The 57671-nt window shown below is 72.6% G+C and carries 43 protein-coding genes and 1 tRNA gene (1 of these 44 running past the window's edge); 27 read left to right on the forward strand and 17 right to left on the reverse strand.

All coding sequences use genetic code 11. The features are described 5' to 3' along the window. Positions 1 to 84 precede the first annotated feature (84 nt). The 3 genes from dhbC (at position 85) to AB0H82_RS32975 (ending at position 3756) form a co-directional block, all read left to right on the forward strand. Positions 85 to 1338: an isochorismate synthase DhbC gene (gene dhbC, locus AB0H82_RS32965; RefSeq protein ID WP_362999186.1), complete on the forward strand. Its 1254-nt coding sequence runs from the start codon at positions 85 to 87 to the stop codon at positions 1336 to 1338. Beyond that, complete coding sequence (locus AB0H82_RS32970; protein ID WP_362999187.1) at positions 1335 to 3053, forward strand: (2,3-dihydroxybenzoyl)adenylate synthase; 1719 nt, start codon at positions 1335 to 1337, stop codon at positions 3051 to 3053. The genes dhbC and AB0H82_RS32970 overlap by 4 nt, the downstream gene beginning before the upstream one ends. Before the next feature lie 73 nt (positions 3054 to 3126). Beyond that, complete coding sequence (locus AB0H82_RS32975; protein WP_362999188.1) at positions 3127 to 3756, forward strand: isochorismatase family protein; 630 nt, start codon at positions 3127 to 3129, stop codon at positions 3754 to 3756. 41 nt (positions 3757 to 3797) lie between these two features. On the opposite strand, the gene AB0H82_RS32980 is transcribed toward AB0H82_RS32975, so the two are convergent. After that, positions 3798 to 4271, reverse strand: a complete 474-nt coding sequence (locus AB0H82_RS32980; RefSeq protein WP_362999189.1) for a MarR family transcriptional regulator — start codon at positions 4269 to 4271, stop codon at positions 3798 to 3800. A 124-nt stretch (positions 4272 to 4395) separates the two neighbouring features. Between AB0H82_RS32980 and AB0H82_RS32985 the strand changes: the two genes are divergently transcribed. The 3 genes from AB0H82_RS32985 (at position 4396) to AB0H82_RS32995 (ending at position 5693) form a co-directional block, all read left to right on the forward strand. Next, on the forward strand, positions 4396 to 4809 hold the full coding sequence (locus AB0H82_RS32985) for an organic hydroperoxide resistance protein (protein WP_362999190.1): 414 nt from the start codon (positions 4396 to 4398) through the stop codon (positions 4807 to 4809). Between the two features lie 123 nt (positions 4810 to 4932). Further along, a tRNA-Arg gene (locus AB0H82_RS32990) sits at positions 4933 to 5005 on the forward strand. Between the two features lie 121 nt (positions 5006 to 5126). After that, positions 5127 to 5693: a Uma2 family endonuclease gene (locus AB0H82_RS32995; protein ID WP_362999191.1), complete on the forward strand. Its 567-nt coding sequence runs from the start codon at positions 5127 to 5129 to the stop codon at positions 5691 to 5693. A gap of 70 nt (positions 5694 to 5763) precedes the next feature. Here the strand turns inward: AB0H82_RS32995 and AB0H82_RS33000 are convergent, their stop codons facing one another. From AB0H82_RS33000 to AB0H82_RS33010, 3 genes are all read right to left on the reverse strand, one after another. Further along, positions 5764 to 6306, reverse strand: a complete 543-nt coding sequence (locus tag AB0H82_RS33000; protein WP_362999192.1) for a sugar O-acetyltransferase — start codon at positions 6304 to 6306, stop codon at positions 5764 to 5766. After that, the gene (locus tag AB0H82_RS33005; RefSeq protein ID WP_362999193.1) at positions 6296 to 7252 is read right to left on the reverse strand and encodes a LysR family transcriptional regulator; all 957 of its coding nucleotides are present in this window, start codon (positions 7250 to 7252) and stop codon (positions 6296 to 6298) included. Before AB0H82_RS33005 ends, AB0H82_RS33000 begins: the two co-directional genes overlap by 11 nt. A gap of 84 nt (positions 7253 to 7336) precedes the next feature. Then, entirely contained in the window at positions 7337 to 7843 is a 507-nt protein-coding gene (locus AB0H82_RS33010; protein ID WP_362999194.1) for a response regulator, read from the reverse strand. A gap of 240 nt (positions 7844 to 8083) precedes the next feature. Between AB0H82_RS33010 and AB0H82_RS33015 the strand changes: the two genes are divergently transcribed. Together AB0H82_RS33015 and AB0H82_RS33020 are read left to right on the forward strand one after the other, a co-directional pair. Continuing rightward, entirely contained in the window at positions 8084 to 8263 is a 180-nt protein-coding gene (locus tag AB0H82_RS33015; RefSeq protein WP_362999195.1) for a hypothetical protein, read from the forward strand. Positions 8264 to 8489: 226 nt separating this feature from the next. After that, positions 8490 to 9956 (forward strand): cytochrome P450, encoded by a 1467-nt coding sequence (locus AB0H82_RS33020; protein ID WP_362999196.1) that lies wholly within the window; start codon positions 8490 to 8492, stop codon positions 9954 to 9956. A gap of 61 nt (positions 9957 to 10017) precedes the next feature. Here AB0H82_RS33020 and AB0H82_RS33025 read toward each other — a convergent pair whose 3' ends face one another. Beyond that, a complete protein-coding gene (locus tag AB0H82_RS33025) occupies positions 10018 to 10470 on the reverse strand; it encodes a PPOX class F420-dependent oxidoreductase (protein ID WP_362999197.1) in 453 nt (150 codons plus the stop codon). Between the two features lie 256 nt (positions 10471 to 10726). Here AB0H82_RS33025 and AB0H82_RS33030 point away from each other — a divergent pair, with 256 nt between their 5' ends. From AB0H82_RS33030 to AB0H82_RS33065, 8 genes are all read left to right on the forward strand, one after another. Then, positions 10727 to 11980: an MFS transporter gene (locus tag AB0H82_RS33030; RefSeq protein ID WP_362999198.1), complete on the forward strand. Its 1254-nt coding sequence runs from the start codon at positions 10727 to 10729 to the stop codon at positions 11978 to 11980. Between the two features lie 186 nt (positions 11981 to 12166). Further along, entirely contained in the window at positions 12167 to 12847 is a 681-nt protein-coding gene (snpA, locus tag AB0H82_RS33035; RefSeq protein WP_362999199.1) for a snapalysin, read from the forward strand. A gap of 87 nt (positions 12848 to 12934) precedes the next feature. Then, complete coding sequence (locus tag AB0H82_RS33040) at positions 12935 to 14878, forward strand: transglycosylase domain-containing protein (RefSeq protein ID WP_362999200.1); 1944 nt, start codon at positions 12935 to 12937, stop codon at positions 14876 to 14878. Positions 14879 to 14992: 114 nt separating this feature from the next. After that, positions 14993 to 16777: a trypsin-like peptidase domain-containing protein gene (locus AB0H82_RS33045; protein WP_362999201.1), complete on the forward strand. Its 1785-nt coding sequence runs from the start codon at positions 14993 to 14995 to the stop codon at positions 16775 to 16777. Further along, on the forward strand, positions 16774 to 19281 hold the full coding sequence (locus AB0H82_RS33050) for a tetratricopeptide repeat protein (protein ID WP_362999202.1): 2508 nt from the start codon (positions 16774 to 16776) through the stop codon (positions 19279 to 19281). Before AB0H82_RS33045 ends, AB0H82_RS33050 begins: the two co-directional genes overlap by 4 nt. Next, a complete protein-coding gene (locus AB0H82_RS33055) occupies positions 19230 to 20678 on the forward strand; it encodes a vWA domain-containing protein (RefSeq protein ID WP_362999203.1) in 1449 nt (482 codons plus the stop codon). Before AB0H82_RS33050 ends, AB0H82_RS33055 begins: the two co-directional genes overlap by 52 nt. After that, complete coding sequence (locus AB0H82_RS33060) at positions 20675 to 21814, forward strand: hypothetical protein (protein ID WP_362999204.1); 1140 nt, start codon at positions 20675 to 20677, stop codon at positions 21812 to 21814. The genes AB0H82_RS33055 and AB0H82_RS33060 overlap by 4 nt, the downstream gene beginning before the upstream one ends. Further along, a complete protein-coding gene (locus AB0H82_RS33065; protein WP_362999205.1) occupies positions 21811 to 23127 on the forward strand; it encodes an extracellular solute-binding protein in 1317 nt (438 codons plus the stop codon). The genes AB0H82_RS33060 and AB0H82_RS33065 overlap by 4 nt, the downstream gene beginning before the upstream one ends. A 22-nt stretch (positions 23128 to 23149) precedes the next feature. On the opposite strand, the gene AB0H82_RS33070 is transcribed toward AB0H82_RS33065, so the two are convergent. Further along, positions 23150 to 25000, reverse strand: coding sequence for an MFS transporter (locus AB0H82_RS33070; RefSeq protein ID WP_362999206.1), 1851 nt, complete (start codon positions 24998 to 25000; stop codon positions 23150 to 23152). Positions 25001 to 25190: 190 nt separating this feature from the next. Then, positions 25191 to 27560, reverse strand: coding sequence for a D-alanyl-D-alanine carboxypeptidase (locus AB0H82_RS33075; protein ID WP_362999207.1), 2370 nt, complete (start codon positions 27558 to 27560; stop codon positions 25191 to 25193). A gap of 219 nt (positions 27561 to 27779) precedes the next feature. Between AB0H82_RS33075 and AB0H82_RS33080 the strand changes: the two genes are divergently transcribed. The 3 genes from AB0H82_RS33080 (at position 27780) to AB0H82_RS33090 (ending at position 30222) form a co-directional block, all read left to right on the forward strand. Then, positions 27780 to 28544, forward strand: coding sequence for a GPP34 family phosphoprotein (locus AB0H82_RS33080; RefSeq protein ID WP_362999208.1), 765 nt, complete (start codon positions 27780 to 27782; stop codon positions 28542 to 28544). A 375-nt stretch (positions 28545 to 28919) separates the two neighbouring features. Further along, positions 28920 to 29777 carry a helix-turn-helix transcriptional regulator gene (locus AB0H82_RS33085; RefSeq protein WP_362999209.1) on the forward strand — a complete coding sequence of 286 codons (858 nt, stop codon included), beginning with the start codon at positions 28920 to 28922 and terminating at the stop codon, positions 29775 to 29777. Between the two features lie 238 nt (positions 29778 to 30015). Further along, positions 30016 to 30222: a DUF397 domain-containing protein gene (locus AB0H82_RS33090; RefSeq protein WP_362999210.1), complete on the forward strand. Its 207-nt coding sequence runs from the start codon at positions 30016 to 30018 to the stop codon at positions 30220 to 30222. Positions 30223 to 30352: 130 nt separating this feature from the next. Here AB0H82_RS33090 and AB0H82_RS33095 read toward each other — a convergent pair whose 3' ends face one another. Beyond that, the gene (locus AB0H82_RS33095; protein ID WP_362999211.1) at positions 30353 to 31204 is read right to left on the reverse strand and encodes a hypothetical protein; all 852 of its coding nucleotides are present in this window, start codon (positions 31202 to 31204) and stop codon (positions 30353 to 30355) included. A gap of 101 nt (positions 31205 to 31305) precedes the next feature. Here AB0H82_RS33095 and AB0H82_RS33100 point away from each other — a divergent pair, with 101 nt between their 5' ends. Together AB0H82_RS33100 and AB0H82_RS33105 are read left to right on the forward strand one after the other, a co-directional pair. Further along, the gene (locus AB0H82_RS33100; protein ID WP_362999212.1) at positions 31306 to 32100 is read left to right on the forward strand and encodes an SDR family oxidoreductase; all 795 of its coding nucleotides are present in this window, start codon (positions 31306 to 31308) and stop codon (positions 32098 to 32100) included. 299 nt (positions 32101 to 32399) lie between these two features. Continuing rightward, positions 32400 to 33971 (forward strand): sodium:solute symporter family protein, encoded by a 1572-nt coding sequence (locus AB0H82_RS33105; RefSeq protein ID WP_362999213.1) that lies wholly within the window; start codon positions 32400 to 32402, stop codon positions 33969 to 33971. Between the two features lie 138 nt (positions 33972 to 34109). Here AB0H82_RS33105 and AB0H82_RS33110 read toward each other — a convergent pair whose 3' ends face one another. Continuing rightward, positions 34110 to 35606: an MFS transporter gene (locus AB0H82_RS33110; RefSeq protein ID WP_362999214.1), complete on the reverse strand. Its 1497-nt coding sequence runs from the start codon at positions 35604 to 35606 to the stop codon at positions 34110 to 34112. Between the two features lie 126 nt (positions 35607 to 35732). Here AB0H82_RS33110 and AB0H82_RS33115 point away from each other — a divergent pair, with 126 nt between their 5' ends. Then, the gene (locus tag AB0H82_RS33115; protein WP_362999215.1) at positions 35733 to 36161 is read left to right on the forward strand and encodes a MarR family transcriptional regulator; all 429 of its coding nucleotides are present in this window, start codon (positions 35733 to 35735) and stop codon (positions 36159 to 36161) included. A gap of 19 nt (positions 36162 to 36180) precedes the next feature. On the opposite strand, the gene AB0H82_RS33120 is transcribed toward AB0H82_RS33115, so the two are convergent. From AB0H82_RS33120 to AB0H82_RS33130, 3 genes are all read right to left on the reverse strand, one after another. Further along, positions 36181 to 37299: an ADP-ribosylglycohydrolase family protein gene (locus tag AB0H82_RS33120; RefSeq protein WP_362999216.1), complete on the reverse strand. Its 1119-nt coding sequence runs from the start codon at positions 37297 to 37299 to the stop codon at positions 36181 to 36183. 196 nt (positions 37300 to 37495) lie between these two features. After that, a complete protein-coding gene (locus AB0H82_RS33125) occupies positions 37496 to 40900 on the reverse strand; it encodes a tetratricopeptide repeat protein (protein ID WP_362999217.1) in 3405 nt (1134 codons plus the stop codon). Between the two features lie 62 nt (positions 40901 to 40962). Continuing rightward, the gene (locus AB0H82_RS33130; protein WP_362999218.1) at positions 40963 to 43359 is read right to left on the reverse strand and encodes a tetratricopeptide repeat protein; all 2397 of its coding nucleotides are present in this window, start codon (positions 43357 to 43359) and stop codon (positions 40963 to 40965) included. A gap of 186 nt (positions 43360 to 43545) precedes the next feature. On the opposite strand from AB0H82_RS33130, the gene AB0H82_RS33135 reads away from it, so the two are divergent. From AB0H82_RS33135 to AB0H82_RS33145, 3 genes are read left to right on the forward strand one after another with little or no spacing between them, the layout of a single operon-like run. Continuing rightward, positions 43546 to 44976: an FG-GAP-like repeat-containing protein gene (locus AB0H82_RS33135; RefSeq protein ID WP_362999219.1), complete on the forward strand. Its 1431-nt coding sequence runs from the start codon at positions 43546 to 43548 to the stop codon at positions 44974 to 44976. A 59-nt stretch (positions 44977 to 45035) separates the two neighbouring features. Next, the gene (locus AB0H82_RS33140) at positions 45036 to 46442 is read left to right on the forward strand and encodes an FG-GAP-like repeat-containing protein (RefSeq protein WP_362999220.1); all 1407 of its coding nucleotides are present in this window, start codon (positions 45036 to 45038) and stop codon (positions 46440 to 46442) included. Positions 46443 to 46453: 11 nt separating this feature from the next. After that, on the forward strand, positions 46454 to 47884 hold the full coding sequence (locus AB0H82_RS33145; protein ID WP_362999221.1) for a hypothetical protein: 1431 nt from the start codon (positions 46454 to 46456) through the stop codon (positions 47882 to 47884). Between the two features lie 55 nt (positions 47885 to 47939). Here the strand turns inward: AB0H82_RS33145 and AB0H82_RS33150 are convergent, their stop codons facing one another. Both AB0H82_RS33150 and AB0H82_RS33155 read right to left on the reverse strand, forming a co-directional pair. Then, entirely contained in the window at positions 47940 to 50537 is a 2598-nt protein-coding gene (locus AB0H82_RS33150; protein WP_362999222.1) for a bifunctional FO biosynthesis protein CofGH, read from the reverse strand. 93 nt (positions 50538 to 50630) lie between these two features. Next, on the reverse strand, positions 50631 to 51494 hold the full coding sequence (locus tag AB0H82_RS33155; RefSeq protein ID WP_362999223.1) for a TIGR03619 family F420-dependent LLM class oxidoreductase: 864 nt from the start codon (positions 51492 to 51494) through the stop codon (positions 50631 to 50633). A gap of 85 nt (positions 51495 to 51579) precedes the next feature. On the opposite strand from AB0H82_RS33155, the gene AB0H82_RS33160 reads away from it, so the two are divergent. Both AB0H82_RS33160 and AB0H82_RS33165 read left to right on the forward strand, forming a co-directional pair. Then, complete coding sequence (locus tag AB0H82_RS33160; RefSeq protein WP_362999224.1) at positions 51580 to 52008, forward strand: ankyrin repeat domain-containing protein; 429 nt, start codon at positions 51580 to 51582, stop codon at positions 52006 to 52008. Positions 52009 to 52172: 164 nt separating this feature from the next. Then, positions 52173 to 53720, forward strand: a complete 1548-nt coding sequence (locus AB0H82_RS33165) for a CehA/McbA family metallohydrolase (RefSeq protein WP_362999225.1) — start codon at positions 52173 to 52175, stop codon at positions 53718 to 53720. Positions 53721 to 53745: 25 nt separating this feature from the next. Here the strand turns inward: AB0H82_RS33165 and AB0H82_RS33170 are convergent, their stop codons facing one another. The 3 genes from AB0H82_RS33170 to AB0H82_RS33180 all read right to left on the reverse strand — a co-directional run. Then, a complete protein-coding gene (locus tag AB0H82_RS33170; RefSeq protein ID WP_362999226.1) occupies positions 53746 to 55230 on the reverse strand; it encodes an aldehyde dehydrogenase family protein in 1485 nt (494 codons plus the stop codon). Beyond that, on the reverse strand, positions 55227 to 56966 hold the full coding sequence (locus AB0H82_RS33175; RefSeq protein ID WP_362999227.1) for a D-aminoacylase: 1740 nt from the start codon (positions 56964 to 56966) through the stop codon (positions 55227 to 55229). The genes AB0H82_RS33170 and AB0H82_RS33175 overlap by 4 nt, the downstream gene beginning before the upstream one ends. 213 nt (positions 56967 to 57179) lie before the next feature. Then, positions 57180 to 57671, reverse strand: the 3' portion of a protein-coding gene (locus tag AB0H82_RS33180) for an LLM class flavin-dependent oxidoreductase (RefSeq protein WP_362999228.1). It continues 636 nt past the right edge of the window; the window shows 492 of its 1128 coding nt (coding positions 637–1128); its start codon lies off the right edge, out of view; the stop codon is at positions 57180 to 57182.

Below are 57671 nucleotides of genomic sequence, written 5' to 3' on the forward strand. Positions count from 1 at the left end.
AGACGAACCCCAGGCGCACGCACCGGCACCCACGCAAGCACCTGCACCCACTCCACGCCACCGCACCCGAGAATTGGAGCCACTGTGTCGACGGCACCCGAGGTCGCCACGCACGTCCCGCACGACAAGCACGCCCCGCACGACACACACACCCCGCACGCCACAACCACCGAACGATCCAACCCCGTAGTAGGAGCGGCCACTTCACTCCTCGCCGCCTACACCCCGGCCGCCAGATTCCTGGCGACCCCGACCCGCACCCTGCTCACCGGCACCGACGTCCACGCGGAAGTGCCACACAACGACAGACCGTTGCCGCACCGCGTCACCGCCACGCTCGCCGAAGCGCGCCGCGCGGGGATGGCCGAGCCGTACGTCATCGGCGCGGTCCCCTTCGACCACACCGCACCCGCCGCCCTCGCGGTCCCCGAAACCCTCCGCACCGCACCCCCGCTCGCGGCCGACCCGCTGATCGCCCTGCCCACGGAGACCGCGGACGCCACCGGCTGGCGGATCCGCCCGGTGCCGGCCCCCGAGGAGTACGGCGCCGGCGTGGCCGCCGCCGTGGAGCGCATGTGGCGCGGCGACTTCAGCAAGGTCGTCCTCGCCCGCACCCTCGAACTCACCGCGCCCGCCCCGCTGGATCTCCCCGCGATGCTCCAGCGCCTGGCCCGCCGCGACCCCTCCGGCTACACCTTCGCGCTGCCGACGGCTCCCGGCCGTACCCTCATCGGCGCCAGCCCCGAGCTGCTCGTCTCGCGCCACGGCGACCACGTCGTCGCGAACCCCCTCGCGGGTTCGACGCCCCGCAGCGACGACCTCGCCGAGGACGTGCGCCGCGCGGCCGCGCTCCTGGAGTCGGCGAAGGACCTGCACGAACACTCCGTCGTGGTGGACGGCGTACACCAAGCGCTCGCGTCCTTCTGCACGGACCTGACCGTCCCGCCCCGCCCCACCCTCGTCCGCACGGCGACGATGTGGCACCTGTCCACGACGGTGACCGGTACCCTCACCGACCCCGACGCGTCCGCCCTCGAACTGGCCTGCGCCCTGCACCCCACTCCGGCGGTGTGCGGCACGCCGACGGCGACGGCGCGCGAGGTGATCCGCGAGACGGAACCGTTCGACCGCGGCTTCTTCACGGGCGTGGTCGGCTGGGGCGACGCGAACGGCGACGGCGAGTGGGTCGTCACGATCCGCTGCGCGGAGGCCGAGGAACGCAGTCTCCGGCTGTACGCGGGAGCGGGCGTGGTCGCCGCGTCGGACCCGGCGGCGGAGACGGCGGAGACGGGCGCGAAGTTCCGTACGTTCTTGAACGCGGTGGGGGCAGAGCTGTGACCACAAAGCCGAGCACACAGGACGCACCGAGCACACAGGACGCACCGGTCACACAGAACACACCGGCCACACAGAACACACCAGAGGCACCGGACGCCCCCACCTGGCCGCCCGAGTTCGCGGAGCGCTACCGCGCCGCGGGCTGGTGGCGCGGCGAGACCTTCGGCCAGATGCTGCGCGACCGCGCGGCGGCACACCCGGACCGGGTGGCGATCGTGGACCCGGGCCCGAAGCAGAGCCGCCCGCCCACGCGTCGCTGGACGTACGGGGAACTGGACCGCCGGGCCGACCGGCTGGCCGCGGGCCTGCTCGCCCGGGGCATCGCCAAGGGCGACAAGGTGGTCGTCCAACTCCCCAACATCGCCGAGTTCTTCGAGACGATTTTCGCGCTGTTCCGCATCGGCGCACTCCCGGTCTTCGCGCTGCCCGCGCACCGTGAGACGGAGATCCGCTACTTCTGCGAGTTCACCGAGGCGGTCGCGTACGTCATCCCGCAGCAGCTGGGCGGCTTCGACTACCGCGGCCTGGCGGCCAAGCTGGTCGACGAGGTTCCCACGCTGCGGCACGTGTTCGTGGCGGAGGGCGACGCGGGCCCGTTCGAGGCACTGTCGAATGTCCCCACCGACCCGACCGGGATCCCCGCCTCGCCGGCCCCGTCCGACCTGGCGTTCCTCCAACTCTCCGGCGGCAGTACGGGCGTCCCGAAGCTGATCCCGCGCACGCACGACGACTACATCTACTCGCTGCGCGGCTCGAACGAGATCTGCGCGGTCGACGAGGACAGCGTCTACCTCGTCGCGCTCCCCGCGGCCCACAACTTCCCGCTCTCCTCGCCGGGTTCGCTGGGCGCGCTGTACGCGGGCGCCCGCGTCGTCCTCTGCCCGCAGCCCAGCCCCGAGACCGCCTTCCCCCTCATCGAGTCGGAGGGCGTCACGATCACGGGCCTCGTCCCGCCGCTCGCCCTGCTCTGGACGGAGGCGGCGCCGACCACGGCGTACGACTTGAGCAGCCTGGACGTACTCCTGGTGGGCGGTGCGAAGTTCAGCGAGGAGGCGGCGCGCCGGGTGAAGCCGGCCCTGAACTGCACGTTGCAGCAGGTCTTCGGCATGGCGGAGGGCCTGGTCAACTACACGCGCCTGGACGACGATCCGGAGACGATCGTCACCACACAGGGCCGGCCGATCTCGCCGGACGACGAGATCCGCGTGGTCGACGACGAGGACAACGACCTGCCGACGGGCGGGACGGGCCACCTCCTCACCCGCGGCCCGTACACGATCCGCGGCTACTGGAAGGCCCCCGAGCACAATGCCCGCTCCTTCACTGCGGACGGCTTCTACCGCACGGGCGACGTCGTACGCCTCACCGGGACCGGCCACATCGTCGTCGAGGGCCGGGCGAAGGACCAGATCAACCGGGGCGGCGAGAAGATCGCGGCCGAGGAGGTCGAGAACCACCTCCTCGCCCACCCGTCCGTGCACGACGCGAACGTGGTCGCGGAGCCGGACGCGTACCTGGGCGAACGGACGTGCGCGTACGTCATCCTGCGCGCGGGCGCCGAGCCCGTGAAGCCGGCGGCGATCAGGAAGTTCGTACGCGAGAGGGGCCTGGCGGCGTACAAGGTGCCGGACCGCGTCGAGTTCGTGGAGGTCTTCCCGCAGACGGGAGTAGGCAAGATCTCCAAAAAAGCACTACGAGCAGCAACGCTCCAGTAGAAACCCCAGAAATCCCCCTCTCCCCTCCCCACCCCTCCCTTCCCCTCCCCTCTGAACGGAACAGCCCACCCCCATGGCCCTCCCCGCCATCCCCCCGTACCCGATGCCGTCGGCGGACGAGCTGCCGGCGAACCGCGTCGACTGGCAGGTCGACCCGTCCCGCGCCGTCCTCCTCGTACACGACCTGCAGAACTACTTCCTCTCGGCGTACGACCGCATGGCACCCCCCGTACCGCAACTCCTGTCCCACGTGGCAGAGCTGAAGAAGACGGCGAACCGCCTCGACATCCCGGTCATCCACACCGCCCAGCCCGGTGGCCAGAGCCCCGCCGAACGTGGCCTCCAGCAGGACTTCTGGGGCCCCGGCCTGCCCGACGACGCCCACGCGGCGGCGATCGCCCCCGAGATCGGCCCGGCCCCCGCCGAGACGGTCCTCACCAAGTGGAAGTACAGCGGATTCGTCCGCACGGACCTCCTGGAACGCCTCCGTGAACAGGGCCGCGACCAGCTGGTCATCACCGGCGTCTACGCCCACATCGGCGTCCTGATGACGGCGTGCGACGCGTGGATGCAGGACATTCAGGCGTTCGTGGTGGCCGACGCGGTCGCGGACTTCTCTGCGGACGACCACGCGACGGCGCTGCGCTGGGCGGCGGGAAAGTGCGCGGTGGTGACGACAACGGAGAAGGTGTTCGGCTCCTAAGACCCCCAAGACCCTAAGACCCCAAAGGCCCCATCAGACACTCAAGGACGAACACAGTCACGAGAAGCCCCCTCCCTCTCCCCACCATCGAGGGCGTCGGTGAGCTGATTGAGCCGGAGCCGCAGGTCCCGCACCTCGTCGAGCGAAAGTCCGGTCGACTCGGCGATGGCGCGGGGCACGGCGCGGGCCCGCTCCCGCAGCGCGCGCCCCTCCTCGGTGAGCCGCACGGCGACGGACCGCTCGTCCTCGGCACTGCGCCGCCGCTCCACGTGCCCGGCGGCCTCCAGCCGCTTGAGCAGCGGCGAAAGGGTGCCCGAGTCGAGCCGCAGCCGCTCGCCGATCTTCTTGACGGGAAGCTCGCCGTGCTCCCAGAGGACGAGCATGACGAGGTACTGGGGATAGGTGAGCCCCAGATCCTTCAGCGCGGTGCGGTAGACGCTGTTGAAGGCGCGCGCGGCGGCGTGCAACGAGAAGCAGATCTGATCATCGAGCCGAAGAAAATCCTCGCGTTCCATACCCCGATCGTACAACAGCACCCAATCAAGTTGCACACAACTTAATGGCGTGCAATGCTTATGCCGTGGCTCGCACCCCGAGCCCGACGACCGACGCGACGACGATCACGAGGACGGAACACTCATGGACGCGCTGTACACGGCAGTAGCTACCGCCAACGGCCGCGAGGGCCGCGCCGTCAGCTCCGACGGCCAGATCGACCTGCCGCTCGGCTTCCCGAAGGCGCTGGGCGGCAACGACAAGGGCACCAACCCCGAGCAGCTCTTCGCCGCGGGCTACGCGGCCTGCTTCGCGAGCGCGATGGGCAGCATCGCGCGCCAGGAGAAGATCGACGTGTCGGACGTCTCGGTGACCGCCGAGGTCAGCATCGGCAAGGACACGGACGGCGGCTTCGGCCTCGCCGTGGTCATGCGCGCCGAACTCCCCGACCACCTGCAGGGCCCCGCCGGCGAGGACCTCCTCAAGAAGACCCACGCGTACTGCCCCTACTCCAAGGCGACCCGCGGCAACATCCCGGTAGAACTCGTCATCGAGTAACCCATACGCGTCAAGGCCCCCACCCGGGCACCCGGCGGGCACCCGGCCCCAACCCCCCACCCCCGAATTGACCACCCGCTACACTGACGGCGGCACAGCAGTACACGCGACTGCGGCCACCCCGCCTTCGTAGCTCAGGGGATAGAGCACCGCTCTCCTAAAGCGGGTGTCGCAGGTTCGAATCCTGCCGGGGGCACAACGCATTACCGCTCTGACCTGGGGTTTCTCCCCAGGAAGGGCTCCCGCTCGGCCTCGGACGTCTCGTCCGGGGCCGTTTGCGTGAGCAGATGAGGAGCACAGTGTCCGGGAGGTGCTTCATGGTGGCCGAGATGGTGGTCCCGGCATGGATGCATAAGCAGTTCACGGCGGAGGATTACGCGTCCTGGTCCGAGGAGCAGTGCGCCGGCATTGAGATAGTGGACGGCATGGTCGTCGTGAATCCGAGCGCGTCCAAGCGGCACAACCGTCTGGCCCGGATTCTGGCGAACGCCCTGGATGCCGCCGCGAGCCCGGAGTGGAACGCCGACACCGGCTTCGACATCCGACTTCAGGACGCCCCGCTCACCAATCGCCGCCCGGACGTCGTCGTGTACCGCGCGGACACGATCGACATCGGCCCCACCCGCCCCGAGCACGTGCTGCTGGTCGCGGAGGTGGTGTCGCCGGGCTCGGAGACCACCGACCGGATCGTGAAGGTCGACCAGTACGCCAAGGCAGGCATCGCCTTCTACTGGCGGATCGAGCAGGCCGCGACAGGTGTTCCCCTCGTGTACACCTACGTTCTCGACCCCGCGACGAAGACCTACCGGGACGGAGACGTGTTCACCGGCGTCCTCAAGGCTCTGGCCCCCTTTCCGATAGAGACCGACCTCAGCCGGATCTGACGACGCGCCGCCCAGTTGTCCGGCCGCGCGTGAGCGATGCGTGAGCGGTCGCAAGGGCGAAGCCGGTCCCTCACCACTGGCGGCGCATCGTCGCCTTTTCGCCTGTCACCAGCGTGGCCGGGGGCACGTCCTCCGTGACGACCGCGCCGGCGGCGATCACCGCGTCGCGGCCGATGGTGACGCCGGGGAGGATCGTCGCGCCGGCGCCGATCCAGACGTTCTCGGCGATGTCGATCGGGCCGCCGGTCAGCCAGCTGCGGCGGTCCTCGGAGTCGACCGGGTGGCCGACGGTGATGAAGGTGGCCCTGGGGCCGATCATCACGCGTTCGGCGAGGTGGATGCCGGCGTAGTCCAGGAACGTGCAGTTCTGGTTGATGAAGACGCGTTCCGCGAGGTCCAGGTTGAGGCCGTGGTCCGTGTAGAAGGGCGGGTAGATCGTGGTTCTCGGTGGGAGGGGCTTGCCGAGGATCTGGCGGAACAGGGCGGCCTTTCCTGTCTCGTCGTCGAAGGGGAGGACGTTCAGGCGTGAGGTGAGTTCGGTGGCGCGCAGGACCCTCTCGGACATGGCCTGGAACTCGGGGCTGTGGATCCGCATGAGGGGGTTACTGGGCATGCCTGTGTCCTTCCGTTCTGTGCGGGCTTGCCCAGGACGGGTGCCACGTCGGTTCGGGGAGGGCCGGGAGGGTTTCCAGGTGGGTGAGGAGGGGGTGGAGGCCCGGGTGCGGGGTCGTGGTGGGGAGGAGGAGGGAGAGCGGGTAGGCGAGGGTCGGGTTGGTGATCGGGATGCGGCGCAGGTCGTGGGTCGGCGGCCAGGTGTAGCGGTCGCGGGCACCGACCAGCGTGGCCACGTCCGCGGAGTCCGCCAGGGTGTCCAGGAGGACGTCGTCTCCGAAGTGCGGGCCCGCCGCGTCGACGCGCAGGTCGAACTCGGTGACCAGTTCGTCGTAGAAGTCCGCCCACTCGCTTCCGGGCGCGATGCCCGGCACCCAGATCCGGTGCCCGCGCAGCTGTCGTGGCGTCAGGCTCCGTGCGGCCAGCGGATGTCGCGGGCCTACGAGGAGTTCCAGCGGGGAGTCGAACGCGTGGATCATCCGTACGCCGGGCGGCAGTGCGGCCGGGTCGGTGACCGTACGGAACGAGGCGTCGATGTCGCCCGCCCCGACCGCGACGGCCGCCGCGCGGGGGTCGGTGGTGCGGAGGGTCACCACGTCCAGGTCGGTCCCGGGGCGCGACCGCCAGTACTCGTGCAGGACGACCGCCTGCGCGCTGCGCAGGCCGAGAACGTCGACGCGCAGGGCCCGCGAGCCGGGCCTGACGGCGGCAACGGCGCGCTCGACGCCCGCGACGATGCTCCGGGCGTGGGGGAGGAACGCCTGACCGTCGAGCGTCGGCTCGACCCCTCGGGCGGTACGGGCGAAGAGACGGACCCCGAGTTCGCGCTCCAGGGCCGCGATCCGCTTGGAGACGGCCTGCTGCGTCACGCCCAGCTCGTCGGCCGCGCGCTGCAGCCGGCCGAGCTCGGCCGCCCGGACGAAGGTCCGCAGTGCCTCGGTGTCCACGTGGTTCACCCTAGGCATGCACAACCGGTCGTTGTGGCCGGCTGAGTAGGGGTTGTGGCGGGCGGGGGAGGCGGGAGGTGGCGGTTACCGTTCCGGACGCGGGCCCCGGAGCCGTCGGCGCTCGGAGTGGCTGTCGGTCGGGGGTTTCGTGGTTCCTGCCTTCAGCTGGGACCGGAGTTCGTCTATCTCCCGCTGCATCGATTTCAGCTGCCCGTACGTCTCGAAGAGGTAGCGGACCTTGGTGCGCAGGGTCAGGGGGTCGATGGGTTTGAGGGCCACGTCGGCCACGCCCAGGTGGAACGCCGCGGCGGCCGTCTCGCGGCTCACGTCGAAGCCGGTCAGCAGGATGATGGGGATGGAACGCGTCTGCTCCAGACGGCGTACGTAGCGCGCGACGTCGAGGCCGCTCACGCCCGGCATGCGCACGTCGAGCAGGATGAGCCCGACGTTGCCCCGCAGGATCACCCGGAGCGCGTCGTCGCCGTTGGAGACGCTCACCAGCGGGTACCCGAGAGGGCCCAACGCGCTCTCCAACGCGAACAGAGTGTCCCTGTGGTCGTCGACGACCAGGATCACGGAGTTGGTCAGCATGGACTGAGGCCCCCCTATGTCAGTAACCACGCTATGCCGACGCCGAGTTGTGTATCCCGTGTGTCTGCACACGGGCAATACCTAAGTTCATAGCCGCAGTATCAGCAGCAACAGAGAAAAAAGCTCCCCCTTAGGATCGCAGCGGCCGTTCGGATGATTTGGGGCTTGAGGGGATTGCTTCCCGCCACATTGCGGGGAAGCCCGTAATGTCCCCTTTCATTCCTCTCAGAGAGGCCACACATGCGTATCCGCACTGCTGTCGCTGCCACCGCCCTTGCCGCCTTCGCCGTCCTGGGTGGCGCGGGAGCCGCCGCCGCCAACGACGATGACGGCAACTACGGCATCGGCAACGACGACACCCTGGTCACCAGCGTCGTCGAGAACTCCGAGGTCGAGTTCGGCGACCTGGTGATGGACTAGGGCTTGCCCTAGTCACGACCCAAGGGCCCCCTCCGGCGCGAGCGCCGGGAGGGGGCCTTGTCACGTCCCTGCCCGGATGCCCCACGGGTGCCCATGGATGCCCCACGGGTGCCCATGGATGCCCCATGGATGCCCCATGGGCTGAACCGGACTGGCCGAAAACGTGCGGGCATCGTGCCTCGCCCGTTCGTTGGCCTGAGGGCGTCAGCGTCGAGGAGGTACCGCCATGCGCATTCCTGGGCCCGAGTGGTGTGACGACGGTGGGGCCGGGGCCATCGCGGCCGCCGGGGGGCTTCACCTCTACCAGTTGCGGCTCCACGCCGAGTACGGACCCGTGGTGCGGTTCCAGCTGCCGGGGGTGGGGGCCGCCGTCTCCGTCGCCGATCCGGTGCTGCTGGAGGCCACCGCCCGGATCGACGAGCGGCCCGCGCCGTTGTTCGAGTTCCTGGCGCCCTTGTGCGAGGCCGGGAACCTTCAGGTCATCGGGGCCGAGGAACACGGGCCCTGGCGGCGCGTGCTGTTGGAGGTGTTCGCCGGGCGGCCCTCGCACGAGCGGCACTTCAAGGAGTTCGTCTCGCTGGTGGAGGGGCTCGCCGGTCAATGGGCGGAGAGGGGCGCGGGTGGCGGGGCGTCCGTCGCGCTGCAGGAGGATCTGACCGCGCTGTCGCTGCGGATGATCTGTGCGTACGCGCTGGGGGCGGGGGCAGCGGGCGCCGGTGGAGGGCTTGTCGAACCGGCCAAGGTCGTGCAGGCGTTCGAGGACGTACTCACCGAGCACCTCGGGCGGATCTACCGCGTCGCCGGGGAAGGGGACGGGGATGGAGAAGGGGACGGGGACGGGGACGGGGTCGAGCGGAAGGAGGGCGCGGCGCGGGCCGAGCGCGCGCTGGCGTACCTGCGTGACACCGTCGATCGCGTCGTCGCCACGCATCAGGACGGCGGCGGGAGGCGTCGTGCCTCAAGTGCACGAAGCGCACCGAGCGCACCGAGCGCACCGAGTGACCGCAGCGACCCCGGCGACCGGGGCGACCCCCGCGACCGGAGCGATCTCATCCGCGCCCTCATAGACGCCGGCACACCCCCCGCCCGCATCCGCGACACCGTCATGGTGACCCTGCTAGCCGCCCACCACACCACCGGAGTCGCCGTCTCCTGGACGCTGTACCTGCTGGGGCACCACCCGGAGATCGCCGAGCGCGTCGCCGAGGAACTGGACCGTGTCCTCGGTGACCGGTCCGCGCCCGACTACGCCGACCTGCGGCGGCTCACGTATCTGGACATGGTCCTGAAGGAGTCGATGCGGCTCTATCCACCCGGGCCGTACGGCGCCCGGGAGGCCACCGAAGCGCTGCGTCTCGGCGAGTACGAGATCCCGGCCGGGACCACCCTCTTCTACCCCTTCTGGGCCGTGCACATGAACCCGGACCACTGGCCCGAGCCCGAGAGGTTCGACCCCGAGCGGTTCACCCCGGAAGCGGTGGCGGAGCGGGCGCGGCTGGCCTACATCCCGTTCGGGATCGGGCCGCGCAGCTGTGAGGGCGCCGGGCTCGCCATGGTCGAGGCCGAGCTGGTCCTCGCCGTCCTGCTCAAGCGGTTCCGGTTCCGGCTCGCTCCGGGGCACGAGGTGACGCCCGTCGAACGGTTCGTGCTGTGGGCCGCCGACGACATCCGCATGACCGTGACCCCGCGATGACCGTGACCCCGCGATGACCGTGACTCCGCGAGGTCGCTGACGGGCGGGTGGCGTGGCCGGTTCAGCCGAGCCGCGCCCCGTACACGTGGTCGACCGTCATCGTCATGAGCACCCGGCGGTCGGCCACCATCGTCGCGCGGTACTCGTCCCAGTCGGGGTGCTCCCCGGCCGCGACGCGGTAGTAGCGCACCAGCGCCTCCACCTCGGGCCCTTCCGGGTCGGTGCCCGGGCCCGTGAGGGTCGCCGTGCCCTCGGCGGTGGCCCAGGACCGGCCGTCGGGGGCGGTGACCTCCAGCGTGGCCCGCGGGTCCCTGCGCAGGTTCGCCGTCTTCGCCCGGCCCTCCGTCATCGATACGTGGAGGACCCCCGCCTCCCTGTCGTAGAAGGGCATCACGGGCGAGAGCTGCGGGCGGCCGTCCGCCTTGATCGTGGCGAGTACGCCGAGCCGCGACTCGGCGAGCAACGCGCGCGGGTCGAAGGCGGGGGCGGAGGCAGGGGTGGGGGTCTCGGACATGGTGGGTCTCCCAGGGGGCGTGGTGACGTGACAGGGCACAGGCACGGCACCGAAGCGCCGCATCAACAGCAATCCATCACCGCGATCACTAATTCCCGTACGTGGCGCGCCCTTTGACGTTGCCCCTTTGCCCCGTCGACCCGTCGCCCCGTCGACGCTCGCCCCACGAGCCCCGCCGTCACCGGCAGCACCCCCGCGCCCTATCCTGCCCGCCGGACCGACGACATCACCGCATCACCACGGGACCGGGGGAACCATGACCACCACCGAGGCCACCCCCGGGGACACACCCCCGGCCCCGGCCACCCCCGCCCCCTCCCCCCTCCGCCTCCCCGCCTTCCGCCGCTTCCTCCTCGCGCAGGTCGTCTCCGCCGCCGGCTCCGCGATGGCCCCGCTCGCCCTCGCGTATGCCGTGATCGGCGCGGGCGGCGGGGCCGGGGCGCTCGGTCTCGTGCTGGCCACCAACACCGTGCCGACCGTGGTCTTCCTGCTCGTCGGCGGTGTCCTCGCCGACCGGCTGTCGCGCAGCCGGCTGCTGTTCCTCGGCAATCTCCTCGCGGCGGCCGCGCAGGGCGCCCTCGCCCTCGTCGTGGGCAGCGGGCACGCGCACACCGGCGCGATCGCCGCCTGCGGCTTCGTCTCGGGGGTGGCGGTGGCGTTCACCACGCCCGCCGCGCAGGGCGTGGTGACGCGGCTCGTCGCGCCGGACCAGTTGCAGCGGGCCAACGCCCTGCTGCGGCTGCCCACCAACGCCGTCAAGGTGGCAGGACCGGTGGCCGGCGGGCTGGTCGTCGCGGTGAGCGGGCCGGCCTGGGCGCTCGGCTTCGACGCGCTCACGTTCGCCGTCGCCGCGCTGCTGCTGCTCGGGCTGCGGCTCGGGGCCCCCGACACGAAGGTCGGGGCCGGGGCGCTCGCCGATCTGCGGGAGGGCTGGGCGGGCTTCTGGTCGCGGACCTGGCTGTGGACGTACACGGCCGCGGGGACGGTGCTCGTCGCCGCCTGGCTGGCGGGCTACCAGCTGCTCGGGCCCGTCGTCGCCGAGCAGGAGTACGAGGGGGCACGCACCTGGGGGTTCATCCAGGGCGCGTTCTCGCTGGGGCTCCTCGCGGGGGCCGTGGTGTGTCTGCGGTGGCGGCCGGACCGGCTGCTCACCGTGGCCGTCGGCGCCAGTTCGGGGCTCGCGCTGCCGCTGGCGGGGCTCGCGTTCGGTCTGCCGCTGCCCTGGCTGCTGCTCTCCGCCGTGCTCGCGGGCATCGCCCTGGATGTCGCGGGCGTCACCTGGGTGACGGCGTTCCAGCAGCACGTGCCGGACGCGGAGTTGGGCAGGATGAGCTCCTTCAACCAGGTCGGCGAGCGGCTCGCGATCCCGCTCGGCTATCTCGTCGTCGCGCTCGTCTCGCCGGTGTTCGCCGTGCGGTCCGTGCTCCTGGTCTGTACGGGGATCATCGTCGCCGCCACGCTCCTCAACCTGTGCGTACGGGACGTCCACCGCATCAGGCGCGTGCGGTAGCAGACCCGGACACGCACCAGGCACATGCGGTACCGGGACAGGACGGTACACAAACAGCCGGGCCGGTCGGTTGATGCTCTCGCGCTATCACCGAATGGCATCGGTCCGAACGCGCCCACGCTCCCGATACTCGTCCCGACCGGAGGCCGCACCCGCAGGCCTCCATCCCGGAAGGGACACACCCCCATGAACAGAAGCAGAACCGGTCTCCTCGCCACCCTCGGCGCCGCCGCCCTCGTGGCCTCCCTCGCCGCCGCCCCCACCGCCCTCGCGGCCCCCGCCCCCGAGACGGTCAAGCCCACCTCCGCGTACGCCCTCTCCACGTACGTGGGTTCGGCCGAGGACCAGGCCGCCAACCGCCAGTTCTTCGAGGCCGTCATGAAGTCGGCGCTGAAGAGGCAGGCGGCGGAGCCGGGCATCCAGGCCGTCACCGTCCGGTACAGCACGAGCCGGGCGCCGAGTTTCCGCAGCCAGATAGCCCAGAGCACCCGGATATGGAACTCCTCGGTCAGCAACGTGCAGTTGCAGGAGACCACGTCGGGCGCCGACTTCGAGTACCGCGAGGGCAATGACTCGCGCGGCTCGTACGCCTACACCGACGGGCGCGGGCACGGCTACATCTTCCTGGACTACCGGCAGAACCAGCAGTACAACTCCACGCGCGTGACGTCCCACGAGACGGGTCACGTGCTCGGTCTGCCCGACAACTACCGGGGCCCGTGCAGCGAGCTGATGTCCGGCGGCGGACCCGGCCCGTCCTGCACCAACGCGACCCCGAACGCCACGGAGCGCCAGCGGGTCAACTCCCTCTGGGCGCGCGGCATCGCCACCCTCCAGGACAAGGGGAACCTGACGAAGGTCCGCTGACCGCGTCCGCCTCCCCGCGGCCGACTGTTACGTACCGCAAACAGGCTCCGGGCCAACCCGGCCGCGTGCGGCGCACTCTCCCCCGGCATGGGGACACATGCTCAGGGGAAGAAGTCGCGCCGCCGCGGCCGGCGGCGGCTCGTGGACTACCCGCGCACCGGCCGGAGCGGCGCCCGCCGCTGGCTCCCTTCGTGGCGCCAACTCCTTTGTCTCTCCGCTCTGTTCGTTACCTCCGTCGCCGTGCTCTTCATCTGCGTGTACGTCAGCGTGGACATTCCCGACGAGAACGCGGCGGCCCGCCGCGAGGCCAACGTCTACTACTGGTCCGACGGCACCCAGATGGTCAGCACGGGCGAGGTCAACCGGCAGAACGTGGAGCTGGACCAGATCGCGCCGTCCGCCGTCGACGCGGTCATCGCCGCCGAGAACGAGACCTTCTACGAGGACTCCGGCGTCTCCCCCAAGGGCCTGGCCCGCGCCGTCGTCAACATGGTGCGCGGCAAGGAGACGCAGGGCGGCTCCACCATCACCCAGCAGTACGTGAAGAACACCTACCTCTCGCAGGACCAGACGGTCACGCGGAAGGTGAAGGAGTTCGTGATCGCGCTGAAGGTGGATCGGGTGAAGAAGAAGGAGGAGATCCTCAAGGGGTATCTGAACTCCAGCTGGTTCGGGCGGGGGGCCAACGGGATCGAGGCCGCCGCCCACGCCTACTACGGCATCCCCGCCAAGAAGCTCGACCCCAGCCAGGGCGCACTCCTCGCCGCGCTCCTGAAGGGCGCCGAGCTGTACGACCCGTCGGTCGGCGCCGCCAACCACGAGCGGGCGCGGCAGCGCTGGGCGTGGATCCTCGACCGGCAGGTAGACGTCGGTCTGATGAGCAAGAAGGAGCGGGCGAAGTACCGCACCTTCCCCGAGCCGCGCCGCCAGTCGCGTTCCACCAGCCTCGGCGGCCAGACCGGCTACCTCGTCGACGTCGCGAACCGGTACGTCAAGCAGCACACCGGCCTCACCGACGAGGAGCTGGCCCGCGGCGGCCACCAGATCCACACCACCTTCGACAAGGACGAGGTGCGCCGCCTGGAGCGGGCCGTGCGGCGCGTCCTCGACCGCGACCTCGATCCGAAGCGGCGCCCGGCCGACCGGCACGTGCAGGTCGGCGCCGCGTCCGTGCGGCCCTCCGACGGGGCGGTCGTCGCGCTGTACGGCGGGCCCGACGCGACCGAGCACTTCACCAACAACGCCGACACGTCGGGGGTGCCGGTGGGCTCGGCGTTCAAGCCGTTCGTGCTGGCCGCCGCGTTGCAGCACGGGGTGGCGGCGCCAAATGCCCCGACGGTCGCGGAGGCTCAACTCAAGGGCCGGGTGCCCGGCGTGCGGCAGAGCGTCCTCGCCGACAGCCGTTACGCCGCCGACGGCACCCTGCACCCGGCCGCCGGGCTTCCCGACCCCGACCGCCCCACGCTCCGCGAGGCGCTGGTGTCGGGCGGCAACGCCACGTACGTACGCCTCGGCGGGGACGTGGGCCGGGACACGGTCCGGCGGACGGCCGTCGCCGCCGGGCTGCTGCGTCAGAGCATGGCCCGCCTGGAGCCGACGTTCTCCATCGGCACGTCGACGCCGAGCGCGATCCGGATGGCGTCCGCGTACGGGACGTTCGCGAACGACGGCGTGCGGCGCGACCCCTACTCCGTGACGAAGGTCGTGAAGGACGGCGAGGAACTGCCCGGTCTGGCCCCGCCGGCGTCCCGGCGCGCGCTGGACCCGCAGGTGGCGCAGGAGGTCACCGACGCGCTGCGGACGGGCGGCGGCAAGCTGGGGCTGAAGGTCGCGGCGGGCCGCACCGGCGACCAGGACCGCCTCAGGTCGGCGTGGTTCACGGGTTTCACCGAGGACCTGTCGACGGCGGTGACGATGTTCCGGGTGCGCCCCGGGGAGCCGCGGCTGCTGCCGATGTCGGGCGTCGGCGGTAAGGAGTCGCAGCGCGGCAGTGTTCTTCCGCCGCGGATCTGGCGGGAGTACCGGCAGTAGCCGGCGGGCAACTGGCGCGCGCTCCGTTCGCGCTCCGCGCGTGCGCGGTCCCCCCACTACCTCCCCATGCAGCCCAGGAGTCATCGGCGTGCACCGCGCCTATTCTGAGGAAGCATGGAGGGGGATGCGGTATCCGCCGACGACGGGGTGGATTCGCCGCTCGACCATTCGAGTTGGCGGGTCAGGCTGCGGCAGTGGGCGGCCTCGGGCAGCGGTGACGTGCTGGGCGCCGGGGTGCTGTTCGGCACCGACCGGGTGCTCACCTGCGCCCATGTGATCCGCGACCCGGCGACGGGGCTGCGGCCCGACCGCGTGCGGGTCGAGTTCCCGCTGCTCCAGGGCCTGGCGAGGACCCCGCACCGCACCGCGACCGTGGAGGCCGGGCACTGGGTGCCCTCCTTCGGCAAGGCGCAGGGCGACCTCGCGGTGCTCGTCCTGGACACGCCGGCGCCCGTGCCCTCGCCGGTCACCCTGCACCGCACGCTCGACTACCGGGGCGCGACGGTCCTCATCGACGGGTTCCCCGAGTACCAGTCGGGTGGTCAGTGGCTCACCGGGGCCTGCCGGGGGCCCGGCGGGCAGGGTGACGAGCGGGTGCAGATCGACCTCACGGGAGCCGGGGCGGGGGCCGGGTCCGGGCAGCGGCTGCGGGGCGGGTTCAGCGGGGCGGGCGTGCGGGAGGAGGGCACGGACCGGCTGCTCGGCATCCTGGCGCAGGCCGACGAGCGCGGCGAGCACGGGTACATGATCCCGGCGGCGACGGTCGCGAAGTACTTCCGGCGGTTCGCCGAGCGGTACGTGACCGGGCCGCACGCCATCCCCGGCCACCGCGTCGTCTCGGCGGACGCGGCCCGCACGGCCCGCCCGCACGGCCTGCAGCGCACCGTCACCCGCTGGCTGAACGGCGACGCGGACGCCTGGGACACCGAGGTCCTCTTCATCGCCGAGGACGACGACCGGGCACGGCAGGCCCTGTACGTCGTCCTGAACATGGCCGACCGGGAGCGATCACCCCAACTGGCCGTACGGCCGGTGGAGTTGGGCGCCGGAGGTGACTCTCTCCTGTCGCGGGCCGGCATCGCGCCCCAGGTCGGCAGCATCGGGCTCGTCCTCGACCTGGAGGGCGCCGCCCTGGAGGACCCCGGCCAGCCGGAGCTGCGCGAGGCACTCGCCGTACTGCGGCACGAGCTGCGGCACGCGGCACACCGGCACATGGCCCCGCGGCGCCCCGCCGTCGCCGTGCTCTACGCCGACCGGTCCGCCACCGAACCGGCCGCCGCGGCCCGGGTACTCGGCGACCTGGCCGACTCCGGCGCCCGGCTGCTGCTCGTGGTGCGCTCCAGCACGCACGGCTTCACCTACGCCCTCGCGGAGAAGCTGCTGCCCGCCGAGCGCGCCGCGCAGTGGCTGCAGCGGATCGGCAGCCGCGTCGACGCCCTCGCCGACACCGAGCGCAGCGCCCGGCGCCTCTTCCACCGCGTCGAGCCGCACGTCGTCGACCCGCCGGTCGCCACCGGGTACGCCGCGCGGGCCGCGCTGTGGACGGTGCAGCTCAGCAACGAACTGCGGCCGCTGACCGGGCGCGGCGGTCCGCGGCTCCTGGAGAAGCTGTCGTACGCCGAACAGGCCGTGGACACCTACCTGTTGCGGGCCGAGCGGGCCGAGAGCGAGCTGCGCGGCGTACTGGACGAGCACCTGCGGCTGCGCGGGCTGCTCAGGGACCATCTGGCACGGCTCGCCCGGCGCGGCCTCGCCGAGCACCCCGACGCCGTCGGCCCCTACCGTGAGGCGCAGCGGCTCCTGATGGCGGGGCCCTGCCCGCTGGCCGACGCCGAACGGGCGGTGACGGCGTTCGCGCGGGTGGTACGGCGCCTCGCCGAGGCGGACGGTGACGCGTGACGCCGGTCAGGTCCTGCCCGCATCCCGGCTGCGCGGGCACCGTCACGCCGACCGGGTACTGCCTGGCCAGCGGCGAGCGCGTCGACCCGGACACGGGCCTGCACTCGTCCCCCGTGCCGCAGCCCCGCCCGGCGCCGCGCCCGTCCTCGCACCCGGCGCCGCTCCCGCCCGCGGAGCGGGAGCCGGCCGGGAGCGGCGCCGGGGCCGACGAGTCCTCCCAGGAGTGGATCGTCGACCCGGGCGTCGCCGCGCCCCCGCCGCGCCCCGCCCGCGTGGTCCTGCCGCCGGAGCACCCCGACCCCACGGTCCTGCCGGAGATCACCCTCCTGGACCGGGCGGACAGCGCGGACGGTGCCGACGGCGCGAACGGTGCGGACGGCACGGACACGGCCGCCCTCAGCGGGCTTCCGCTGCCGCCCGGCACGCTGCTCGCCGGGCAGTACCGCCTCGTGCGGCCGCTCGGCTACGGCGGGATGGGCGAGGTCTGCCTCGCCCACGACACCAAGGTCGACGACCGCGCCGTCGCCGTGAAGATGCTGCACGCCGAGCTCGCCGCGGACTCGTACAGCCTCCTCAGGGGCGAACGCAAAGAACTGGTCGAGCTCAACCACGACGGGTTCATCCGCGTGTTCAACTACGGGCACCACGCGGGGGTGGGGGACTTCCTCGTCCTCCAGTACGTCGACGGGCTCAACCTCGAAGAGGTGCGGGCCCGCGCGCACGAGCACCCCGAGGAGTTCGGGCGCGAACGCTTCCTGGAGTTCGTGCTCGCGTACGGCGTGCGGATCCTGGCCGCGCTCGCCCATCTGCACGCCCCCGAGCGCGGCAAGGTGTACGGCGACCTGAAGCCGCCGAACGTCATGCACGACGGCTCCACCACCAAACTCGTCGACGTCGGCAGCGTGCGCCGCGCGGGCGCGCCCGGCCTCACCACCGCCCTCTACCGCGCCCCCAGCGTCGGCCCGCACGGCGAATCGCAGCCGCAGGACGACCTGTTCAGCCTTGGCGAGACGCTGCGCACCCTGTGCGGCCTCGGCGCGACCCGCCACGACCTGGCGGACCTGGCGGCGCTCGACCCGCTGAACGACGCCCCAGGACCCGGCCCGGCCGGGCACCGCACCACCGGGGACCACCGCGGCCTCGGCCTGGTCTCCCTCGCCAGGGCCCTGCGCCGCGCCACCCGTACCGCACGCGCCGGGCGCTTCGCCACGGCCCGCGAGATGGACGAGCAACTGCGCGGCGTCTTCCGGGAGTTGCGGTCCCTGCGGACCGGCGCCGAGACCTTCGAGCCGTCGCCGCTCTTCCTGCAGTCCCCGTACGCGCTCGACGGCGGGCTCGGCGCCGCCCCCGACGTGTCGCACTGGGCGGCCCCGCCGGCCGCGCCCCGGCACCCCGCGCCCGCACCGGCCGAGGTCGCCCGGCGGCTGCCCGTGCCGCGCCCCGACCCGGACGACGACCACCACGGCGAGCTCAGCAGGCTCAGCGACGACGACCCCGAGGCGCTGCTCCAGCACACCGCCGACTGGCGGGACTCCCCCGAGGTGCACCTGCTGCGGTGCAGGCTGCGGCTGCGGGTGGCGCCGCGCACGGACGGCGGGGCGCTCACCGGCGCCGAGACCGCCCTCGCCCTGGCCGAGGACGCCATAGGGCCCGCGCGCGCCCCGTACGACTGGCGGCTCGACTGGCACCGGGGGCTCCTCGCGCTTGCCCGCTCCCGGGTGCCGGAGGCCCGCGGCCACTTCGACCGCGTCTACGCCGCGATCCCCGGCGAGTACGCGCCGAAGCTGGCCCTCGGCCACTGCGCCGAACGCCTCGGGCGCCTCCACGAGGCCCTGGCCTTCTACGAGGCCGTACGGCTGCGCAATCCGTCGCTGGGCAGCGCGGCGTTCGGCGCGGTCCGGGCGCGGCTCGCCCTCGGCGGCCCCGACGCCCTCACCGACGCCATCGCCGCGCTCGACGCGGTGCCCCAGCACTCCCGGCACCGCACCGCCGCCCGCACGGCCGCCGTCCGCATCCGCGTCGACCACGCGCGGGACGCCGACGGCCTGGCCGCCGCGGTGCGCGCGCTGGCCCAGCTCTTCTCCGCGCACGGCCTGACCGACGACCAGTCCCGCGTCCGGATGAAGGCGGAGGTGTGGGGCGCGGCGCACCGCCTCCTGGGCGGGGACACCGGCACCGGTGGCGGGACGGAGCGCGGCGGCCCCCGCATGACCGCCGCCGAGCTGCGCGCCGTCGCCGTCCACGCCGACCCGCTGCTCGAATTCCCCGCGGACGAACGGGCCCTGCGCACCGACCTGTCCCGCTTCTACCGCGGCCTCGCCCACCAGGCCGCCCGGGACGCCCCGGCCGCGGACGACGGCACCGGCATACCGCTCGCCGAGATCCTCCTGGACCGCGCCTACGCGGTACGCCCCTTCGGCTTCCGGCACTCACGATTCGGCAAGGACACCCCATGGCTGGGCAAGAAGATCAGGAACTGGCCGCCTCGGTCGGCCTGGAGGTGAGCCAGGTCGTCGAACTGCCCCGCCCCCGCACCCCGGACGCGGAGGAGGCGGCCCGGATGTACGCCGTCCTCACGGTGAGGGTGCGCAGGCCGGGAGCGGCGAGGGCGCCGGGCGCCGCGACCGTGCGGGATCCGGCGGGCGGCGCGGCGGACGGAACCGGTGCGGGCGGCCCCCGCCTCGCCGAAGTGCTGCTCATCGACCACTCCTCCTCGATGGTGATGCCGCCGAGCCGTCTCGCCGCCGCCCGTGCCGCCGCCGTCAGCGCGCTGGCCCGGATCCCCGACGGTTCGCTGTTCGCGCTGGTCGCGGGGGGTGACAGGACGGCGATGATCTACCCGAGACGGCCCGGCCTGGCCGTCGCGCACGCCGAGTCGCGGGCCGCCGCCGAAGCCGCCCTGCACGACTGCACCCCGGGCGGCGGCACCGCGATGGGCACCTGGCTGGAGCGTGCCCGCCAGCTCTTCCGTGAGCTGCCCGCCCCGGACACCGGCGGTTACGTACGCCACGCGCTGCTGCTCACCGACGGCAAGAACGAACCCGGCTACGAGACGCGCGCGGAGCTGCACGAGCGCGTCGAGCGGTGCGCGCGGGCCTTCGCGTGCGACGTCGTGGGCATCGGGGACGCCTGGGAGACCGAGGAACTCCTGCTCATCGCACGGACGTTGGGGGGCCGGACCCGGGCCGTGGCGGATCTGACGCGGCTGCCGGACGAGCTGGCCTCGCTCACCGGGCGGGCCGCCGAACGCGACGTCACCGGCCTGCGGCTGCGCCTCTACCACCGCGCGGGGGTGCGCCCGCTCTCCTTCGAGCAGGTCCACCCGACGCGGGTCGCGCTCAGCCCCGACCGCGTCGACCTGTCCGGCGTCGGGACGGGCGCGGGCGGTCCTGTCGAGGAGTACGACATCGGCCCGTGCGGCGAGGAGACCCGCGCCTACCTGCTCTGCGTCGGCGTGCCCCACGACCCCGCCGGAACGGGCAAGGAACTCCTCCTGACGGAAGTGGAACTGGACACGGACATCCCGCTGCCCGACGGCATGGAACTCCCGGCCCCCCAGCCCGTGTTGATGCGCTGGACCGACGACGCCGACCTCTACAGCCGGCTGGACCCCCAGGTCGCCCACTACCAGCACGAGGAGGAGCTGCACCGCACCTTCGAGGAGGCCTGCGCCGAGCTGAAGCACGGCAGGCGCGCGACGGCCGAGACGCTGCTCGGCACGGCCTGGCGGCTCGCCGTCGAGACGGGCGACACCGCCATGCAGGACCACCTGCGCCGCCTCGTCCGTGTCCGCGACCCGGCCCGGGGCGCGGTCGAACTCCGTGACCGCATCACGAAGTTCGACGTGGAGGCGGCCCGCATCCAGTCGAGCACCACGGTCCTCCCCGGCGGCCCCCGATGACCACCCCCCTGCGTGCGCTGCGCCGCCACCTGTGGCCCCCGCCGCTCGCCGGACGGCCGCGCAACCGCGGCTACTTGCGGGACCGGCTCATCACGCTGCCGCTGCTCACCGTCGTCGTGGCCGTCACGTTCGGGTGGGCGTACGGGGACGTGCGGACGGGGTCGGCGGAGCTGCGGGACAGCTTCGCGCCCGCGCTCGTCGGGCTCGCCGAGGCCGAGACGTCGCTGCGGATCGCCGACCGCGAGGCCGAGGAGAGCCTGCGCACCGGGGAGGCGGTGCGGCTCGCCGGGCTGAGCAAGCGGTACAGCACGCGCACCACCCGGGCCGTGCAGCGCCTCAACCAGGTGGCCCGCAGCGGCGCCCTGACCACCGCGGAACGCCAGGAGCTCGACGTCGTCTCCGGGCTCGTCGTCGACTACGGCAACTGGATCACGTTCGCGCAGAACAACGTCGGCGACCCCGCGCTGCGCGACGCCGGACTCTCGTACGCCCGCAGCATGCTCTGCTCCACCCCCGTACCGGCCAAGGAAACGGACGCGGACGGCTATCCGCCCTGCCGCCCCGACACCGGCTCGGACTCCGACGCGACGGCGGTCGTGGACCGCATCTCCACCCTGGAGGACCGCCTGCGCGGCAGGCTCGCCGACCGGGCGGCGCTCGGCGGTGGCGTGCTCGCGGCGGGCGCCGTCGCCGCGCTCTCCCTCGTCCTGCTCGCCGTCGGCCTGTGGCGCACCCAGCTGTTCCTGCGCCACCGGCTGCGCCTGCACGTCAGCGTCCCGCTGCTCGCCGCGGCCGTGCCGCTGCTCGCGCTGCCGTTCCTGACGGCCGACGCCGTGCTCGCCCACCGGGCGCAGCAGCGCGTGGTGTCCACGGCGGAGGAGCTGGCCGCCCGTACGTCGCCCGCGGTCGAGTCGACCATCGACGAGCAGCCCTTCGGCGAGCGCCACCCCCTGCTGATCCAGGTCCTGGAGGAACGCGTCCGGCACGACCTGGCCGAGGGCCGCCTCTCCTCGCTGGACGGGGTCGCGCCGTGGGTAGCGCCCACCGGCCTGCTCTGCGCGGCTCTGATGGGCGGCACGCTGTACGCCTACCGCCGCGAGTACGTCCTCATCTCCCGCTCAGGAGCCACCGCATGAGCCGCCGCATGAGCCGCCGCCCGCTCACCGTCTTCCGCGCCTTCCTCGCCGTGTGCCTGCTGGCCGTCACCGCCGGGGCCTGCGGGAGCACGCGGCCCGAGACGCTCGTCGTGCTCGGCCCCTGGACCGGCCCCGAGGGCGACGCGTTCGAGGCGATGCTGCACCGCCTCGACGACGGCACGGGCCGGACGTACACCTACCAGGGGACCCGTTCCCTGCGGGAGACGCTCGTCGCCCAGCTGGAGGCGGGCGACCCGCCGGACGTCGCGATCCTCAACAGCATCGGTGAGCTCACCGAGTACGCCCGCGCCAACCGCCTCACCCCCCTCGACCGCGCCGCCACCGCCCGCGCCTACCCGCCCTGGGCCCCGCGCCTCGACGTGAACGGCATGCGCCGCACCTACTGGGTGCCGCTGAAGGTCGACCTCAAGAGCCTGGTGTGGAGCAAGGAGGGCCGCTCGGCCGCGGCCCCCGAATGGTGCGTGGGCCTCGCCTCGCAGGCCACCTCGGGCTGGCCGGGCACCGACTGGGTCGAGGACATCCTGCTCCACCAGGCGGGCCCGGCGACGTACACGGAATGGGCCGTCGGACGGCTCAGCTGGCGCGATCCGCGGGTCCGCAGGGCGTGGACGACGTGGGCGCAGCTGCTCGGCGACCGCTCCAAGGCGTCCATCGACCGGTCGCTGACCACGTCGTACGTGGGAACGGCCGGCCCGGCGAAGGGCGACGGCAAGGGCGGGGACGGGGGCGGGCCGCGCGGTCTCCTCGACTCCTTCGGGCCCCGCTGCACGCACGAGCACCAGAGCGCCTTCATCCGCTACGTGTACGCGGACGACCGGGTCCGCGTCGATCCCGCGGCGGGCTTCCTCGGCGGCAGGCCCGCGTACGACGGGGCCTACGAGGTGGCGGGCGACATGGCCGCCGTGTTCACCGACGATCCGGCGGCCCGCGCCCTCGTCGACCGCCTGTCGAGCAAGCGGGCCCGCACGCTGTGGCGGGCCGGGGCGGCGGACGAACTGCGGCCGTTCTTCCCCGACGCGACCGACCCCCAGCCGACCGACCCGACCGGGCGCCGCATCGCGGAGATCCTCACCGGCAAGGCCCGCACGCTCTGCTTCGACGCCTCGGACGTGATGCCGCCGGGCGTGCGCGACGCGTTCCACCGGGCCGTCCTGCAGTACTTCAGGCAGCCCTCCGACGACCGTCTCGACGAGCTCCTCGGCCACCTCGACACCGTGCGCACGGAGGCCGCGGCGGACGCGGGCCCCGGACGGCTGCCCGAGTCCGGGATCTGCGCGCCGCCGGGCGGCTGAGAACCTGTGCCGAGGTCCCGTGTCAGCGCGCCAGCTCCTCCGGGCAGGGCGTGCCGCGGGGCAGCTGGTAGGGCGAGCCGAGGCGGTAGGTGCCGGCCTTCGGGGCGAGCAGCTCGACCCACTTGTCGCCGGCCTGGTCCTCGCGGGCCTCCACCAGACAGCCGTGGACGTTCTCGTACTTCTTCGGGCGCTTCTCGTTCAGCTCCCGCTGCCGCTTCGACGCCTCGGTCTCCTGGGGCCGCTCGACGCCCTTGCCCTTGGCGTCGACGACGCTCAGCCACGGCGAGTACGGGATGCGGATCAGGATGCGTCCGGGCTTGTCCACGCGGAGCGTCATCTCGCCCTGCTCGGCGCGCTCCACGACGGCGTTCGGCTCGACGAGCGGCCTCGGGTCGACGACCTCGTACAGCTGCCAGTTGGTGTCGACCCACACCTTCTTCAGGTACGGCAGCCCGTCCGTGATCAGCTGCGCCTCGCGCTTGCCGCCGTCGCCGTCGGGCTCGCCCTTGGGGAGCGCCACGTAATGCACGGACCAGCGCTGCAGCCACTCGTGGTAGTTCGCGGAGTTCAGGGTGTCGTCGTAGAAGAGCGGGTTGCGCTCCATGTCGGCCTGCCGGTTCCAGCCGCGGGCGAGCTGCACGTAGGCGGGGAGGGCGGACGCCTCGCGGTGGCTGCGGGCCGGCACGACCTCGACGCGGCCCTTGGCGGCGCCCCGCTCCTTCAACTCGTTCACCAGCGGCGCGACCTCACGCGTCCAGGAGGCGTCGGAGCGCGTGTGCACGATGTCGTCGACGGCCTTGAAGCCGATCCAGCCGGTGAAGCCGACGAACGCCACGACGATCACGTACCACTTGCGGGACTTCGGCGCGGTGTACGGCAGCGCGGCGAGCAGCGCGACGCCCGTGAAGCACATCGCGAGGCGCGAGATGTTGGAGCCGATCTGCGAGCTGATCAGCCAGACGCCGAGCACGAACGCCGCGTACACGGCGGTGGTGATCCGCACGGTCTTCCACTGCTTCGGCACGAGGAAGTAGACGAGGGCGGCGCTGATCAGCGGCAGCGACGCCGAGCCGAACGACATCGGCTGCGTGCCGGAGAACGGGAAGAGCCACGCGGAGAGACCCACCACGATGGACGGCGCGATGCCCAGCGCGTACGCGCCCGGGTAGCGCTTGCTGAGGAAGAGTGCGACGGCGACCATCCCGACGAAGAGCCCGGCCACCGGGCTGCCCATCGTCGCGAGCGCCGCGAACGGGGCGGCGACCAGCGCCTTCGCCCACCGCTTGTACCGCCAGCGGTGCGGCCAGCAGAAGACGGCGGCGACCGCCATCAGCGCGAACATCTGGCCGAGGCCGTAGGTCACGCGGCCCGACACGGCGTTGCACAGCAGCGCGAAGAGGCCCGCGACGACGGGCCACCACAGTTGCTTCACGGCCCGGCTGCGCATCAGGATCATCGTGAGCAGCGCCGCGGAGACGGTGCCGGCGATCATCATCGTCGTCCGCACGCCGAGCACCGACATCAGGTACGGCGAGACGACGCTGTACGACACCGGGTGCATGCCGCCGTACCAGGCGAGGTTGTACGCCGAGTCCGGGTGCCGGCCGACGAACTCGGCCCAGGCGTCCTGCGCCGCGAGGTCGCCGCCGCTGTTGGCGAAGACGAAGAACCAGACGAGGTGCAGCACGCCGGCGACCACCGTCGTGATCGTCACCGGGTGGCGCAGGAAGCGCTGCTGCCACGGGGCGTCGGGCCCGCTCTCGGGTGCGCGGCGCTGGGCCGGCAGCTTTATTCGCGCACCGGTGCGGCGAGCGCCGCCCTGCTCAGGCGCGGCGGCGGCGTCGTCGGCGCGCGTCGGCTCCGCTGTGGCCACTGGAGGCTCTCCCCGTGTCGTCCTTGTATCCGGAGTACCCGGGGTTTCGTGCCGACGAGAGTTCGTCCCGGAACACTCGTCCTCCGCCCCGGCGTACCACCCCCGAGCTTGTGACGCTAGCACGCGCGCGCGAGGGGAGGCCCGGGGGCGGACCTCCCCTCGCGATGCCCGGCGCGGGCTCTGCGCGGTCTCAGCCGACGCGGGTCAGCTTGGCGCCGAAGCCCGGTTCGCCGAGATCCTTCTGGAGCGCGACCGGCACCTCGACGGCGTCGCCCTTGCCGTCACCGACGCTCAGCACGCCGACCTTGGTGCCCGCCTTCGCCGTGTGCGGCACGGACTTGCCCTTGATGTCGTCGAGCCGCAGCTTCACGGTCAGCCCGGACCAGCCCACCGCGGAGACGTCCTTGGTGGCGACGAGCGGTGTCGTGCCGCCGAGGCCGTCGTCCACCTGCCCGACGACGGTGCCCTTCTTCACGATGGTCTTGGCCGTGAGGGCGTCCTGACCGGCCTCGATGAGCTTCCGGGTGACGCCGGTGACCTGGTCGATGTTGGCGACGCCGTTCTTCCCGTACTGGCCGAGGGCGGCGCCGATGATCGTCTGCGTCTCGCCGCCGACCTTCTTCTCCGCGGCGAAGAGGATGTTGCCGCCGGCCGCGGTGGTGGTGCCCGTCTTGATGCCGATGGCGACGGTCGGGACGAGGCCGAAGAAGTTCTTCTGCTTGTCTCCGTTGAGGTCCGTGTAGGACGGCTGCCGGGAGATCTCGTTGAAGACGGGGTTCTCCATGGCCGCCCGGCCCAGCTTCACCAGGTCCTCGGCGGTGGACACGGTCGTCTTGTCGAGGCCGCTGGGGTCCGTGTAGTGGGTGTTCTTCATCCCCAGCTCCTTGGCGGTCTTGTTCATCTTGGCGACGAACGCGTCCTCGGAGCCGCTCTTGGTGTCCCAGCGGGCGAGCAGCTTGGCGATGTTGTTCGCGGACGGCAGCATGACCGCCTGCAGCGCCTCGTACTCGGTGATCTTCTGGCCCTCGGTGACCTTGACGACGGACTCGTTGGCCGGCTTGCCCGTCTCGTAGTGCTTCTGCGCGGCGGCGTCGACCGGGATCTTCGGGCCGTCCTCACCCTTCTTCAGCGGGTGGTCGCGCAGGACGAGGTAGACCGTCATGACCTTGGCGATGCTCGCGATCGGCACGGGCTTCTGGTCGCCCGACGTGCCGAACGAGCCGATGCCGTTGACGTCCATCGCGGCCTGCCCGTCGGCCGGCCACGGCAGCCTCGGCTTGCCGCCCTCGAAGGACACGGACTCCTGCGCGGTGAGCTGCAGGGTGGGCGTCGGCAGCGGACGTACGGCCTGTACGACTGCAAAGACGACCACGAGGAGCAGCACCAGCGGCGTCCAGATCTTGACCCGGCGCACGGCGGTGCGGACGGGGGTCTCCGGCGGCGGCGGGGTGTTGGTCAGCTCCGCGAGCAGGTCGATGGGCGGCTTGGGGGGCAGGGGCTGCTGGGTGGTGCGCTCCGCCGGCGGGGGCGGCGGGGGGCCGGCCGGGGCGGACGCGGACGCGGCCGCCCACTTGGGGGTGTCCTTCGGGCCGCCCTTGCCCGCGCCGGGCTCGGGCTTGTCCGCCTTGGGCTCGGGCTTGGCGGCGGGCTTGGGGGCCGCCTTGGGCGCGGTGCGGGAGGACGGCTCGTCGAGCGGCTTCAGCGCGACGAACTTGCTGGTCCGCTCGGCGTCGGCCTCGGGCTTCGCGGTTCCCTTTGCAGTTTCCTTTGCGGTTCCCTTTGCAGCCTTGTCCTCAGCCTTGCCCTCGGAGGACTTGCTCGCGGGGGGCTTGTGATCGCCCAGCTTGAGCATGGTGGTGGGCTGGTCGACGGGCTTGTCGGCAGTCTTGTCCGCAGGTTCCTTGTCCGCAGGTTCCTTGTCCGCAGGTTCCTTGTCCGCAGGTTCCTTGTCCGCAGGTTCCTTGTCCGCGGCAGCCTTGTCCGCGGTGTCCCGCGGCGGGACCTTGAAGACGGCCGTCGCCTGGTCGACGCCGGTGGACTTGGGGGCGTCGCTCTCCGGTTCGGGGGCGTCGTCGTCCTGCGCCTCGGCCTCCGGGACGTCGGCTTCGTCGGCTTCGTCGGCCTCATCGGCTTCGTCGGAGACTTCCGGTTCGGCTTCCGCTTCGGCCTCGTCGGAACCTTCCTTCTCCGGCTCCTTCTCCGACTTCGGGTCCGATGCCGCCTCCGGCTCCGGCTCGTCCGAGGTCGCGACCCACGCCGCCACCGCGTTGCGCAGCCGCGCGTCACCGCTCGCCCCGCCCTTCGGGGCGTCCTCGGCCCCGGTCTCCCCGGTCTCCCCGGGGCCGTCGCTCTCCTCCGGGTCGTCGGAGCCGTCGGAGCCGTCGGAGCCGGTCGCCCGGTCCTCCCGCACCTGCGGCGTCTCGCGGGTCATCGCGAGACGCGGGTCGCGTTCCTCCGGCGCCGGCTCGAAAGACTCCGCCCCGGTCGGGTTCCCCGACGACTTCCGCTGCTTCGATCTGTCGGGGGTCTCGCCCGCCACCGATGCCTCCTCGTACGCCATGCCGTTTGCCGATGCTGATGCTTGCCGAGTGCCGACCGTGCGCCAAATCCGGCCGGACCCCACTGTCCGAACCGTGTACCAGTGTCCTGTGTGAGGGCTTAACCCCCGTGGTAGACGAGAACGACATACCTACTGGTTCCCGTACATCCCGCCCACGCGCTCTCGACAGACCAATGTGAGAGGGGTCACCCTGTCATTCATCCACGCGGGGAGGCATGGATGGGCAGGAGCCGCAGAACAATTCCGGAGGAGCTTCTGCTGCTCGCTTTGGACCCGGCCACGGGCACCACAGCGCAGCCGCAGTCGCTCGACCTCGGTCTGGCCGGAGCACAGCTAGTGGAGCTGGCGCTGGCCGGACGGATAGCCCCAGACGGGGATCGTATCGCCGTGGTGATGCCACGGCCGACCGGAGATCCGACCTTGGACTCCGCACTGGAACTGCTGCGCAGGCGCGGCAGCCCGGTCCGGGCGGTCCACTGGATCGGCGGGCCCCGACTGGGGCTCCGCCAGACGTACCTCTCGCACCTGGAGCGGTGCGGCATGGTTCATGCCGTGGCGGGCCAGATGTGCGGGGTGCTGCCGACGACTCGCTACCAAGCGACGGAGACGGCCATCAGCCGGGAGATCAGGTCCCGGCTCGATTCGGCGATCCGCACCGGTGTACCGCCGGACCCGCGGACCGCCGCGCTCGCCGCACTGGCCCACGCGGTCGGTCTCGGCAAGCATCTGTACCCGGGGAACGAGGGGCGTTCATCGCGCTCCCGGCTCCGGGACCTGATCAGGCACGACCCCATGGGCGGCCTCGTGGCGCACGCCGTGATGGACGTTCAGAACGGCGTGGCGGCTCAGCCGCGCCGCAGCGCCGCACCGGCGGGTCCCCAGGGACCGGGCGGTGGCCGGCAACCGGCCAGGGCGACAGCGGACCCCGGCGGGGTACCGATGCAGCCGCGCCGCGGATCCATGGCACGCGCCGTCGCTCACTGAGCACGGCTCAGCACCATCTCGTTCACGCACACCAGCAGCACGCACGTCAGCACGCACCAGCAGCACGTCAGCACGCACCACCATCGCGCAACCGCTCAGCACCACCCGTATCAGCGCCGCACCGCAGTCCCCAGACCCGGTTCGGGAGCCGCTGAGCCGCGCGGGGAGTGGCATCGGACCGTCCGGACGACGACACCCCGGTGCCACCGCCCCGCGCGGCCGCACCTCTTCGGCACCGCAGGGCCGCACCCTTCGCACATCCGCCCGCACGTTCGCATCATCCGCTGTTTCCCAGCGGTGCCGGCCTCGTTGGTGGCACCCTGCTGAGCAGTAGATACGCAAAACAGAGGCAGGCAAGCCGGAGGTGCACGTCCCGTGGCGTCCAATGTCAATCCCACTGTCAGGCGACGCCGGTTGGGCCAGGAGCTCCGTCGGCTCCGTGAGCTCAAGGGCATGACGGCCGAGGAGGTCGCCGAGCGCCTGCTCGTCTCGCAGTCGAAGATCAGCCGCCTGGAGAACGGCCGCCGCTCGATCAGCCAGCGCGACGTCCGCGATCTGTGCGGTGTCTACGAGGTCGAGGACCACCGGGTCGTCGACTCGCTCATGCAGATGGCCAAGGACTCGCGCCAGCAGGGCTGGTGGCACTCCTTCGGCGACATCCCCTACAGCGTGTACATCGGCCTGGAGACGGATGCCGCGTCCCTGCGGGTGTACGACCCGCAGGTCGTCCCGGGTCTGCTGCAGACCCGCGCGTACGCGGAGGCGCTGATCACCGGCGCGCTCCCGGAGACCACGCCGACCGACATCGAGAAGCGCGTCCAGGTGCGCATGCGCCGTCAGGAGCGCATCGCGGCGCCGGACAATCCGCTGCGCCTGTGGACCGTCCTCGACGAGTCGGCGCTGCGCCGCGTCGTCGGCTCCCGTCATCTGATGCGCGACCAGCTGGAGCATCTCGTCGAGCAGTCCCAGCTGCCGCACGTGACGGTCCAGGTGATTCCCTTCGAGATGGGCGCGCACCCGGGGCTCAACGGCCAGTACGCGATCCTGGAGTTCCCCGACGCCGCCGATTCCAGCGTCGTCTACATCGAGGGCGTCACCAGCGACCTGTATCTGGAGAAGGCGAACGACGTCCAGCAGTACAGCGTCATGTACGAGCACCTGCGGGCCCAGGCCCTCAACGTCGATCAGTCCAGGCAGCTCATCGCGGACATCGCGAAGGACTACGCCCGCTGAGCCACGGGTCTCTTCGAGGGAAGCGCGGGCCTTTTCCGGGAGAAGCGCCGCACGGTACACCCTTGCCTGGCCGGTGCGTAAGACCCCACTGGAATATGCCATCCGGTTGAGTGAACGATCCCTTCACGCCACGATGTTGGCGAGTAGCGTCATTCACGCCATCGAGCAGGAACGTTGGCGCCACCACCGCAGAGTTTGCGGCGGCAGCAACTCATCGACTGGAAAAACCGGAGTGAACATGGCGATTCAGCAAGGTACTTCGCACACGTGGGTCAAGTCCTCCTATTCCACCGGGAACGGTGCGTGCGTCGAGGTCAAGTCCCCCGTGCACGGGATCTCCGTACGCGACTCCAAGGTCGTCGAGGGCCCGGTCCTGGCCTTTCCCGCCGAGTCGTGGAACGCGTTCGTCAGCGAGGTGAGCCGGGGGGCTGCCGACTTCGCGTGAGACGACTGCGGACACCAGCGAAGCACCAGAAGGAACAACCGCACAGGCAGTTCCGCATCAGCAGCACCGTTGTGAGCCCTCTCGACTGGCCCGCCGTCCCGGCCGAGGGGGCTCGGCTCTGCCCCGGCCGTCAGCGCAGCGCGTCGACGTAGGTGTCCGTCCCCGGCACCGTCGGAATGAACGGCGCGACCAGCTCCACCCGCCCGAGCCCCGACTCCGCCACCGCCTCCTCGCGCACGGTGAAGTGCGCTTCCCAGCAGTCCCGCGGGTCCTCCTCCAGGAACCACAGCAGCGTCAGCCGGGTGTCCACGCCCTCGACCTGTTTCACGTACGTCATGCGGTCCCCCGGCAGCGGTGTCGGCCGGAACAGCGTGACCATCGCGGCGGGCGAGCCGGCGAGGGCCCGCGGCAGGTGCCGCGACCGCAGCCACTCCAGCAGTTCCGCCCGCTCCTCCGGTCCTTCGGCGTCGACGACTTCGAGGACGAGGCCCCGGTACGGATGGTCCAGCGCGTGGAAGTCGCGCGGTCCCGCCGCGCCGTCCCGGTAGACGGTCGCCTCGTGGTCCTGGAAGGAGGTGAAGACGTGGGTGCGGTCCTGGTAGACCCGGCCGTCCCGGTTGAGCCGCTTGTTGATGCCGACGGTCCACTTCATGTGGTCGTCGTAGCGGCCTTCCGTCACCCAGTACGTGGAGAGGTAGCACCCCGCGGTGACCGGCTCGGCGACGGCGGACTTGCCGGGGTAGCGCAGGAGCTGGAGCTCGCGCGTGGCCACCCAGCGGCGCCCCGCGTACATCCAGGGCATGGCCATCGCGCCCGCGTAGTAGTGGTCGTCCTCGTACCAGCGGTTGTACGCGAACTCGTGCCCCGGATGCGGTTCGACCATGGTGATCAGGGCGTGCCCCGGGTGCACGCCGTAAGGCCCGACGGCGGCCAGCTCTCCGTAGACGTCGCTCCGGGTCCCCTCCCGGGTCTCCTCGCTCATGGCTCTCCCCTGCCTTCCTCTTCCGTACTCCGGCGTGCGCCCATACTCTGACGCCCCGTCAGCAAAACTTCCAGAGCACTGCCAGAGCCGGGAGGCGCCCCATGCCGTCGTCGCTCCTCGAAGGCAAGACCGTCGTCGTCTCGGGCGTCGGCGCCGGGCTCGGCCACCAGGTCGCGGCGGCCGTCGTGCGCGACGGCGGAAACGCCGTGCTCGGGGCGCGCACGGAGGCGAACCTCGCCAAGTCGGCCACGGAGATCGACCCCGAGGGGGCGCACACCGCCTACCGGGCCACCGACATCACCGACGAGGGACAGTGCGAGGCCCTCGCCGGGCTGGCGCGTGAGCGGTTCGGGGGGATCGACGCCGTCGTCCATGTCGCCGCCTGGGACAGCCACTTCGGCGGCCTGGAGGACGCCGACTTCGCCACCTGGCAGCGGGTCCTCGACGTCAATCTGCTGGGCACCCTGCGCATGACGCGCGCATGCCTGGGCGCGCTCAGGGAGCGGCGGGGCGGTTCGGTCGTCATCATCGGCACACAGTCGGCGATCGCGGCGCCCTCGCAGGTGCGGCAGGCCGCGTACGCGGCGTCCAAAGGGGCGTTGACCTCGGCGATGTACTCGCTGGCGCGGGAGGTGGGCCCGGACCGGATCCGGGTCAACACCGTGTTGCCGGGGTGGATGTGGGGGCCGCCGGTGGAGGCGTACGTGCGGTTCGCCTCGCAGAGCGAGGGGGCCTCCGAGGCGGAGGTCCGGGGGCGGCTCGTCTCTCGGATGGCGCTTCCCGAGCTGGCGACGGACGGGGATGTGGCGGATGCGGTGGTCTTTCTCGCGTCCGATCGGGCTCGGGCCATTACGGGGCAGTCGTTGCTGGTCAATGCGGGGGAGATTATGCGGTAGTTGTTTGCCTGCGGGGCCGTTTGGGCTGGTCGCGCCCACGCGGCAGAGCCGCACATGTAACAGCCCCGCGCCCCTTGAAGACGCCCCTTACGGGGGCGTCTTTTTTATTGCCTGCACCGCCCTCACGGAACATGTATGTGAACGGCAATCAGCAAACCGAACGATTTTGCCTGCTCTTGACCTTACCCCCCGTTGTCCGCACCCACCCCCCGAACCCACCATGAGCGGGCACTTCCGTGGCACTGGCGAAGTGCGAGCCAGTTATGCGCAGTTCACCAGGCGGACCCCTGGAGGGCCATATGAACAGTCTCGACTGGGCCGTGCTCATCGGCTACTTCGGCGTGATGGTCGCGATCGGCGTGTGGTCCCACAAGCGGGTCGACAACGTCAGCGACTTCTTCACCGCAGGCGGCAAGATGCCCTGGTGGCTGTCGGGCATCTCGCACCACATGTCCGGCTACAGCGCGGTGATGTTCACCGGGTACGCGGGCATCGCGTACACCTACGGCGTGACGTCCTTCGTCACCTGGTCCTTCCCGATCGCGCTCGGCATCGCCATCGGCGCGCGGCTCTTCGCTCCCCGGATCAACCGGCTGCGCTCGCGGCTGCACGTCGCCTCACCGCTGGAGTACCTGAAGAACCGCTACGACCTCAAGACCCAGCAGGCGCTCGCCTGGTCCGGCATGCTGCTGAAGATCGTGGACGTGGGCGCGAAGTGGGCCGCCATCGCGACGCTGCTCTCCGTCTTCACCGGGGTCTCCCTCAACCAGGGCATCCTCATCACCGGCGTCATCACGGCGGTCTACTGCACCATCGGCGGACTGTGGGCCGACGCGCTCACCGAGCTGGGGCAGTTCGTGATCCAGCTCCTGGCCGGCATCGCGATGTTCGTCGCCGTGGTGATGGAGCTCAACGACATGGGCATCGGCTTCTTCGGCGCCTGGGACGAGCCTGCACTCCAGGGCCACGAGAAGCCGCTCGTCGGCCCGTACGGCACGGTGTTCCTGCTCGCGTTCCTCTTCATCAAGCTCTTCGAGTACAACGGCGGCATGCTCAACCAGGCGCAGCGCTACATGGCGACCGCCAACGCCAAGGAGGCCGCGCGCTCCGCCAAGCTCTCCGCGATCCTCTGGCTGGTCTGGCCCGTGGTGCTGTTCTTCCCCATGTGGATGTCGCCGCTCCTGGTGGAGTCGGAGAAGGCCGACGGCTCGGACTCGTACGGTCTGATGACCGAACAGCTGCTGCCCCACGGACTGTTGGGGCTCGTCATCGTCGGCTTCTTCTCCCACACCATGGCCATGTGCTCCTCCGACGCCAACGCCATCGCGGCCGTCTTCACGCGGGACTGCGCGCCGGTGGTGTCGGCCAAGGCGCGCGCCTGGAACGAGCGTTCGGGCCTGATCGCGGCGCGGGTCACGACGGTGGTCTTCCTCGGTCTGTCCATGGCGGCGGCCACGCAGGTCAATTCACCGGCGTTCGGGGACATCATCACCGTCGTGATCAAGTGGGTCGCGGGGCTGATGGGGCCGATGGCCATCCCGATGATGCTGGGGCTGCTGCGGCCGTTCCGCCGCTCCGGGCCGACGGCCGCGCTCACCAGCTGGGCCCTCGGGCTGCTCGCCTTCTGGCTGGTCAACTACCCGATCAGCTGGAACATCGAGGGCGGCGTGCCGCTCCAGTACCAGGTGTCCATTCCGCTGGCGGTGTCGCTGGTCCTGTACATCGCCATCGGCTACATCAAGCCGGAGGACACCCCTGAGCGGGACGCGCTCATCGAGCGCATCAACACGGACGATGACGGCGGCTCGGCGGGAGCGGCTGTTGTGCCCGCTCCTGCGGAGCCGCAGGACGGGGCGGTGACGCCCCGGTAGGGGCGCCCCGACAGGGGCGCGGGGAACTGCACGAGCAACCACAGAAAAGCCGCGGTCGCGTCTGCGGGGGTCCCGGCAGACGCGACTGCGGCTTTTCGTGCGCTGAGCGCGCAGTTCCCCGCGCCCCTTAAGGGGCGCTCAGACCCCGGCGCGTTCCGGGGCTGCCACCGGGTCGGAACCCGCGATCTTCCGCAGGCGCGGCGCACGCGGGGCGTGATGGGGCGTGAGGCCGACCAGGGCCACCGCCACGACCAGGACGAAGGCCGCGCCCGCGATGGCGAAGCTGAGGGTGAACTGGCTCTCCTGCGGCAGGGCGGGCATCCCGGCAGGGAGCGCGATCGTCTTCGATGCGAGCAGCGAGGTGATCATCGCGCTGGCGACGGCGCTGCCGACCGAGCGGGAGATGGAGTTGATGCCGTTGGCGATGCCGGTCTGGTGGGCCGGGACGCTGGCGACGATGAGCGCGGGCATCGAGGCGTAGCCGAAGCTGATCGCCAGGCCGATGACCATGCCCGCGCCGATGACGGAGGCGCTGGTGCCGTGCGCCAGGGTCAGCCAGGCGAAGCCGGCCACGCCGGCGGTGGCGCCGACGGCGAGCGTGACGCGGGCGCCGATCCGGCGGACCAGGATGCCGCCGAACTGCGCGGCGACGAGCGAGACGACCGTGGTCGGCAGGAGGTAGACGACGGAGGCGTCGAGCACCGAGGCGCCGAAGCCGTACCCGGCCAGTTCCTCGGGCATCTGCACGAGGTACGAGACGCCGATGAACTGGGCGAACATCGCGAAGCCGAGCAGCAGTCCCGCCAGGTTGGTGAAGAGCACCGGGCGGTGGGCGAACATCTTCATGTCGACCATCGGCTCCTTGACCTTCAGCTCGGCCAGGACCCACACGGCGGCCATGACGACCGCGCCCGCGAAGGCGCCGAGGGTGCGGCCGGAGGTCCAGCCCCACTCGTGGCCCTGCGAGATCGGCAGGAGCAGCAGGACGAGCAGCAGCGCCAGCGTGCCCGCGCCCAGCCAGTCGGTGCGGCCGCCCGTCTTCGAGCGCGACGCGGGAACCACGGACACCACACCGACGAGCGCCACCACGGCGAGGACGACCGCGAGCCAGAACACGCGGTGGTAGTCGGGGTCGGAGCCCTGGGTCAGCAGGCCCGCGCCCACCAGGGCGAGGCCGCTGCCGAACGCGAGGGTGCCGCTGACCAGCGCCATGGCGCCGGGCAGCTTGGCCGGCCTGATCTCCTCACGGAGCACGGAGAGCGCCAGCGGGAAGATCGCGGTGGCGGCGCCCTGCATGATCCGGCCGACGATGAGCCAGGTCAGGGAGGATGTGGTGGCGGCGAGCACGGAGCCCGCGATCATCACGAGGAGGACGCCGACGAGGGTCGGCTTCTTGCCGTGCTGGTCGCCGAAGCGGCCGAGCAGCGGGGTGAAGACGGCGGCGGAGAGCAGGGTGGCGGTGGTCACCCAGCTGACGCCGGACGTGGTGGCGTCCAGGTCGTTCTGGATGATCGACAGGATCGGGACGACCAGCGTCTGCATCATCGAGACGACCATGGCGGCGAGGCCGAGCACCAGGACGAGGGCGGTCTGCCCGGTGGGTTTCGGCGGGGCCGCGTGCTGTACGTGGGACACGGTGACTTCTTCTCTCCGGCTGCTCAACTACTTAAGAACCTCGATACTTGAGTACTTCAAGTAACGTATAAAAAGGTAAGCCTCAATATTTGAGAACGTCAAGTTTCATGGCGTAAGGTGGCTCACATGTCTGGAACTCCCCGCGTCGACACGGCTCAGCTCATGGAGCTGCTCGCGGTGTCCCTCGGTGCCTATTACGGAGACTTCACGGAGGCGGCGGCGCGGGAGAACCTCACCGCGAGCCAGGGCAAGACGCTGAGCGTGCTGCGCCGGCGGCCCGCCGCCATGCGGGAGCTCGCCCGGACACTGTCCTGCGACGCGTCGAACGTGACGGGGATCATCGACCGCCTGGAGAAGCGCGGTCTGGTGCACCGGGAGCCGAGCCCCACGGACCGCCGGGTGAAGAACGTGGTCCTGACCCCCGAGGGCGAGCGGGCCGTCGACGCGATCCGCGCCAACATGCACACCACGCAGGCCGGGCTCGCCGCGCTGGACGACACCGAGCGTGCCACCCTCCACGACCTGCTGAGCCGCACCTTCGAGGCCGGTCAGTAAATCCGCTCAGCGGCCCCGGTCACGCGCGCGGGTAGCGCGCCAGCCAGCCCGGCGACGAGAGCGCGGGACCGTGCAGCGCGGGCCCCTGGGTCATCTCCATCGCGAAGTCGTCCGCCAGCTCCAGGATCGTGGGCCGGCCCTCCAGCTCCGTGAGCCACCCGGGCGGCAGCGCGGTCTCCCCGTGCAGCGCGCCGAGCAGCGCCCCGCACAGGGCGCCGCAGGCCGCCGAGGGGCCGCCGTGGTTGACGGCGAGCCGCAGCCCGTGCCGGATGTCCTCGCCGACCAGGGCGCAGTACACGGCGCCTGCCAGCACACCGTCGGCCGTGCCGTCCGCCAGCAGCTCCGTCACGCGCGCGGCCGTCGGCATGCCCTGTCGTACGGCGCCCAGCGCGTGCCGGAGCGCGTCCGTGACGGGCGGGTGTCCCGGGCGGGTGGCGAGGAGCGCGAGGCACCGCTGGATCGCGCCGTCCAGGGACTCACCGCGGGCGAGGCCGTGCACGATGACGGTGTGGGCGCCCGCCGCGAGGCAGGCGGTGGGGTGGCCGTGCGTCTGGGCGGCGCCCTCGACGGCGAGCTGCAGCACGAGCTGTGGCTCCCAGCCGACGAGGAGGCCGATGGGCGCGGATCTGACGGCGGCCTCCGCGCCGCGCTCGTCCGGGTTCTTGGGGGCGTCGAGCGTCCCCATGGTGGGGTCGCCGAGGCCGACGAGGCAGGCGCGGGACGGGTCGCGCCGCGAGTACAGCCACTCCTCGCGGGCCAGCCAGCCGTCCTCCTTGCGGCGTTCGTCCGGGCCCCAGTCGCTCTGGGTGGCCGCCCAGCGGCGGTAGGCGCGGTGCAGGTCGGTCGGCGGGTGCCAGGCGCCGGTGTCGCGCCGCACCTGGGCGCGTATGAGCCCGTCGACGGTGAAGAGGGTGAGCTGGGTGGCCGCGGTGACGGCGCCGCGGCGGCCGTACGCGGGGGCCGGCTCGGTGAGTCCCTCGGCGCCGTGCGCCTCGCGGATCGCGTCGAGGGACAGCCCGTCGACGGGCGCGCCCAGGGCGTCGCCGACGGCGGCCCCGAGGAGCGTGCCGCGCACCCGGCTGCGGAAGTCCTGCTGCTCGGCGCGGCCCCAGACACCGGTGGCTGCTGCGGTACCCACGCGGGTCTCCCTCCTGCGGTGACGTGCGGTGACGTGCGATGACGTCCCTCGTCGCGCCTCGACCCCCGCACCTCGACCGGTTGCGACTGCGCAGCACTGTAATCGAACAGGAACGGTCGCTTCAGACGCCAAGGGGTATGCGCGGAGTCGCCCTTGAGGTCGCTTTTGAGCGACGTTCACGCGAGCTTCGCAGCTGCTACGAAACCCGGATGTTCCCGGTGTCCACGGGCCCGGTTCCGGCGGGCCCGGTCCCGGCGGGTTCCGCGTGGCGTGCCCGGAAGGCGTCCCTCGCCGCGGTGAGCCGGGCGAGGCGGGGTGCCAGGCGGGCGTGGTCGACCGCCGGGGACAGGGAGAGATTCGTCAGGTGGGAGACCATCTCGGCCAGGTCGTGCCACTCCAGCTCCGGCAGGTGCGGGCCGAGGACGCGGGCGAGGCGGGTGTCCGCCGCGGACCAGTCGCCCCGGGCCACGGCGACCAGGGCGTGTCCGTAGTCCCGCCAGGGCGGGTCGGCGGCCGGGGTCTCGACCAGCTCGGCGACCCGGTGCCACAGGGGCGCGGCGGCGGCCGTGTCCCCTGCGCAGGTCTCCACGACGGCGAGCAGCACCGTGCCGACCTCGTCGTCGTCCGCGCGCAGGCGCTGCGCGGCCGCGCGGGCGGGCGCCCACAGGCCGGCCCGGCAGTACACCTGCGCCAGCTCCTCCGCGCCGGTGTCCCCGCTCGTCTCCCCGCTCACCACCCCGGGCGGCAGCGCGGCGAGCGCCCCGGGCACGTCGTCCTGCCACAGGTGCAGTTCGGCGACGCGCAGTCGGGCCCAGTCCGCGTCGCCGCCGCTCTCGGTGTAGGCGGCGAGGTCGGCCGGGGCGCGGTCGGTCCTGCCGGTGGCGAGGGTGAGCCTGACCCGGGAGTACAGGGCCCAGGTGAAGCCGGGGTCCAGCTCGACGGCGCGGTCCAGGTCGGCGGCCGCCTCGTCGTAGCGCCGCAGGCGGTGCAGGGTGACGCCCCTGCGGCAGAGCGCCGCCCCGTACACGGGGTCCAGTTCGAGCGCCCGGTCCAGATCGGTGAGGGCTTCTTCGTACCGCTTGAGGGCGAAGAGTGTCTCGGCGCGGCGGTAGTGCATCCAGTCGGAGTCGGGGGAAAGCGCGACCGCCCGGTCCTCGTCCGCGAGGGCCCGCTCGTACTCCCCCATGTCGTGCAGCAGCATGCCGCGGCGGGCCCGCACCCAGGCGTAGTCCGGGTCGTGCTCCACGGCGGTGTCCAGGTCGGCGAGCGCCTCGGGGAGCTGCCCCAGATGGTGCCGGGACGCGCCGCGGCCCGCGTACGCCGACCAGTTCTCGGCGTCGAGCTCGATGGCCTTGTCGTAGTCCGCCAGGGAGTCCCGCTGCCGGCCCGCCGAGCGCAGGACGTCGCCCCGGCTCCACACGACCCAGCTCGATTCGGGGGCCAGCTCGACGGCGCGGTCGCAGTCCGCGACGGCCTGCTCGTACTCGTCGCGGTTGACCCGCACCGCGGCCCGGAAGACCAGCGCCCACGCGTTGTCGGGCATGAGCCGCAGGGCGCGGTCGAGGTCGGCCAGGGCCTCCTCGTCCCGCCCAAGGGCGTAGTGGGCGGTGCCCCGGCTGCCCAGCGCCTCCACGTCCGACGGGTCGAGCTCCAGCGCGCGGTTCAGGTCCTCGACGGCCTCTTCGAAGCGGCTCAGGACGCGGCGGACCTCGCCCCGCATCGCGTAGTTCCTCGCGTCTCCCGGCGCGAGCTCCACCGCACGGTCGAGGGCGACGAGCGCGGTCTCCTCCTGGTCCATGTACCAGTAGGTGACGCCTTTTCCGTAGTACGCGCGCTCCTGCTCGGGGTCCAGCGCGATGGCCCGGTCGTACTCGGCGAGCGCCTCCGCGTGCGCGCCGCTCTCCCGCAGGTCACGGCCCCGGACCAGCCGCGCGAACGCCTCGTCCCGGGCGTCGAACCCCGCCCGCTCGATGAGCAGTTGCAGGGCCGCGGGGCCCCCGCCGTCCGCCAGCGCCCGCAACAGGTCGCGGCCCCACGCCCCGACCCGCGCGGACTCCGTGTCCTCCCCGGCGTCCACCAGCAGTTGCGTCCACCGCCGGGCCACCGCCGCGTCCGCGTCGCACGCGTCGACGACGTCCCGCAGGACGAGGGGGAGCGCGCTGCGGGGCGCCCCGCACAGCAGGTGGTACGACTCCGCGAGCCGCAGCTCACGCCACTGCTCGTCGCCCCAGCACTCGCGCGCCGTGGGGCCCGGCTCGGCCTCCGCGCGCCACCGCGCGTACGCCTGCGCGAGCAGGCCGTGCAGCTCCGCCCAGCCGCGCGGCGACCGGTGCCGCTGCAGGCGCAGCATCGGCGCGCGCACCACGTCGTGGTACTGCAGCCGGTCGCCCCGGTCGCTCACGAACGGCAGGCCCCGCAGCCAGGCATAGATGCCCGGCACGTCCGCCGCCGGGCACACGCCGTCGACCGCCGCCGCGACCACGTCCGCGTCGAGCCGCCTGGGCAGCGCGCACGCCAGGGCGGAGGCGCGGCGCACCGGGTCCTGCTCCCACTTCAGGAAGCGCTCCACGGCCGTCGCGCTCGGGTCGCCCACGTCGTCCGGGTCGGCGGGGCGGTTCTCGGCGAGGGTGGAGACGAGGACGGGGAGGCCGCCGGAGAGCCGCAGGACCTCTTCGACGACCGGTTCCGCGACCACGCCCTTGCCCGCGAGGAGCCCGCGGGACTCCTGCTCGGTGAAGGGGCCGAGCGGGACGTCCGCCATGTAGTCCGCGTAGCCGCCCCAGCGTGCGGTGTCGAACGGCTGCTGGCCCGCGGTGACCACGACGACCTTGGCGGGCAGCGCTCCGTGCCGCTCCGTCGTCATCACCTCGTGCAGCCAGCCGTCGAGGAACGGTGCCGTCCGTTCGTACGTGTCGAAGAACAGCACGATCCACGGCACCGACTTGGCGGCCTGCGCCAGCTCCTTCAGGAGGACCGGGGTGAGGACGCGCTCCGGGGCGAGGACCAGCTGCACGTCCTCCTGGTTGCGGAAGCGCGCGCTGAGGCCGGCCCGCAGCCGGTCGGCGCCCTGCGCGAGCTGCGCCGGGTCGACGGCCCCCGCGAGGGCGCCGACGCCGGGCACCATGCCGAGCCCGACGAGGCTCGCGCGGGCGGCCGTCAGGCCGACCGCGGAGGGGGCGGGCGGCGCCGGGGCCTCACCGGGCGCGGGCGGGGGCGCGACCGGTATCGAGTCCGCTTCGTGGCGGCGCTCGCGGTGGGTGGTGAGCAGCTGGTCGAGGTCCTTGGACCGCCGGCCCTGGCGGGCGAACTCGGCGCTGATCGCGGCCATCGCCTCGGGAACGCTGCTCACCCGCTCGTCGACGTACGCGGTCAGGGCGCCCCGCTCGCGGGCGAGCTGCTCCAACTCGTGGACCAGGGACGTCTTTCCGACGCCCGCGTTGCCGTGGACGTGGAAGAGGAAGCGGTGGCGCAGGTCGGCGGGCGGCACGTCGAAGTTCTCCCGGAACGCCGCGAGTTCACCGCGGCGCCCGATGAACCCGGCCCGCCCCCTGCGACGTATCAGCTCCTGCATGGACGGCTCGTCCGCGTCGGCCGACGCCATCGGAATCCCCCCGCTCCGCACGCTCGTGCACCCCCGCCCGTACCCCGGACCAGTCTCCCCCGTCAGCCCGTGTCCGTCCCGAGAATCCGCTCCTTCTGCTCCCGCGCCCACGCGTACTCCGGGTTGATCCGCAGCGCCTCGTCGAGAGAGGCCAGTGCAGCTTCCGTGCGGCCGAGGGCTTCCAGGGACAGGGCCCTGCTGCCCCACGCCCAGGCGTACTCCGGGTCGAGGGCGATCGCGGTGTCGTAGGCGGCGACGGCTCCCTCGTGGCGGCCCGCGAAGCGCAGGATGTCGCCGCGGTCGCCGTGGCTGCCGGGCGCGTCCGGGGCCAGTTCGTGGACGCGGTCGAGGTCGGCGAAGGCGCCCGGCAGGTCGCCGAGGGACTGCCTGACGCGGGCTCTGCGGGCCAGCGCCCAGGGGTAGTCGGGCCACAGGTCGACGGCCCGGTCCAGGTCGTCCAGGGCCTCGCGGGGTCGGCCGAGGACGAACTTGACCTGGCCGCGGCTGCCCAGGGTCAGCGGCTCACGCGGGTCGAGGGCGTGCGCGCGGTCCAGCCAGGGCAGGGCCTCGTCGGGGCGGCCCATGCGGCGATACGTCTCCCCGCGTTCCCGCGCCACCCACTCCGCGTCCGGCACCGCCTCGTCGGCCGCGGCCAGGTGGTGGAGCGCCGTCTCGTACGCGCCGAGGGCGCGGTGGGTGACGGCGAGACCGTGGTGGCCCCACGGGTCGGCGGGGTCCAGGGCGACGGCACGCTCGTGGTCGACGACGGCCTCGCGCAGCCTGCCGAGGAGGAAGAGCCGCAGACCGTGCGCGTTGTACGCGGCGACGCGGCCCGCGTCGTCGAGCCCGGCGCGCGCGAGGAAGAGCTCCAACACACGCAGCGCGCCGAGCCGTTCGTCGGCGAGAGCCGTCCGGCACTCGCCGGCCCAGGACCGCAGCTCCTCGGCGTCCGTGTCCTCGGCGGCGTCCGCCACCGCCCGCGCCCACTCGCGGGCCACCGCCGTGCCCACGCGGCAGGCGTCGATCCCCTCGCGCAGCGCGCCGGGCAGCGCGGCGCGCGGTCCCGCGCACAGCGAGTGGTACAGCTCCTCGACGCGCAGCGCACGCCACTCCGGGCGCGTCCACGGGCGGCCCTGCGCGCCCCGCAGCTCCTCCTCCAGGACGGCGCGCCGTCGCGCGTACAGCCCGGCGAGCCGGGTGTGGCCCGCGCTCCACAGCTCGGGCGCGGTGTTGCGGCGCAGGCGCAGCATCGGGGCGCGTACGACGTCGTGGTAGCGGGCGGTGCCCCTGCGGTCGGCCCGCACGAACGGCAGGGTGCGCAGCCACCCGTGCAGCTCGGCGGGGTCGTCGCCGCCGCGGTGTGCCGCGGCCCGCACGATCTCCTCGTCGAGGCGCCGGGGCAGCGCGCAGTCCAGGGCCGCCGCGCGCCGCACCGGGTCCGGCTCCCACCGCAGGAAGCGCTCCACGGCGGTCGCGCTCGGGTCGCCGACGTCGGCGGGCGCCGCGGGGCCCGCCCCGGCGAGCGTGGAGACGAGGACGGGGAGCCGCCCCGAGAGCCGCAGGACCTCGGCGACGACCGGTTCTTCGGTGACGCCCTTGGCGGCGAGCAGGCCGCGCGCCTCGGTCTCGGTGAAGGGCCGCAGCGGCAGTTCGGCGGCGAAGTCCGCCGCGCCGTCCCAGCGGTCCGGGTCGAGGGGGCGCTGCCCGGCGGTGACCACGACGACCTCGGCGGGGAGTTCCCCGTACCGGTCGGTCGTCATCACGTCGTACAGCCAGCGGTCGAGGAACGGCGCCGTCCGTTCGTAGGTGTCGAAGAGCAGCACGAGCCACGGCGCGGCGTCGGCCGCGTCGGCCAGTTCCGTCAGGAGCACCGGGGTCAGCGCGCGCTCCGGCTCCAGGACCAGGTGCGCGTCCTCCTGGCTGCGGAAGCGGGCCCACAGCCGGTCCGCGCCGAGCCCGACGCGGTCCGTGTCGACGAGTCCGGCGAAGGCGCCCACGACCGGCACCATGCCGAGCCCGACGGCGCCCGCCCGGGCCAGCGCCGCGCCGCCCGCCGACGGCACGTCGGGCTCGGACGGTTCGCGGGCTGCGGCGAGGACGGCCTCGTGGGCCCGCTGCCGGTGGTGGGCCAACGCGCGTTCCAGGGACTTCAGCCGCCGCCCCTGCTGGGCGAACTGCGTGGCGATCTCGGCGAGCGCCCCGGGTAGGTCCGGCGCCGCGTCGTCCACGTACGCGACGAACGCGCCGCGGTCCGCCGCCAGTTGGCCCAGCTCGCGCACGAGTGAGGTCTTGCCGACGCCCGCCGGGCCGTGCACGTGGAAGAGGAAGCGGTGCCGCTCGTCCTCCGGCGGCACCTCGAAGTTCTCCCGGAACAGGCGGAGCTCCTCGCGCCGCCCCACGAAACCCGCCCGCCGTCGACGCCGGATGAGTTCCTGCATCGACACCCTCGTCCGCGCCATCCGGTCCCTCCCGTACTCCACGGTCCGCGGCGGCCAGTCTCCCGTATTCCGCGCGTGGCGCGAGGTGAACAGCGGCCGTCATCCGCCGAATGTCCGGGTCACGTAACGGAGTTCATGCGGTGTACAACCTTCCCTCCCGAGCGTCCGTCTCCCGTTACGTCACAGACGTTCGCCCCAGGAGGACCCGTGCCCCGCCGCACACTCATCAGCGCCATGGCCGTCGCCGCGCTGACCGCCCCGCTCGCGATCTCCGTCACCTCCGGCACCGCCGCCGCGGCCCCGCAGCCGCCCCGCACTCCGGTGACCGACTTCAACCACGACGGGTACGCCGACCTCGCGGTCGCCGCGCCCGACGGCACCGTCGACGGCGTCGCGAAGGCGGGTTACGTCTCCGTCGTGTACGGCACGGCCTCCGGCCCCGGCACGGCGAAGCACCAGCTCATCAGCCGGGCCACGCCGGGCGTCCCGGGCGAGCTCGCGGGCACGTACGCCTTCGGTTACCAGATGCTCCCCGCCGACCTGGACGGCGACGCGTACACCGACCTGCTCGTGTCCGGCGGCGACGACAACGGCAACAAGGCGACCGTCCTGTGGGGCTCCAAGGACGGCCTGACCGGCAAGGACACCCTCCTGCCGCACAGCAACTCCGAGTTCGCCACGGGCGACTTCAACGGCGACGGCAAGCGCGACCTGGTCGTCAACGACGTCCCGAACGACGACCCCGACATCTCCGGGATGACCATCCAGTACGGCCCGTTCACCCGCGACGGCAAGCCCGCCACGAAGGACAGCATCACCACGAGCGACGGCCCCTCCGGCCTCGCCTCCTTCATCACGGGCGACCTGACGGGCGACGGCGTCGACGACATCGTCACCACGCACGGCTTCGAGGAGATGACGCACGACGCCCGCTTCTGGAAGGGCGGCAGGAGCGGTGTCGTCCACACCTACAAGCCGCTCGGCACCGCGTACAGCGGCACCGTCGGCGACGTCGACGGCGACGGGTACGGCGACCTGATCACCCGCGACATCGGCAGCGTCACCGAGGTGATCGACTCCGCGCCGGGCAGCATCACGATCCAGTACGGCAGCTCGACGGGACCGACCGACGCGCGCAAGAAGGTCATCACCCAGGCCACCGCGGGCGTGCCCGGCGCCAGTGAGGAGAACGACGCGTTCGGCGCCTCCCTCAGCGCGGGCGACGTGAACGGCGACGGCAGGGCGGAGGTCGCCGTCGGCGTCCCCGGCGAGAGCCTCGACGCGAGCACCGGCACCGGCGCGGTGATCCTCCTCAAGGGCGCCTCCAAGGCCGACGGCGGCATGACCGGCAAGGGTGCCGTCGCCTACAACCAGACCACCGCCGGAGTCCCCGGCGTCTCCGAGGCGGGCGACGACTTCGGCCGCCGGGTGGCCCTCACCGACCTGAACAAGGACGGCAAGGCCGACCTGACCGCCACGGCCCCCGGCGAGGACGGCACCTACGCCGACTCGGGCGCCCTGTGGAACCTCTTCGGCTCCGCGGGCGGCCTGACCACCACCGGTGCGAGCACCCTCAGCCCGGTCAAGCTCGGCGACCCCGAGAAGGACGCCCGGTTCGGCCTGCGGCTCGGCAGCTGACCCGCACCTCACCACCGACCATCCGAACATCGACCACTCACACTCTCTCTGGAGGACCAGTGCGCCGCTCCCTCATCGCCGCCGTGGCCGTCGCCTCGCTCGCGGCCCCGATCGCCCTCGCCACCGCCGGTACCGCGGCGGCCGCGCCCGTACCGCCCAAGGCCCCGGTCACCGACTTCAACCGCGACGGATACGCCGACCTCGCCATATCCGCGCCCGGCGGCTACGACGACGCCACCCCCGGCAGCGTCTCGATCGTCTACGGCTCGGCCGCGGGCCCGGACACCGCGCACGCCAAGACCATCAGCCGCGCCACGCCCGGCGTACCCGGCAACGCGGTGAACGGCGACCGGTTCGGCAACCGGACGGCCGCCGCCGACCTCGACGGCGACGGCCACACCGACCTCGTCGTCAACGGCGGCGGCAAGTCCGTCGTCCTGTGGGGCTCCGCCCAGGGCCTCACCGGCGAGGGCAGCGCCGAGCTGGCCTGGAACGGCGCGCAGGTCACCGCCGGTGACTTCAACGGCGACGGCAAGCGCGACCTGGTCACGGCCGAGTACCCGGAGCCCGAGGACCCGATGGACAACGACGACCAGGGCATGACCGTCGCGTACGGCCCGTTCACGCGCGACGGGAAGGCCGCGAGCACCCAGCAGGTCGTCACGAGCCAGACCTTCGGCCCCGGCGACTTCGTCACGGGTGACGTGACCGGCGACGGCGCCGACGACATCGTCACGAGCCACGGCTTCGAGGAGATGGCGCACAAGAGCCAGCTCTGGAAGGGCGGCAAGGACGGCGTGGCCACCACCTCGCAGAAGCTCGCGCCCTCCCTCGGCGGCGCGGTCGCGGACGTCGACGGCGACGGCTACGGCGACTTCGTCACCCGCGACATCGGCGACAACTTCGAGGACATGCCGTACCAGAAGGGCACGGTCCTGGTCCGCTACGGCTCGGCGTCCGGCCTCTCGGACCGCAGCGCGAAGATCACCCAGGACACCGCGGGCGTCCCCGGCGCCGGTGAGGACGGCGACGAGTTCGGCTCCTCCATCAGCGCGGGCGACGTGAACGGCGACGGCTTCGCGGACGTCGCCGTCGGCATCCCCGGCGAGGACATCGACGCGATCGCGGACTCCGGCAGCTCCGTGCTGCTCAAGGGCTCCCGCTCCGGCCTGACCGGCACCGGCTCCCAGGCCTTCCAGCAGTCCACGGAGGGTGTGCCGGGCGCCGCCGAGAAGGGCGACAAGTTCGGCAGCCAGGTCCTGCTCTCCGACACGAACAAGGACGGCAAGGCCGACCTGACCGTGTCCGCCCCGCTGGAGGACGGCGCGTACGCCGACGCGGGCGCCGTCTGGCACCTGCGCGGCGCCGCGGGCGGTCTGACCGTCACGGGCATCAAGTCCTTCGGCCCGGCGGCGATCGGCGCCAACGACAAGGGCGTCCGGTTCGGCGACTTCCTGGCTCGCTGAGGCAGCTGACGATGCGCACGCCGCGCGGCCGCCGCCGGTGGCTCTCGTGGTCCTGGTGGCCCTGGTGGGCAGGCGTCGCGTTCGCGGCGCTGGTCGCGGGCGCGGTCGTGTTCGGCCGGGGCACGGGGGAGGTCGACGAGGGCCCCGCCCCGGCACGCGGCAAGCGCGTCGTCACCGACTTCGACGGGGACGGCCACGCGGATCTGGCCGTCCCCGCCCCGCTCGGCACCGTCGACGGCGTGCGGCTCGCGGGCTCCGTGTCGATCGTGTACGGCGGGCGTACGGCGCCGGACGCCCGGCGCCCGCAGGTCGTCGACCGTACGACGAAGGGCCCCCTGGGCCGGCTCGCCGCGCGCGAGGAGCGGTTCGGGACGGACACCCTCGCCCGCGACCTCGACAGCGACGGCTACACGGACCTCGCGACGGGCCGCACCGTCCTGTGGGGCTCGCCCGACGGCCTCACCACCGGGAGCAGGCTGCCCGCGGGAGGGGTGCGGGGCGGCGACTTCGACGGGGACGGCAACGCCGACCTGCTCGCCGCGGACCTCACCGTCCGCTACGGGCCGTTCGACCGCGAGGGAAAGCCGCGCAGGACGGACGCCAAGCCGCTCTCGTCCTACGGCGACAGCCAAGCGCCCCGCACCATCACCGTCGGCGACCTCACCGGCGACGGCCGCGACGACGTCGTCACCGGCCAGGGCTTCGAGGAGATGCAGGACCGCGGCTACTTCTTCAAGGGCCGCTCGAAGGGGCTGGCCCGCGAGCCGAGGGAACTGGGCACCTACAACGGCGCCGGCGTCGTGGCCGACGTCGACGGCGACGGGTACGGCGACCTCGCCGTCCGGGAGATCGGCCCGATGGCGGAGGGCCTGGAGCACACCGCGGGCGAGATCCGCGTGCTGCCCGGCTCACCGTCGGGCCCGAAGGGCGCGGGGACCCTCATCGACCTCGACACCCAGGGCATCCCCGGGATCGCCGCGCCCGGCGACGGGTTCGGCGACGCGCTCGCCGCGGGCGACGTCGACGGCGACGAGCGGGCGGACATCGCGGTCGGCGTCCCCGGCAAGGACGGCGGCCGCGGGGGCGTGGTGCTGCTGCGCGGCTCGCGCGCCGGCCCGACGGGCGCGGGCGCGGGCTTCTTCGGCCAGGACACGCCCGGCGTTCCGGGCGCGGGTGAGCCCGGAGACCGCTTCGGCGGGGCGCTGCGCCTCGCCGACCTGACGGGTGACGGGCACCCCGAGCTGGCGGTGGGCGCGCCCGGCGAGGACGGGGCCCGTCCGGACTCGGGGGCGGTGTGGATACTGCGGGGCACACCGTCCGGCCCCGCTGCGCGGGGTGCGGCCTCCTTCGGCCCTGCGGCGCTCGGGGCGCCCGAGCGGGGCTCGGACGGCAAGGAGATCAACTGGAGGGGGACGTACTTCGGCGAGGACTTTCCCGGCTGAGAGTTCGACCGCGGGTCCGCTCTGGCTGGTCGCGCAGTTCCCCGCGCCCCTTACATCAGCCCTCCACCACCGGCAGCAGTTCCGGCAAGTGGCCGTCCGAGGCCAGGGCCGCCTGCTGGCGCTCCTCCGGTACCTCCCCGTACAGGGTGGTGCGCGGCTTCGCGGGGCGGCCTGCCGCCTGCGCGATGGCGACCAGGTCCTCGACGGAGCGGTAGGAGCCGTAACTGGAGCCCGCCATACGGGAGATTGTCTCCTCCATCAGGGTTCCGCCGAGGTCGTTCGCGCCGGAGCGCAGCATCTCGGCGGCGCCCTCCTGGCCCAGCTTCACCCAGCTGGTCTGGATGTTGGGGATGTGCGGGTGGAGCAGCACGCGGGCCATCGCCGTCACCGCGCGGTTGTCGCGGGTGGTCGGGCCCGGGCGGGCGATACCGGCGAGGTAGACGGGCGCGTTCGTGTGGATGAAGGGCAGCGTCACGAACTCCGTGAAGCCGCCGGTCTCCTGCTGGATGGCGGCCAGCGTGCGGAAGTGGCCGAGCCAGTGGCGGGGCTGGTCCACGTGGCCGTACATCATCGTGGACGAGGAGCGGATGCCCAGCTCGTGCGCGGTCTTGATGACCTCGATCCAGGTGGCCGTGGGCAGTTTGCCCTTGGTGAGGATCCAGCGCACCTCGTCGTCGAGGATCTCGGCGGCCGTGCCGGGGATGGAGCCGAGGCCCGCCTCCTTCGCGGCGGTGAGCCACTCGCGGATGGACAGGCCGGTGCGGGTGGCGCCGTTGACGACCTCCATCGGCGAGAAGGCGTGCACGTGCATGTCCGGCACGCGTTCCTTCACCGCCCGCGCGATGTCGAAGTAGGCGGTGCCCGGCAGGTCGGGGTGGATGCCGCCCTGCATGCACACCTCGACGGCGCCGACGTCCCAGGCCTGCGCGGCCCGGTCGGCGACCTGGTCGAGGGAGAGCGTGTAGGCGTCGGCGTCCGTCCTGCGCTGCGCGAAGGCGCAGAAGCGGCAGCCGGTGTAACAGACGTTGGTGAAGTTGATGTTGCGGGTGACGATGTACGTGACGTCGTCGCCGTTGACCGTCTTGCGGATGTCGTCCGCGACCGAGCAGAGCGCGTCGAGCGCGGGCCCGTCGGCGTGCAACAGCGCCAGCGCCTCGTCGTCGGTCAGCTTGGTCGGGTCGTCGGCGGCCTGCTTCAGGGCCGCGCGCACGTCGCCGTCGATGCGGGACGGCACCATGCCGGGCGCCGCCTGCTCGCGCAGGGCCTCCCAGTCGCCGTACACCTCGTCGAAGTCGTCGCGCCGGTCGGAGGTGCGGCCGTCCGTGTCGATGGTGCGGTGCAGGTCGGTGCGGCCGGACGAGGCGACGTACCCCTCGTCGGGCTCCTGCCACGGGTGGCCCTCGACCACCGCGTCGGGCCGTGCGAGGCCGGTCTCGGGGTCGGCGAGGGCCCGCAGGTGCGGCAGGAGGCGCGGGTCGAGCCAGGGCTCGCCGCGCTGCACGAACTCCGGGTAGACGCAGAGCCGTTCGGCGAGGCGGAAGCCGGCGGCGGCGGACCGCTCGGCGAGCTCGTCGAGCTTCGGCCAGGGCTTCTCGGGGTTGACGTGGTCGATGGTGACGGGCGAGACGCCGCCCCAGTCGTCGATGCCGGCGCCGATCAGCCGCTCGTACTCCCCCGCGATGAGGTTCGGCGGCGCCTGGATGTTTCCGGCCGGGCCCATGATGTGCCGGGCGACGGCGATCGTGGCGACCAGGTCGTCGATCTCCGCGTCGGGCATGCCGCGCATCGCCGTGTCCGGCTTGGCGCGGAAGTTCTGGATGATCAGCTCCTGGACGCCGTGGTACGAGCGGGCGACGCGGCGCAGCGCGAACAGCGAGTCGGCGCGCTCCTCGTACGTCTCGCCGATCCCGATGAGCAGCCCGCTGGTGAAGGGCACGGACGAGCGGCCCGCGTCCTCAAGGACCCGCAGCCGGACAGCCGGTTCCTTGTCCGGGGAGCCGTAGTGCGGCTGCCCCGGCTCGCTCCACAGCCGCTCCGACGTCGTCTCCAGCATCATGCCCATGCTGGGCGCGACGGGCTTGAGGCGCTGGAAGTCCGTCCACGTCATGACGCCCGGGTTGAGGTGCGGGAGGAGTCCCGTCTCCTCCAGGATGCGGATCGAGATGGCGCGGACGTACGCGATGGTGTCGTCGTACCCCTCCGCCTCCAGCCACTCGCGGGCCTCGGGCCAGCGGTCCTCGGGCTTGTCGCCGAGGGTGATGAGGGCTTCCTTGCAGCCCAGTTCGGCCCCGCGCCGGGCGATGTCCAGGACCTCGTCCGGGGACATGAACATGCCGTGGCCGTCGCGGCGCAGCTTGCCGGGCACGGTCGCGAACGTGCAGTAGTGGCACTTGTCGCGGCAGAGCCGGGTGAGCGGGATGAACACGCTCTTCGAGTACGTGATGACGCCGGTCCTGCCCGCCGCGTCGAGCCCCGCGTCCCGCACCCGGGCCGCGGACGCCGTGAGGTCGTCGAGATCCGCGCCCCGCGCCTGCAGCAGGACCGCGGCTTCCGTCACGTCGAGCGCGACGCCGTCCCTGGCCCTCTTCAGCGCGCGCCGCATGGCGTTCGCGGTGGGTCGTCCGGGTCCGGGGGGCTGCGCGCTGTTGGTCATGTCTCCGAGCATACGAGCGAGAACACCTGCCTCCGCCGGATGCTTCCGTCCGTACGGACACTCCGTACGGACACTCCGTACGGACACGGGGCGTCACGGGGCGACGTACCGTCCGAGCCCGTCGAGCGCCGCGCACACCTCCGCCTCCCCCGCCGGGGGCAGCTGCACGATCACCTCGTCCACGCCGAGGTCCTCGTAGTACGCGAGCTTGCCCGGGTCCGGCTCGACCGCCGTCACCGCCACGTACAGGTCGTCGGCCTCGCGCCCCGCGTCCGCCCACGCCGACCTGAGCACGGGCAGCGCCTCGCGCAGGCCGCTGCCGCCGACGGGCATCCAGCCGTCCGCGTACTCCGCGACGTGCGCGAACAGGCCGGGCCCCGCGGCCCCGCCGATGAGCGTGCGCGGCCCGGACAGCGGCCCCTTCGCGAGCCGCTTCCTGGGCACCCGCCGCGGCTTCGGATGGACCTCGCTCGCCCGGACGGCGCCGAACTCGCTCTCGTACGCCTTCGGCTGCTCCGCCCACAGCGCCCGCATGACCGCCATCCGGTCCCGCACGAACTCCCTGCGCCGCGGCCACGGGACACCGTGGTCCTCGGCCTCCTCGCGGTTCCAGCCGTAGCCGATGCCGAGGGTGACGCGGCCGCCGGAGAGGTGGTCGAGGGTCGCGATCTGCTTGGCGAGGTCGATGGGGTCGTGCTGGGCGACCAGGGCGATGTTCGTGCCGAGGGCGATGCGTTCGGTGACGGCGGCGGCCTGGGCGAGGGCGATGAAGGGGCTGAGCATGCGGGCGCACTCCGCCGGCAGTTCACCGCCCGGGTAGGGCGTTTCGCGCGGGACCGGGATGTGGGTGTGCTCGGGGAGGTAGAGCCCGGCGAAGCCGCGGCGCTCCAGTTCCCCGGCCAGGCGTACCGGCGTGATCGTCCTGTCGGTCATGTGCAGCGTCGCGGAGATGCGCACGGAGCCCTCCGGGAGTGTCGGGGCACTCTTCCTACCCCGGGAAAGTCGGTTGGTCCATGCCTGTGCGCTCATTAACCTGACCCGCGTGAAGAGACGCCGGCAGAAGAAGCTGACCAGGGAGCTCGTGTTCGCCGCGTCGCTCGGCGCGACGGCCAAGGTCCGCTCCTTGCTGCGTGCGGGCGCCGATCCGGAACTCCCCGACGCCGACGGCACGACGCCCCTGAACGCCGCCTCGGTGCACGGCGCGGCCGGCACGGTGCGGGTCCTGCTGCGGGCGGGCGCCCGGCCCGACACCGAGAGCCGCGGCCTCACCGACGGCACGCCGCTGTGCGGGGCCGCCGCCTGGGGCCACGTCGACACCGTCCGCGAACTCCTCGCGCACGGCGCCGACCCGAACCTCCGCGAGGACGACGGCACGGGGAGCGCGCCGCTGCGCTGGGCCCGCCAGGGCGCTTCGGGCCCGCACCCGGAGACGGTGGCGGCACTGCTGGCGGCGGGAGCGACGGAGACCTGAGCCCGGCCCTCCCGTGCCCGTCCGCGTTCGTCGGCGTTCGTCGGCGTTCCTCGGCCACCGGGTGGAAAACCGTCACTCGCCTTCCCTTGCCGCGCAGTTCACGGCTCAATACCAGGGTTGCACGCACCACCCACGTCACCACCGACACCCTGGGGAGCCGCAGCATGTGCGAGAACGCAGAACACCCGGCACACAAGGGACCGAACCGGCGCGGACTGTTCGTGACGGGAGCCGCCGCCGCGCTTACGTTGGGCAGCGTGAGCTTCGCAAGCGGCGCCGAGCGGCGCGCTCCCGCGGGGGACAGGGCACCGGGGAGCAAGGAGACGAGAACGGTCCGCGGGACGCTCCCGCCCGGCTCGCCCGACTTCGTGTACCTGCCGGTCGAAGTCCCGGACGGCGTACGCGAGTTCCACGCCTCGTACACCTACCAGAAGCCGGCCGTGCCGCCCGGCACCCAGGGCAACGCCCTCGACATCGGCGTCTTCGACGAGCGCGGCACGGAGCTCGGCGGGAAGGGCTTCCGCGGCTGGTCCGGCGGCGCGCGCACGGAGTTCTTCATCCGCGCCGACGACGCGACGCCCGGCTACCTGCCGGGCCGGATCCGCGCGGGCACCTGGCACATCGCGCTCGGCCCGTACACGGTCGCCCCCGAAGGCCTCCCGTACGAGGTGACGATCACCCTCACCTACGGCGCGCCGGGCCGCACCCCGAAACCCGTCTACCCGCCGGAGCGCGCGAAGGGCCGCGGCCGCGCCTGGTACCGCGGCGACTGCCACCTGCACTCCGTGCACTCGGACGGCAGGCGCACCCTCGCCGAGATCGCCGCCCTGGCCCGCGCGGCGGGCCTCGACTTCATCAACAGCTCCGAGCACAACACGCACTCGGCACACGCGCACTGGGCGGCGGAGGCGGGCGACGACCTGTTGATCCTCCTCGGCGAGGAGGTGACGACGCGGAACGGCCACCTCGTCGCCCTCGGCACGGACCCCGGCACGTTCGTCGACTGGCGCTACCGTGCCCGCGACAACCGCTTCGGCAGGTACGCCCGCAGGATCCGCGACGCGGGCGGCCTCGTCGTCCCCGCCCACCCGCACGCCACCTGCGTCGGCTGCAACTGGAAGTTCGGCTTCGGCGAGGCGGACGCGGTCGAGGTGTGGAACGGCGCGTACACGCCCGACGACGAGGTCTCCCTCGCCGACTGGGACAGCATGCTCGTCACGTCGGTGCGGGGCGGCAGGCCGTGGATCCCGGCCATGGGCAACAGCGACGCGCACCGCGACCCCGACCGCGTCGGCGGCCCGCAGACCGTCGTCCTCGCCGACGACCTGACCCGCGAGGCCATCCAGGACGGCATCCGCCGCGGCCGCTCCTACATCGCCGAGTCGAAATCCGTCGAGCTCACTTTCACGGCGGCGGGCGGCAAGGGCGGCCACGCGGGCATCGGCGGCCGCCTCGACGCCGAACGCGACGCCCCGGTCACGGTCCGCCTGGAGGTGAAGGGCGCGCCCGGCTGCACCCCCCGCTTCATCACCGACCAGGGCGTCCTGCACACGGGCCCCACCGTCCCCGTCTCCGGCACGGCCACCCTGGAGTGGCGCACGACACCGTCCTACGCGGCATACGTACGAGCAGAACTCCGCCACCCCCCGACGACACCGGGCCTCCCGGGCCCGTTGTGCGCGTTCACGAATCCGATCTTCCTGGGCGACTAGGACGTGTCCGGCAGGGCCGGGCCCCTCACCCCGGCCAGACCAGCGACTGCAGTTCGCTGTATGCGTGCAGGGCGTACGAGCCCACGTCGCGGCCCACTCCGCTCTTCTTGAAGCCGCCGAAGGGGGCCTCCATGTTGCGCCCGATCGTGTTCACGCCGACGCCGCCCGCGCGCAGGCGGTGGGCGATGCGGAAGGCGCGGGCGATGTCGCCCGACCAGACGTAGTCGATGAGGCCGTAGTCGCTGTCGTTGGCGAGGGTGATCGCCGTTTCTTCGGCCTCCTCGGGGGTGGGGGCGTCGAAGGGGACGACGGAGACCACGGGGCCGAAGATCTCCTCGCGGACCACCCGCATGTCGGGGGTGCAGTCGGCGAGGAGGGTCGGGGTGACGTAGAAGCCGGTGGCGAGCGGCGGGCGTTCGCCGCCGGTGACGACGCGTGCGCCCTCCTTGCGGCCGTCCTCGACGTACGCCTCGACGCGGTCGCGGTGGGCGGCGGAGATCACCGGGCCGACGACGGTGCCGGGCGCGGCGGGGTCACCGACCGTCAGGTACCCGGCGTAGGCGGCGAGCTTGCCCAGCAGCTCCTCGTACACGCCCCGTTGGACGATGACGCGCGTCGGGGCCGTGCAGATCTGGCCGCTGTAGAAGGAGAACGTCGTGCCGATGCCCGCCACCGCCGCGTCCAGGTCCGCGTCGTCGAGGACGATCGCCGCGCCCTTGCCGCCGAGTTCCAGCAGCTGGCGCTTCATGGTGCGGCCGCACACCTCGCCGATGCGCTGTCCGACGGCGGTCGAGCCGGTGAAGCTCACCATGTCGACGTCGGGGGACGCGACGGCCGCCTCGCCGACGGCCACGTCCGTGCCGGAGACGACGTTCACCACGCCGGGCGGGACGCCTGCCTCCGCGAGGGCCGCCGCCATCCCGTACACCGACAGGGGGTCCTGCGGTGCGGGCTTCACGACGACCGTGTTGCCCATCGCGAGGGCGGGGGCCACCTTGCCCGCGGGGTTGGCCCACGGGTTGTTGTAGGAGGTGATGCAGGTGACGACGCCGACGGGGCGGCGGACGGCGAGCGCCCCCATGACGCCCGCTCTCCCCATGGGCCCGGCCTCGTTGATCTGCGGCGGGAGCGCCGTCTCGACCGGCTCCAGCGCCCCCTTCGCGTACCGCTCGAAGCGCGCCACCGCCACCGCCACTTGCATGCCGTGCGCCGTCGCGGTCGTGGCGCCGCTCTCGGCCCGCGCGAGTTCGGCGTACGCGGCGGAGTCGCGCCGCAGGATCGCGGCGGTCCGGGACAGTACCGCCGCGCGCTCCTCGGGCGTCGTCCGCGACCAGCTCGCGAAGGCCTCGCGGGCCGCCGCCGCGGCCGCCAGGACCTGCTCGGGGCTCGCCTCGGGCGCGAGGCCGACGACCTGCTCGGTGGCCGGGTTCACCACCTCGTGGTGGCCGCGGTCCGGTTCGACCCACTCGCCCCCGATGAACAGCCGCCGCGCCCGCCCGGCTCCGCTCACTTGGTGCTCACCGTCCTGGTGTCGCGCCCGGAGCGCAGCACCTTGCCCGGCACCGCGCCGGTCACCACGTCCTCGCGGATCGTCTCGACCCCGTTGACCCAGACCGCGTTGACGCCGATCGCCTTGGAGTCCAGGCGTGGGCTGTCGCCGGGCAGGTCGTGGACGAGGGTGGCCTTGCCCGCGTCGATCCGCTCGGGGTCGAAGAGGACGAGGTCGGCGTGGTAGCCCTCGGCGATCCGGCCGCGCTCGCGCAGCCCGAACAGCTGGGCCGGATCGTCGGTGAGCATCTTCACGGCCTGTTCGAGGCCGACCAGCCTGCGGCCGCGCAGGCAGTCGCCGATGAAGCGCGTCGTGTACGGGGCGCCGCACATGCGGTCCAGGTGCGCGCCCGCGTCGGAGCCGCCGAGCAGGACGTCCTCGTGCTGCCACGCCTCGGCGCGCAGCGCCCACGAGTCGGGGTCGTTGTCGGTGGGCATCGGCCACAGGACAGTACGCAGGTCGTCGGCCGCGCAGATCCCGACCAGGCACTCGAACGGCTCCTGCCCGCGCTCGGCCGCGAGGTCGCCGACGACGCGCCCGGTGAGGCCCTGGTTCGCCTCGGAGTACGTGTCTCCGATGACGTACCGGTCGAAGCGGGCGAGCCGCCGGAAGACGCCCGCCTCCTTGCTGCCCGCGTGCCGCAGCATCTCCGCGCGCACCTGCGGGTCGCGGAGCTTCGCGATCCGCTCGGGCACGGGAAGGCCGAGGATGTCGCCCCAGCCCGGGATGAGGTTGAGGGCGCAGAACGTGCCGAGCGACATGTTCATGGGCGTGAGGATCGGCATGGTGAGCGCGACGACGCGGCCGCCGGCCTTGCGGGCGCGCTCGCTCGGCACGAGCTGGCGGGGCACGCGCTCGGGGACGGCGGCATCGATGGTGAGCACGTTCCAGTTGAGCGGCCTGCCCGCCGCCGCGCTCATCTCGACGAGCAGGTCGATCTCGTCGTCGCTGAACTGGTCGAGACAGCCCGCGACGATCGCCTCGATCTGTGTGCCCTCGTGGTCGGCGACGGCACGGGAGAGCGCGAGGAGCTCGTCGGGCTTCGCGTGCCGGGAGGCGACGGGCTGCCCGTCGCCGTCCGAGTGGGTGGACGACTGGGTGGTGGAGAGCCCCCAGGCGCCCGCGTCCATCGCCGCGTGGAAGAGGCCCAGCATCTCCTCCAGCTGGGCGGGCGTGGGCTGCCCCCCGACGGCGTCCGCCCCCATCACGTACCGGCGCAGGGCGCAGTGCCCCACCATGAACCCGGCGTTGACGGCGATGCGCCCTTCGAGGGCGTCCAGGTACTCCCCGAAGGAGCTCCACGACCACGGCGCGCCCTCTTCGAGTGCCACCAGCGACATGCCCTCGACCTTCGACATCATCCGCCGCGTGTAGTCGGCGTCGCCGGGCCGGTCCGGGTGCAGCGGCGCGAGCGTGAACCCGCAGTTGCCGCCCGCGACCGTCGTCACGCCGTGGTTGAGCGACGGCGTCGCGTACGGGTCCCAGAACAGCTGGGCGTCGTAGTGCGTGTGCGGATCGACGAACCCGGGCGCGAGGACCCGGCCCCGGGCGTCCTCACTGGTCCTTGCCTCCTCGGCGACGGTGCCCGGCTCGGCGACGACGCTTGTCCGCCCGTCCCGTATCCCGACGTCGGCGACGCGGGCGGGGGCGCCGGTCCCGTCGACGACGGTCGCGCCCTTGATGAGGTGGTCGAGCATGACGGGAGGTCCCCTTTCGGAGGGCGGGCGAGGGCAGGTTCGAAGCACGCACGGGGGGGGCGGGATTGTCAGCCCGTCCGGCGTTTGAGGACGAGCCCGCAGGGCGATGGACGGGGTCCGGGGCGGAGCCCCGTGACGGCGACCACCGCTCCGCTCCCCGCCCGGCAAGGGCCCCGGCCTCCGTCCGGGAGGGGAAGCCGGGGCGGTCAGGGACTACGCCCCGGCGGCCTGCCGGAATCGCGTAGTGCGGTGGACGGGATCCGTGTCGATCTTCGGAATCACGTGCTCACCGATCAGCTTGATCGTGTTCTTCGTGTCCTCGGGCGAGATCCCGATCGGCAGCCCGAAGCTGAGCTGGTCCGCCCCGGCCTGCTCCCACCGCTTGCACTGCGTGAGCACCTCGTCCGGGTCGCCGCAGATCATCAGCTCCTCGGCGATGAGGAGTTCGATGAGCTCCTCCGTGTAGTCGGGGAGCAGCTCGGGCCACTCGGGGATGCCTTCGGGCCGGGGGAAGGTGTCGTGGTAGCGGAACAGCAGCGACTGGAGGTAGTTGAGACCGCCGCCGACGGCGATCTCGACGGCCTTGGCGTGCGTCTCCGCGCAGATCGCCGTCGACGTCACCATGACGTTGTCGTTGACGAAGCCGCCGATCGCCTCGGCCTCCTTCACGGCCGTCTTGTACGACTCGACCACCCACTCCATGTC

It is taken from the genome of Streptomyces sp. NPDC050732, assembly GCF_040654255.1.
Classification (GTDB): Bacteria; Actinomycetota; Actinomycetes; order Streptomycetales; family Streptomycetaceae; genus Streptomyces.

Excerpts from the sequence above, each read along its gene's own strand:
- AB0H82_RS32975 (WP_362999188.1), top strand. The coding sequence starts at position 3,127 with ATGGCCCTCCCCGCCATCCCCCCGTACCCGATGCCGTCGGCGGACGAG.
- AB0H82_RS32980 (WP_362999189.1), bottom strand. The coding sequence starts at position 4,271 with ATGGAACGCGAGGATTTTCTTCGGCTCGATGATCAGATCTGCTTCTCG.
- AB0H82_RS32985 (WP_362999190.1), top strand. The coding sequence starts at position 4,396 with ATGGACGCGCTGTACACGGCAGTAGCTACCGCCAACGGCCGCGAGGGC.
- AB0H82_RS32995 (WP_362999191.1), top strand. The coding sequence starts at position 5,127 with ATGGTGGCCGAGATGGTGGTCCCGGCATGGATGCATAAGCAGTTCACG.
- AB0H82_RS33000 (WP_362999192.1), bottom strand. The coding sequence starts at position 6,306 with ATGCCCAGTAACCCCCTCATGCGGATCCACAGCCCCGAGTTCCAGGCC.
- AB0H82_RS33010 (WP_362999194.1), bottom strand. The coding sequence starts at position 7,843 with ATGCTGACCAACTCCGTGATCCTGGTCGTCGACGACCACAGGGACACT.
- AB0H82_RS33015 (WP_362999195.1), top strand. The coding sequence starts at position 8,084 with ATGCGTATCCGCACTGCTGTCGCTGCCACCGCCCTTGCCGCCTTCGCC.
- AB0H82_RS33020 (WP_362999196.1), top strand. The coding sequence starts at position 8,490 with ATGCGCATTCCTGGGCCCGAGTGGTGTGACGACGGTGGGGCCGGGGCC.
- AB0H82_RS33025 (WP_362999197.1), bottom strand. The coding sequence starts at position 10,470 with ATGTCCGAGACCCCCACCCCTGCCTCCGCCCCCGCCTTCGACCCGCGC.
- AB0H82_RS33030 (WP_362999198.1), top strand. The coding sequence starts at position 10,727 with ATGACCACCACCGAGGCCACCCCCGGGGACACACCCCCGGCCCCGGCC.
- snpA (WP_362999199.1), top strand. The coding sequence starts at position 12,167 with ATGAACAGAAGCAGAACCGGTCTCCTCGCCACCCTCGGCGCCGCCGCC.
- AB0H82_RS33040 (WP_362999200.1), top strand. The coding sequence starts at position 12,935 with ATGGGGACACATGCTCAGGGGAAGAAGTCGCGCCGCCGCGGCCGGCGG.
- AB0H82_RS33045 (WP_362999201.1), top strand. The coding sequence starts at position 14,993 with ATGGAGGGGGATGCGGTATCCGCCGACGACGGGGTGGATTCGCCGCTC.
- AB0H82_RS33055 (WP_362999203.1), top strand. The coding sequence starts at position 19,230 with ATGGCTGGGCAAGAAGATCAGGAACTGGCCGCCTCGGTCGGCCTGGAG.
- AB0H82_RS33060 (WP_362999204.1), top strand. The coding sequence starts at position 20,675 with ATGACCACCCCCCTGCGTGCGCTGCGCCGCCACCTGTGGCCCCCGCCG.
- AB0H82_RS33065 (WP_362999205.1), top strand. The coding sequence starts at position 21,811 with ATGAGCCGCCGCATGAGCCGCCGCCCGCTCACCGTCTTCCGCGCCTTC.
- AB0H82_RS33075 (WP_362999207.1), bottom strand. The coding sequence starts at position 27,560 with ATGGCGTACGAGGAGGCATCGGTGGCGGGCGAGACCCCCGACAGATCG.
- AB0H82_RS33080 (WP_362999208.1), top strand. The coding sequence starts at position 27,780 with ATGGGCAGGAGCCGCAGAACAATTCCGGAGGAGCTTCTGCTGCTCGCT.
- AB0H82_RS33090 (WP_362999210.1), top strand. The coding sequence starts at position 30,016 with ATGGCGATTCAGCAAGGTACTTCGCACACGTGGGTCAAGTCCTCCTAT.
- AB0H82_RS33095 (WP_362999211.1), bottom strand. The coding sequence starts at position 31,204 with ATGAGCGAGGAGACCCGGGAGGGGACCCGGAGCGACGTCTACGGAGAG.
- AB0H82_RS33100 (WP_362999212.1), top strand. The coding sequence starts at position 31,306 with ATGCCGTCGTCGCTCCTCGAAGGCAAGACCGTCGTCGTCTCGGGCGTC.
- AB0H82_RS33105 (WP_362999213.1), top strand. The coding sequence starts at position 32,400 with ATGAACAGTCTCGACTGGGCCGTGCTCATCGGCTACTTCGGCGTGATG.
- AB0H82_RS33115 (WP_362999215.1), top strand. The coding sequence starts at position 35,733 with ATGTCTGGAACTCCCCGCGTCGACACGGCTCAGCTCATGGAGCTGCTC.
- AB0H82_RS33125 (WP_362999217.1), bottom strand. The coding sequence starts at position 40,900 with ATGGCGTCGGCCGACGCGGACGAGCCGTCCATGCAGGAGCTGATACGT.
- AB0H82_RS33130 (WP_362999218.1), bottom strand. The coding sequence starts at position 43,359 with ATGGCGCGGACGAGGGTGTCGATGCAGGAACTCATCCGGCGTCGACGG.
- AB0H82_RS33145 (WP_362999221.1), top strand. The coding sequence starts at position 46,454 with ATGCGCACGCCGCGCGGCCGCCGCCGGTGGCTCTCGTGGTCCTGGTGG.
- AB0H82_RS33150 (WP_362999222.1), bottom strand. The coding sequence starts at position 50,537 with ATGACCAACAGCGCGCAGCCCCCCGGACCCGGACGACCCACCGCGAAC.
- AB0H82_RS33165 (WP_362999225.1), top strand. The coding sequence starts at position 52,173 with ATGTGCGAGAACGCAGAACACCCGGCACACAAGGGACCGAACCGGCGC.
- AB0H82_RS33175 (WP_362999227.1), bottom strand. The coding sequence starts at position 56,966 with ATGCTCGACCACCTCATCAAGGGCGCGACCGTCGTCGACGGGACCGGC.